Here is a 57,671-nt window from a genome sequence, read left to right as displayed (position 1 = left end):
TCTGAAATTTTACCGCGCGAAGTCAATATCCAATCGAAAATATCTAAAAATATTTCGCTGAATGTTCCTATCGTTTCTGCGGCCATGGATACCGTAACCGAAAGTTCTATGGCCATTGCTATGGCGCAAGAAGGTGGCATTGGTGTTTTGCACAAAAACATGACCATTGAACAACAAGCCGCAAAGGTTAGAAAAGTAAAACGTGCCGAAGCCGGAATGATTATCGATCCGGTAACTTTGCCTTTAAACTCTACTGTTGGCGATGCTAAAATGTTGATGAAAGAGCACGGAATTGGAGGAATTCCTGTGGTTGATGAAAACGGAATTTTAAAAGGAATTGTAACCAATAGAGACTTGCGTTTTGAAAAAATCAACTCGCGTTCTATTTTAGAAGTAATGACCTCAGAAAATTTAGTTACCGCAGCCGAAGGAACAACATTACAAGAAGCTGAAGGTATTTTGCAACAAAATAAAATTGAAAAACTTCCCGTAGTTGATCCCAATAATAAGTTAGTTGGATTAATCACATTTAGAGATATTACCAAATTAGCCCAGAAACCTGTAGCCAATAAAGATAAGTTCGGACGCTTACGTGTTGCCGCTGCTCTAGGTGTTACTGCTGATGCTTTAGAAAGAGCGACTGCTTTGGTCAATGCCGGAGTTGACGCTGTAATTATTGACACAGCTCACGGTCATACCAAAGGCGTAGTCGATGTGTTGAAATTGGTCAAAGCAAAATTCCCAAATTTAGACGTCATTGTTGGCAATATTGCCACTGCTGAAGCGGCTTTGTATTTGGTTGAAAATGGTGCCGATGGCGTAAAAGTCGGTATTGGACCAGGATCAATTTGTACAACAAGAGTTGTGGCCGGCGTTGGATTCCCACAATTTTCTGCGGTTTTAGAAGTCGCAGCCGCGTTGCGTGGAACCGGAATTCCGGTAATTGCTGATGGCGGAATTCGTTATACCGGAGATATTCCAAAAGCGATTGCTGCCGGTGCCGATTGTGTAATGCTCGGTTCATTATTAGCCGGAACCAAAGAATCTCCGGGCGAAACCATCATTTTTGAAGGCAGAAAATTTAAATCCTATCGTGGAATGGGTTCTGTTGAAGCCATGCAAGAAGGTTCAAAAGACCGTTATTTCCAAGATGTTGAAGACGATATTAAAAAATTGGTTCCCGAAGGAATTGTGGGTCGCGTGCCTTACAAAGGGGAATTAAACGAAAGCATGCAACAATTCGTTGGTGGTTTGAGAGCCGGAATGGGTTATTGTGGTGCCAAAGATATTGCAACCTTAAAAGAAACCGGAAGATTTGTTAGAATCACCACAAGCGGAATTGGCGAAAGTCATCCACATAATGTGACGATTACTAAAGAAGCTCCAAACTATTCGAGATAAGTTTAGTCATTAGGCATAAGCAAAAAGGCATAAGTTAGTTTCTTATGCCTTTTGTATTTTATTACGCTTTCATAAACTCAGCTATCTTTTTCTTCTCGCCTGCAATCCATAAGATATCGCTGTCTTCTAGGACTAAATGTGATTCCGGATTTAAAATACGCTTTCCGTTTCGTTCAACTCCAACAATAATTCCGTGTGTTTTTTCGCGAATTTGAGATTCACGAATGGTTTTGCCAATACAAACTCGGTTTTTGAGTTCCAGTTTTTGCAATATGATGTCAGTTTGTTCAACTTTTTCAGGAATATCAATTTCGTTTTTATCCAAATAAATTTTAAACTCTTTAACCTGATCATCGGTTCCAATGATACTTATCTCATCTCCCGGAAATAGTCGTTCGGTTCTAATAGGAATATTGATTAAAACATCGCCTCTGCGAATGGAAGCAATATTGATTCCGAATTGTTCTCGAATTGCCAATTCTTCTAATGTTTTTCCGGCCAAATTAGACTCTTTGGCAATATTAAAATCGGCCATGTGTCCGTCCCATGGTGATAAAGTATTTTGCCTTTTATTTTCTCTTCGGGTTTCTCTGTCGTTAAAATTACTCATGAAATGACTTTCAATTTTATTATAAACCGCATGAAGTTGTTTTGGAAATAAAATGTAAGCTCCAATAGCAATTAAGAAGGCAACCAAAGCCACGCCGGTAGAGAAAAAAGTATTTAAAACAAAACCAATGTAAAATAATGTAAGTACAATTCTAAAAAGCACTAGCATAATTATCGGACCGTGATGCTTTCTTTCTTGCATTAGAATGTAGACCTCATTTATAGCAACTCTTCTCAAAGATAAAGCCCAAAGAAATGGAGAGATAACAATAAGTGTAATTATAGCAGCAATGGCATTACCAAACTTAGAATGTTCAACTAAAGGTAATACAAAACGTGAAGATAGTATGATAATTGCAATTATGATTACCGAATGAATTACTATTTGAATAAAACTCGAACGCAACACAATTTGCCAATTACTTAATGATTTTATCGCCTGCGTATTAGAACTATATGAATTGATGGAACGAACCCATTTTTTAGGTAATTTTTTTTCTAATATTTCCGAAAAAGGAGTAGCAATTTTTATCAAAAAAGGCGTTGTAAAAGTAGTAATAGCGGAAACAGCTACCACAATTGGGTATAGAAAATCACTGGTTACCTTCAAAGACATTCCTAATGTGGCGATGATAAACGAAAACTCTCCTATTTGTGCCAATGACATACCTGTCTGCACTGATTGTCTCAAAGGTTGTCCGGAAATCAATGCACCAATCATAGAACTTATTGATTTTCCAAAAATAGTTAATAATGTTATTATAACAACAGGAAGAGCATACTCGACCAAAGTATCCAAGTTTATCAACATCCCTACGGATACAAAGAAAACTGCTCCAAACAAGTCTTTAACTGGTTTTACTAAATGTTCTATTCTTTCTGCTTGAGTAGTTTCGGCGATAATGGAACCCATAATAAAAGCACCAAGGGCAGGGGAAAAACCTGCTTTAGTTGCCAGAATTACCATCATTAAACAAAGCGCCAATGACATAATCAACATTGTTTCATCCGTAAGCAGGTTTTTGGCTTTTTTCAATAATGTTGGGATGAAAAAAATTCCACCAATAAACCATAATGTAAGGAAGAAAATCAGCTTCAAAACCGATATAAGCAATTCGCCTCCGGAAAATTGCTGACTAACAGCGATTGTAGAAAGCAATACCATCATCACAATGGCTACAATATCTTCAACAATCAAAGCACCAAATACAATTCCAGCAAACTTACGTCCTTTTACGCCTAATTCGTCAAAAGCCCTAAGAATAATAGTAGTGGATGAAATAGACAGAATAACTCCTAAAAAAATGCTGTCCATGTTTTTCCAACCCATAAATCGTCCCACCCAATAACCCAAAAATACCATAGATATAATTTGGATTAACGCGGTTATGGATGCAGTTCCTCCTACTTTCATCAACTTTTTAAAACTGAATTCCAGTCCTAAACTAAAAAGTAAAAAGATAACCCCTATTTCAGCCCAAACTTCAACACTATGAACGTCTTTTACTGAAGGGAAAAAATCAAAATGGTTTCCAGCTAAAAATCCAGCAATAAGGTAACCTAAAACTAGAGGTTGTTTAATTTTTTTAAACAATAAAACAGCAACTCCAGCTGTCATTAAAATTAATCCTAAATCACTGATGAGGGGATATAAATGATGTGAAGCTTCTGTTATAGCTGTCAAAATTAAAAACATAGATATTTTTTGTATTAAAAAACGAACAATCGCAAAATACAAAAAACGCCTTGTTATTCAAACTTTTTATTGAAAAAATTGAGCGATTAACAATCAATTAACATCTTAAACATTTTCAAACAACAAATATCTCTCACTACTCATCTATACTCCCAAATAATTACTAGGCGAAATAGCCAACAATTCAGCCTTAATTTCATCCGAAACATTTAATGTTCCGATGAATGCATGAATGGATTCTTTATTCATTACTTCATTTGTTCTGGTCAATCCTTTCAAGGCTTCGTAGGGATTTGGATAACCTTCTCGACGTAAAATCGTTTGAATGGCTTCGGCTACAACGGCCCAATTTTTTTCTAAATCTTCGGCGAATTTTGGTTCGTTTAGCAACAATTTGTTCAAGCCTTTTAAAGTGGCTTCAAAAGCAATAATCGTATGTCCGAAAGGAACACCAACATTTCTCAAAACAGTACTATCCGTTAAATCGCGTTGTAATCTTGAAATCGGTAATTTGGCTGAAAGATGCTCGAAAATAGCATTAGCAATCCCTAAGTTTCCTTCAGAATTTTCAAAATCGATTGGGTTTACTTTATGTGGCATAGCCGAAGAACCAATTTCGCCTGCTTTGATTTTTTGCTTGAAATAATCCATCGAAACATACGTCCAGATATCTCTGTCTAAATCGATGATGATGGTATTGATTCTCTTCAACGCGTCAAAAAAGGCCGCAAAATGGTCATAATGCTCAATTTGTGTTGTTGGAAAAGAATGTTGCAATCCCAAAGTATCTTCTACGAAAGTCGTTCCGAATTGTTTCCAATCTACATTAGGATAAGCCACGTGATGAGCGTTATAATTTCCTGTCGCACCGCCAAATTTAGCCGCAAACGGAATATTGAACAACAAACGCATTTGTTCTTCTAAACGTTCTACAAATACCAAAATCTCTTTTCCTAAACGGGTTGGCGATGCCGGTTGACCGTGAGTTCTGGCCAACATCGGAATGTCCTTCCATTCCATGCTCAATTCTTTTAACTTGGCAATCAAACCAATTAAGCTTGGCATGTATACTTTTTCAAAAGCTTCTTTAGTCGATAACGGAATCGCAGTGTTATTAATGTCTTGAGAAGTTAATCCGAAATGGATAAACTCTTTAAAGTCGCTTAAACCTAAAATTTCGAATTTATCTTTGATAAAATACTCTACCGCTTTGACATCGTGGTTGGTAGTTTTCTCGGTTTCTTTAATGACTAAAGCGTCTTCAGTAGTAAAGTTAATATAGATATTTCTGAGAGCTTCGAATGAATTTTTGTTAACACTTCTTAATTGAGGTAAATCACTTTCGCACAGTGCAATAAAATATTCTACTTCAACTAAAACTCTGTATTTAATTAAAGCTTCTTCGGAGAAAAAAGGCGCTAAAGATTTGGTTGCTTTACGGTAACGTCCGTCAATGGGTGAAATGGCATTTAAAGTACTTAGTGACATGTGTTGTGTGTTGTTTTGTTGTGGTGCAAAAATAAGAAATTGATTTAAGAATAAAGAGTATAGAGTATAGAAAATAGACTATAAAATCTATGTTCTAATTCTTTCATCTATTTTCTGAACTCTAGTAATTTTTGCTTTAATAAAGGAACACCTTCGGTGGCATTCATTGGAATAACTTCTAAGGGATTTTGCAAATCATAAATGGTTGCGGGTTTAGGATCGATGTAGAATATTGGTACATTTCGATTGGCATAATGCATCAAACCGGCCGCAGGATATACTTGTAGCGAAGTGCCAATTACGGCTAAATAATCAGCAGTTTCAACAATGGAAATAGCTTCATCCAAAGCAGGAACGGCTTCGCCAAACCAAACGATATTTGGACGTAATTGATTTCCGGCTGAATCAACATCGCCAATATTCAAATCGGAAGTCCAATCTAAAACCTCAAATCGATGATGATGGTCACTTCTGACTTTTAACAATTCGCCGTGCAAATGCAAAACCTTACTGCTTCCGGCTTGTTCGTGCAAATTATCTACATTTTGTGTAATGATATGAACGTCGAAATTATTCTCTAATTCGGCTAAAGTGATATGTCCGAAATTCGGTTTTACTTCCTGTAATTGTCTTCTTCTTTGGTTGTAAAAGTCTAAAACGAGTTCTTTGTTTCTTAGCCAACCGTCATAAGAAGCCACTTCCATAACATCATGTCCTTCCCATAATCCATCAGCATCACGAAAGGTTTTGATACCGCTTTCGGCAGAAATTCCGGCTCCTGTTAAAACGACTAATTTTTTCATTATCATTATTTGGATTTAAAGCTACGCATTTTTTCGTTATTTTGGCACCCGAGACCTTCAGGTCGAACTGTACGAAGTAAAAACGAATTTTATGATTGACCTGGATTATCTAAACTATCTGGAAGATTTTTTAACTGAAAACCGCAAAGAGCGATTTCAAACAGTATTGAACAACCGCACCAATCATTTTACCATTGCGGTTGAAGACGTTTACCAATTTCACAATACGAGCGCGGTGATGCGTAGTTGCGAGGTTTTTGGTATTCAGGAAATCAATATTGTAGAGCAACGTTTTGGCAAAAATATCGATAAGGAAATTGCCATGGGCGCGCAAAAATGGGTTGATATTAATAAGTTTGACAACATCACCAATTGCATAAAAACCTTAAAAAACAAAGGGTATCAAATCATAGCCACAACGCCGCACAATGATTCTTGTTTGCTGCACGAATTTGATGTTACTAAAAAAAGCGCCTTATTCTTTGGCACGGAAAAAGAAGGCCTTTCAGAAGAAGTAATGTCACAAGCCGATGGTTATTTGAAAATCCCGATGGTTGGTTTTACGGAAAGTTTGAACATTTCGGTTTCCGCAGCGATTATCATTCAAGACATTACCACTCGCCTACGCCAATCTGATGTGAATTGGAAACTTACGGAAGAGGAATTGTTGGAAAAGCGTTTGCTTTGGGCAAAAAATACCATAAAAGATATTAAGCGTATAGAAGAAAGATACTATTCTAAGCAATAATTACTCTTTAATGTACTTCTCATGCTTTTTAGTCAGCACTTTGTATTGCTCATAACATTCGCTTATGGCATCTAAAATTTGCAAATCATTAGCCGTTTGAATAAACGATTCCGAATAATTACAGCGTTGCAAGATTTCGGCAATTTCTTTTTTATCAACCCCTAAAAGTACGGAAATCATTTCCCTGTCAAACTTGGATTCTAAAAGCGTACGAACTGTATCATCTTTTTTCATCGATTTCAACTTCTTAAGTTCTTTGGGTTTTTTTCCGAAAAAATTGTACAACATATCAGCTGGGTTGAAAATAGAGCCCAAAACTCTTGTAAAAGCGTTTGGAGAGCTTTCTCCGGCTTCATAAGCAGTTGGCAATCCGGAAATACTATAACGATAGTTTTCTTTTTCAGGAATCAATTTAGAATCGACTTCAAGATATCCGGTCAAATCATATTTCTTAACGACAACTTCTTCTAAGGCAATGGCTTTTTCGGTCAACAAGATTTTGGCCGTTCCATTTTTCAACCAGTCATTGGTTACTCTGACACGCAAAGACTGATAACCCAGAATAGAGATATGCAACGTATCACTTACACTAACTTCTAATTCAAAATATCCGCTGGTATTTGTTACTACGCCCTTTACTTTATTTACATTAATAATGTTGGCATTAGGAATTGGTAACAATGTATTATCATTGATGATGGTTCCTGAAACTTTTTGACCAACAGGTTCCTCTTGTGCAAAAGCATTAAAGGAAAGAAAAAAGAAGAGGAAAAGAGTAAAATATCTCATAGCTGTTTTTGATGGTTTAAAAGTATGAAACTCTTTTAAGATATTTTACTGTTTGTTGGCAGAATTAGAACAAAATTAACAAAAGCTCAAATAAAGAATTACGAATTAGTAATTATGAATTACGAATTAGGGTTATGTAGAAAAAAAAACTCCGTTCCTACCTAAGTAAAAACGGAGTTGTATAATCTAGAAATTATTTAAATTCCTAATTCGTAATTCGTAATTTAATCCCGAAGCTTCGGAACTAGCTTTTTCTTGGTCTTCTGGCTTTAGCATCATCAAAAGAACGTCCGGCCGGTCTGTCGTTGCTTTCAGAACGTCTTGGTGCTCTTTCTTCTCTTTGAAAAGAACCCGGTTCTCTTCTTGGTGCTGAGTTTCTATCGCTTCTGAATCCGCCTTCTCTTGGAGCCGAACTTCTGTCGCTTCTGAAACCACCTTCTTTTCTTGGGCCGAAACTTCCGCCACCACTTCTTGGTGCTGAACTTCTTCCACCAAATCCGCCTGAGCTTCTTCTTTCTCCGCCACCACTTCTTCCGTTGTGGTCACGTCTTTCACGGCTTCCACCATCGTTTTTAGAAATCTCTACATTGATTCTTCTGCCGTTCATATCATATCCGTTAAGAATAGACATTACTTTTTCAGTGTGTTCACCATCAGTATTAAAGAATGAAAAACCTTCTTTTACATCAACTTTAAACACATCATCACGACCTAAATCAAGCGTTTCTTTTAAGAAATCTTTCAACTGCATCCAATCGAAATCATCTCTCGAACCAATGTTTACGAAATAGCGAACAGGATCTCCGGCTCTGATTTCTCTTGGCTCTGAACTTCTCTCGCTTCTTTCACCACCTTTTTCACCTGATAAATCACGTTTCTTTTTGTAGTAGTTGATGAATCGATTAAATTCAACCGATACCATTTTCTTAATCAATTCTTCTTTAGACAAACCATCAAGAACATCATTAATTGCCGGAAGATAACTGTCTATCTCGTGGTCAACTTCAGTGTCTTTAATTTTATTGGCTAAGTGCAACAATTGAATTTCGCAGATTTCAATTCCGCTAGGAATGGTTTTCTCCACAAATTTTTGTTGGATGATTCTTTCAATAGACGAAATTTTACGCAACTCACTTTTGGTGATGATTACGATAGAAGTACCCAATTTTCCGGCACGACCAGTACGGCCTGAACGGTGATTGTAGGTTTCAATTTCATCCGGCAATTGATAATTTACAACGTGCGTAATATTATCAACGTCAATTCCACGAGCCGCAACGTCTGTCGCTACCAACATTTGAATTTGACGACCACGGAAAGATTTCATCACACCATCACGTTGCGCTTGAGATAAATCTCCGTGCAAAGCTGCGGCATTATATCCGTCTTCGATTAACTTTTCAGCCACCGCTTGGGTATCTCTTTTGGTTCTACAAAAAACCACCGAGAAGATATCCGGATTTGCATCGGCCAATCTTTTCAAAGCTTCGTAACGATCACGAGCATTCACACAATAAAATTCGTGTGATACTGTAGCCGAACCCGAATTTTTAGTTCCAACGGTTACTTCTGCCGGATCGTGCATGAATTTTTTAGCAATTCTGGCAACCTCTGCAGGCATAGTCGCTGAAAACAACCAAGTGTTCTTTTCGTCTGGTGTGTCAGATAATATCGAAACAATATCGTCATAAAATCCCATGTTTAACATCTCATCTGCTTCGTCAAGAATACAGAAGTTAATGTTTTTAATGTTCACAAGCCCACGATTAATCATGTCTTGCATTCTTCCCGGAGTTGCCACAATAATTTGTGCTCCACGTTTTACATCTCTGGCTTGTTCCGTAATGCTTGCACCACCATAAACTGCCACTGTATGTAAACCTTTTACATATTTTGAGTATTGTTTAATCTCGTTGGTGATTTGTAAGCATAGCTCACGCGTTGGTGACAAAATTAACGCCTGTGTGTTTCTGTCTTCGGCATCAATTTTTTGAATAAGCGGAAAACCAAAAGCGGCTGTTTTCCCTGTTCCTGTTTGCGCTAAGGCAACCAAGTCTGTGTTTTGTTCCAATAGTACTGGAATCGCTTTTTCTTGTACTTCTGACGGATTCTCAAATCCTAGATCTTTGATCGCCAGCAGTAACGATTCATTCAGACCTAATTGTTCAAATTTATTCATATAAAGTTTTAAAATTTGGTGCAAAGGTAAGTTTTAAAAACCATATACGCTAATTTGTTTTGCTTTGATAATCAGAATGTTAACTTTTACATAACAAAGCAATCAAGCAGCTGAGTGTCTGAGGAACACAGTCTCAGTCCTTTCTTGCGTGAATTAATATTAGAATTAGGAGCGAAACTTTTGTCTTTCTTTGACTTATGCTCCCGCCATCCACACTACGCGGTAGTTTGCTCCTGTCGGGGCTAATTAGACCGTTTATCTTTACTTAGCGACTAAGTTACTCAGCCACTCTGCTACTTAAAAAACCAACCAACTGCTTCACAGCCAAACCACGATGACTGATTACCGATTTTTCTTCTAAAGTCAACTCTGCAAAGGTTTTAGTATGACCATCCGCAACAAAAATTGGGTCGTAACCAAAACCGTTGGTTCCTATTTTCTCTTCGATGATTTTGCCGTTGATTATTCCGGTGAAAAGATATTGTTCTCCATTTAAATTCAGACAAATCACTGTTTTGAAATTGGCTTTTCGGTTTGATTTATCTTTTAGGTTATCTAATAATTTATCCATATTATCATTGGCATCTTTCTGTTCTCCGGCATAACGAGCGGAATAAACGCCCGGTTCTCCATTTAAAACTTCAACTTCTAATCCAGTATCATCGGCAAAACAATTGTAGCCAAAATTTTCGGTAACATAATTGGCTTTGAGCATAGCATTGCCTTCTATTGTATTTGCTGTTTCGGGAATATCTTCAAAACATCCAATATCTTCAAGACTCAAAAGGGTAATAGATTCCGGAAGTAAAAGTTCGATTTCTTTGATTTTATTTTTGTTATTGGAGGCGAAAACTAGTTTCATTTTTTTCAAATAATTAATTGAATTTCTGCAAATATGCGAATAATATTCCTAATGATATTCGCAAAGCATAACGCATTTTATTGTAGTAAAGTTCATTAAAAAAAATACTCTACACTATACAAACAAAGTAAAGTACTACTTATAAAGCACAAATTTATTCTTTTTTAAAATTTTAAGAATTGTTCTAACTGCTAGCCGTATATATTCGTAAATAAGATACTACTAAGCCCCGTATGAAAAACGAAAATACTATTCTCAATAGCAAGAGATTTTTATGTCTTCTAGGCATTTTTATATTATCTCTTCAAAACAGCTCTGCACAGTTCCTTTTACAGAAAGAAAATTCTTTTAATCAAATTTCCATCCACAGTCAATCTGAATATGTTGATGTTGGTAAAAACAGCTTGACATTGGAACAAATCATCGCTTCCAAAGATTTAAAGTTTAAACCGATGCTGAATGAAAATACAGATTTCGGATTCACCACGCATCATTTTTGGATACGTTTTCAATTAAAAAACACCACTGAAGAAAAAGCCTATTATTTTTTTGAAACCGCCCGGCCTATCACTGATGTGGCCGAACTTTATGCAATTGATCAAGATAATAAAATTAGAAAATTTATCAGCGGCGACGCTATTCCGTGTTCTCAAAGAAGTTTTGACCACAGAAAAACAATTTTCAAAATAGAGCTTCAACCCGGCGAACAACAACTATATTATCTTCATGTGAAAAGTGATGGAGAAATGCTTTCGATGCCAATGATTATTTACAGTTTACAAGGCTTGATTCAAATGACTTCCTTTGAACAGTTTGTCTTTGGCTTCTTTTATGGTATTTTAGTTATTGCGGCAATTTTGTATCTGTTCTTTTTCTTTGGAATGCGAGACAAGACATTCTTGTATTACAGTATGTATGTGGTTTTTATTGGATTACTCCAATTCGCTATTGATGGTTATTTTTTCCAATTCATCACACCGGAATCAGGTTGGCTTTCATTACATTCTGTGATTCTTTTTGCCTGTTTTGCCAATTTCTTTTTAGGCAAATATGCACAAGTATTTTTAAAAATAAAAGCCTACAATAAAACGATAAATTATGCTTTTTATGTGTTGTATCTATTAAATGCGGCTTTGCTTCTTTCTTTACTATTTGTTCCAGAAGCATTACAATACTCCTATCCTATTGCCAATGGACTTGGCTTAATTGTTTTGTCCTTAATCATCGCTTCACAGATTGCCATTTACAGAAAAACAAAGAAAATAGACCGATTTTTTGCTATTGGTGTGATCTTTTTGGTCTGTGGATTTGTGGTTTTTATTCTAAAAAATTTCAGTGTATTGCCCTTAAACTTTTGGACAGAAAATGGTTCAAAGCTAGGCACAGGAATGGAAGTGATTTTCTTATCCCTTTCGATGGCAAATTTGATTAGAAACTTAAAAAATGAAAGAGAAGAATTGCAAACCTTAGCTTTACAGAAATCGGAAGAAATGAATGAACTGAAGTCTTATTTCTTATCCAATATCAGCCATGAATTGCGAACGCCCTTGAATGCTATTTTAAACACTGCTAAATCTATGGCTAAGGAGAGCAATAACAAGGAAATTCAAGACAGTAGCCAAATCATAAAGTATTCAACTTATAGCTTATTAAGTTCCGTGAATGACATTCTTGACTTTTCGAAGATTGAAAAGAACGAAATCAAATTAGAGCCAACAGAGTTTGATTTAGTCAAAACCGTTGAACACATCGCCAACAATTTCGCACGAGAAGCAAGCGATAAAGGACTTGACTTTACATTTCAAAAAGGAGACTATTTACCCGAAATGGTCAAAGGCGATATCGATCGATTAAGTCAAATTCTGCACAACATATTGAGCAATGCCATCAAATTCACTAATGAAGGTTTCATAAAGTTTAAGTTAGATGCCCAAAAAGACAAAACCAATGATGTAATAGTGACCTTTATCGTAAGCGATACGGGAGTTGGCATTTCGAAAGAAAAAATCAACAGTATTTACGATTCCTTTTCACAAGAAGGCATCAACAACAAACGAAAATTTGGTGGATTAGGACTTGGGCTTTATATCGTAAAACATTTGGTTGATTTACACAAAGGCAAAATTAAAATCGATAGTACATCCGATTTAGGAACGGTTTGTGAAATTCAACTCAACTATGAAAATATTGAAGTTATCAAACAACCTACTATAGATAATGCTGTTGCATTGGAATATGATTTAAAAGGAAAAGCTATTTTAGTAGTTGAAGACAATGCCATGAACCAAATGGTAATTAAAATGATTACCAAAAAATGGTTGAATACTACAGTTGAATTTGCCAATAACGGTGAAGAAGGCGTCAAAAAATTAACCGAAAACCATTACGATATTATATTGATGGATTTGCAAATGCCAATCATGGACGGTTATGAAGCCACTATTGCTATCCGAAACGGCGAAGCAGGCGAAAACAAAAAATCCATTCCGATTATTGCTTTAACGGCTGATGTTATGGAAACTACCAAATCAAGAGTAATCGAAATCGGAATGAACAAATATTTGTCAAAACCGGTTGATAAAGATTTGCTTTTTGAAATCATTAAATTATTAGTGTAAGTATTTGGCAATTACCATTAGGAGTAAACTAAATTTATATTTACTTTTGCCTCGTTTTTAAATACACTTTACAATGGTAAAAGATTTATTCGAAAGAATACAAAACAATAAAGGTCCGTTAGGAAAATGGGCTTCTCAAGCTGAAGGTTATTATGTGTTTCCAAAATTGGAAGGCGAATTAGGACCGAGAATGAAATTCCACGGAAAAGATATTTTAAACTGGAGTTTAAACGATTATTTAGGCTTAGCCAATCATCCTGAAGTACGTCAAGCCGATACTGATGCTGCGGCGCAATATGGCGCGGCTTATCCAATGGGCGCCCGTATGATGAGCGGTCATACTGATGCACACGAACAATTAGAAAACGAATTGGCCGCTTTTGTTCAAAAGGAAGCAGCTTACTTATTAAATTTTGGTTACCAAGGAATCATGTCTTGTATAGATGCTTTGGTGACTAAAAACGATATCATTGTTTACGATGTTGATGCACATGCTTGTATTATTGACGGTGTACGTTTGCATATGGGTAAACGTTTTACTTACAAACACAACGACTTAGAAAGCATGGAGAAAAATCTTCAACGTGCAACTAAAATGGCGACAGAAACCGGCGGTGGAATTTTATTCATTACCGAGGGTGTTTTTGGTATGCGTGGCCAACAAGGTAAGTTGAAAGAGATTGTGGAAATGAAGAAAAAATACAATTTCCGTTTGTTGGTTGATGACGCACATGGATTTGGAACACTTGGAAAAACTGGTGCCGGTGCAGGTGAAGAACAAGGTTGTCAAGACGGAATTGATGTTTACTTCTCGACTTTTGCCAAATCAATGGCAAGTATCGGAGCATTCTTAGCCGCAGATAAAGACATTATTGATTATTTAAAATACAACTTGCGTTCGCAAATGTTTGCTAAGGCTTTACCGATGATCCAAACCGTTGGTGCTTTGAAAAGACTACAATTGTTAAGAGACAATCCGGGCTTGAAAGACAAACTTTGGGAAAACGTAAATGCGTTACAAAACGGATTAAAAGCACACGGATTCAACATTGGCGATACCAATACATGTGTGACACCGGTATATTTAGAAGGTTCCATTCCTGAAGCAATGGTTATGGTGAACGATTTAAGAGAAAACTATGGTATCTTTTTATCGATTGTGGTTTATCCGGTAATTCCAAAAGGCATTATCTTGTTGAGAATGATTCCTACGGCTTCTCATACTTTGGCAGATATCGAAGAAACACTAACAGCTTTTGATGCTATCCGTGAAAAGTTAGTCAATGGAACTTATAAAAAGATTGCTGACGCGACTACCGTTGACGTATCATAATAATTTAGGTTTCCACAAAATAAAAAACCATCCTAAAAAGGATGGTTTTTTTATGATTGTAAATTAAAATTTATTGAACTTTGATAATTTTGGATTCATCAATGTTAAATGCACTAACTACTGCATTATAATCATTCAAATTAACGGTACTGTTTTTCCCAAAAGCTGCAGGAATCACAACCACTCTTAAAATTTGATTTAATCTGTAACTTGAACTTACTCCGGCTAAATCAAAACCTTCCATATAAACTTGGGCATCAAACCTTGTAAAATCAAAATCATACCTTAAGTCTAAAGTTCCATCACCAAAGTAGTAAGTTTCAGGCAAAGGTTTCCAAATATCTTCTCCTTGAAAAGAACCTGACAAACGGTATACTAAAACCATGTCAGAATTAAAAATAGGATGTGGATATTGAAGCACCACAGAATAGTCATTTGGAAAGAAATTCACATTGGTATATTCAAATACTTCGCCTATTGTATCATTGTCAATGTCATCATTATTGCTGCAACTTTGTAGCGTTATCATCCCGATAAAAGCTAAAATAAGGGTAATCTTTTTCATGGTATATAATTTTAATTGATTGATATTTTGAGCAGTTCAATATTGATGCCAAACTTTCTTTTTAACAAAAATTTGTACTTTTGTCCAATGGGAAGAAATAATCCAAGGAATATTAAAGCGCACAACGACAAACTACACAAGGCGCAAGATAAGGAAAAAGCCAAAAAAATGGCTCGTGCTGTACTGTTAAAATCTATTGTAAAAAAGTTTAATGAAGGTAAATCAAACGAATAAAAAAAGGCTGCATAAAATGCAGCCTTTTTTAATATTCAAAATTTATTATTGTTTTGGAAATCCACAAACAACAGCATGTGCTACAACATAAATGTTTCCACTTAAGTTATTGATAGTGTATTCTCCATTCGGACTCAAATTAGTTATAGGATACTGCCCTGGAGCAACTGTAAATCCTCCATTGAAAGATGGTAATACATCATTTCCAACATATAAATGAGCTTCATCTAAAGTGTAAGGTGAATTTGTAATCGGATTAGTTCCTAATACATTGTACTTTACAACTGCTGTTGAACCGTTATAATTAACAGTAACGTTTCCAACTAAAGTACCATTCGATAAATTACATAATCCGGCACCGGCATACAAATCAAAAGTATAGTTTCCTGGCGCTAAAGGTCCGTTTGACCAACCCCAACGGTTTGAGTTTGGTATCAAGTCACTGAAATTACTGAAACAACTTCCGTAAGTACTGCTGTAGGCAAAGGCAGTTTCACAATCTACATCTTCTTCCACAATATCATCGTCACAAGTTATGTAAATTGTTGTGTAATTTGCCCAACTACCTCTGTTTGTAATTCTACTTCCATTACCCCAAGCAGTTTCAGATGAAACGCCTGGCTTGCTAACAACTGCGTGAGCTGCAACATAAAATTTACCAGGACCTGGACAAGCAAATCCTATAGATGTAAACGGAATAGTAACTGAATAAGTAGTCAATCCACCGCTCAAAGCTCCTGATTTGTATGGAAACTGACCAGGAATTGGATTTCCTCCATTGTTTGTTGGTAATTGAGATAAAGAAGAACCTACCCATAAATGTGTATCAGCAATAGTCCAACCATTAACCGTGTTGTAAGTTACCTTCAGCGCATCTACAACACCATCATTATTAGTGTCAATATCGTCAAAACACACTGTTCCAACATTTATGTTCTGACCTGCTAATAACGGAGTACAAGAATTTCCGCTTCCTAGTGAACCAACATCTACTTTTTGAGATATTTCACTACTTGTTTCTTCATTTTCGCAACTAGCGAAAGTTAGGAAAAGAAGTGTAAACATAGTTGACACAATTCCTCCTTTGATAATTTTTTTGTTCATGATTTCTTAGTATTTAGTGATTATTAAAATGTAGGTGTGCAAATGTATGCTGCAAAAAAGAAAGAAAAAAATTAACAAAAATATATCAGATAAAAAGCCACATTTTACGGATGAATAGCAAAAATCGATTTATTGACATCCAAAAAAACAAAGCTAATTCTTATAAAAAGAAAAAAAACCTTACGATATCGTAAGGTTTTTATAATCTATTTTCAATATTAAGAAGATCAAATCAACATGATTAATTTTAAATTCTTATTTACTAAAAAGAAGAAACAAACTTTACATATTTCTTCTATACTGCCCACCCACTTCAAACAACGAGGAAGTAATTTGTCCTAACGAACAATACTTTGTCGCTTCCATCAATCGTTCAAATAAGTTTTTATTAGAAATTGCTGCTTCTTGCAACATATTTAATTGTTCTTCTTCAATGCCTGTGTTGGCTTGGTGTAGCGTTTCTAAAGTTTTGATTTGGAATTGTTTTTCCTCTTCAGTTGCTCGGATAACTTCCATTGGTACCACCGTTGGCGAACCTTTTGAACTCAAAAAGGTATTTACACCAATGATTGGGAATTCTCCTGTATGCTTCAAAGTTTCATAATACAAACTTTCTTCCTGAATTTTACTTCTTTGGTACATGGTTTCCATAGCACCAAGAACTCCGCCACGTTCCGTGATTCTGTCGAATTCTTGTAATACGGCATCTTCTACTAAATCGGTCAATTCTTCAATGATAAACGAACCTTGAATTGGATTTTCATTTTTGGCCAAGCCTAATTCTTTGTTGATAATCAACTGAATCGCCATCGCTCTGCGAACAGATTCTTCGGTTGGCGTCGTAATCGCTTCGTCATAAGCATTCGTATGCAATGAATTACAATTGTCGTAAATCGCATACAAAGCTTGTAAAGTAGTACGGATATCGTTAAAATCAATTTCTTGAGCGTGAAGCGAACGACCTGAAGTTTGAATGTGGTATTTCAACATCTGAGCTCTTTCGTTAGCGCCGTATTTGTTTTTCATGGCTTTCGCCCAAATTTTACGCGCCACTCTTCCGATTACGGCATATTCAGGATCGATTCCGTTAGAAAAGAAAAACGACAAGTTTGGTCCAAAATCATTGATGTTCATGCCACGACTTAAGTAGTATTCCACGTAAGTGAAACCATTCGCCAAAGTAAACGCCAATTGTGTAATCGGGTTTGCTCCTGCTTCGGCTATGTGATAACCCGAAATCGAAACCGAATAGAAGTTACGCACATTCTTTTGGATAAAATATTCTTGAACATCACCCATCAATCTCAAGGCAAATTCGGTCGAGAAAATACAAGTGTTTTGCGCTTGGTCTTCTTTTAAAATATCAGCCTGAACCGTTCCACGAACTTGCGTAAGCGTTTTGATTTTAATATCATCGTAAATTTCTTTCGGTAAAACTTGGTCACCGGTTACGCCCAAAAGCATTAAACCTAAACCATTGTTTCCTTTTGGTAACTCACCGTTGTATTTAGGTCTTGGCAAACCTTTCTTTTTATAGATTTCATTGATTTTCTCTTCAATTTCTACTTGAAGATTATTTTCAATAATATATTTTTCACAATTTTGATCGATGGCCGCGTTCATGAAGAAGCCCAAAAGCATTGGCGCCGGACCATTAATAGTCATCGAAACTGAAGTCATCGGATGGCTCAAATCGAAACCGGAATACAATTTCTTTGCATCATCTAAACAACAAATAGAAACACCGGCATTCCCTATCTTTCCGTAAATATCCGGACGCAAATCAGGATCATTTCCATACAAAGTCACCGAATCAAACGCAGTTGACAAACGTTTCGCCGGCATTCCAAGGGAAACATAATGAAAACGACGGTTGGTTCTCTCCGGTCCGCCTTCTCCTGCAAACATGCGCGTTGGATCTTCGCCTTCACGTTTAAAAGGATACAATCCAGAAGCAAACGGGAATTCTCCAGGTACATTCTCTTGTAAATTCCATTTTAAAATATCGCCCCAAGCTTGGTATTTTGGTAACGCTACTTTTGGTATTTGTGAGTGTGATAAACTTTCGGTATGAGTATCAATTTTGATTTCCTTGTCACGCACTTTAAAGCTGTACACAGGATTTTTATACTTGTTTACCTTGTCGTTCCAAGTCAAAATAATCTCCCAATTGAACGGATCCAGATTCATTTTTACTCGGTCAAACTCTTTAACTAATAAGTTTAAGAAATCTTTGTTATCTTCATTGAAATTCAAACTGTTAACTTCAATACCTGATTTATCAATTTGCGGTTGTTTTTTAGCAACAGATTCGATAGTTTTATAAATACCGTATAACTTCTGAGCCACTTCCACTTGAGTTAAAACTGTCTCATCATATTTGCGATTGTTCTCGGCAATTTCAGACAAATAACGGGTTCTGTGTGGTGGAATAACAAATATCTTCTCGCTCATTTCACGGGTGATTTCGAAAGTCGATTTTAAATCGGCTTCGGTTTTTTCTACAATCTTATCCATTATTTTTTTGTAGAGTGTATTCATCCCCGGATCATTGAACTGTGAGGCAATGGTTCCGATAACCGGCATATCATCAGGATTGGTATCCCAAAGATTGTGGTTGCGTTGGTATTGCTTTTTCACATCACGAATCGCATCTAAAGCACCGCGTTTGTCAAACTTATTGATAGCTACCAAATCAGCAAAATCAAGCATATCGATTTTCTCTAATTGGGTTGCCGCACCAAATTCAGGCGTCATTACATATAAGGAAACATCTGAATGTTCTAAAATTTCCGTATCACTTTGACCAATTCCGGAAGTTTCCAGAATGATAATATCATATTTTGCGGCTTTCAACACCTGAATCGCTTCGTTTACATATTTTGACAAAGCCAAATTGGATTGACGTGTAGCCAACGAACGCATGTAAACTCTAGGATTGTTAATGGCATTCATACGAATTCTATCTCCTAATAAAGCACCGCCGGTTTTTCTTTTTGATGGATCGACTGAAATCAATCCGATGGTTTTTTCAGGGAAATCGATTAAAAATCGGCGAACTAATTCATCGACTAAAGATGATTTTCCCGCACCACCGGTTCCGGTAATACCTAACACAGGAATATGAGTGGTTTCGTTTTTCTTGTGAATCGCCTCTAACGTTTCTTTGGCAACATCAGGAAAATTTTCTGCAGAAGAAATAACACGTGCAATTGCCGTTGGATTTTTTTCTTCCAAATGGTTGATTTCTCCATTTAACACATCTCCAACAGGATAATCTGATTGTTTTACCAAATCGTTAATCATACCTTGTAATCCCATTGAACGGCCATCATCCGGAGAATAAATTCGGGTAATGCCATATTCATGCAATTCCGAAATTTCAGAAGGTAGAATTACGCCACCACCGCCACCGAAAATTTTGATGTGACCGGCGCCTTTTTCCTTCAACAAGTCATGCATGTATTTGAAATACTCGTTGTGTCCGCCTTGATAAGAAGTCATTGCAATGGCGTTAGCATCTTCTTGAATAGCAGTATTTACGACTTCTTCAACACTTCGGTCGTGACCTAAGTGAATTACTTCCACTCCGGTGGCTTGAATGATACGTCGCATGATGTTGATAGCGGCATCGTGACCGTCAAAAAGAGAAGCTGCAGTTACAATTCTGACTTTATTTTTTGGAATATACGGGATTTGTGGTTCCATTTTGAGAATATGATAATTTAAGTGCCGCAATTTACGCAATTAATAAAAATTATACAGTAATTAGGTGGCATAATTTTTGTCAAGTTTAGACAAATATTAACAGTTGCCTATCAATCTATTTTTAACTTTGGCATTCAAATCTTTACCATTCTTTATTATGAAAACGAAGATCCAAAAAATTCCAAAAAACAATCTACTAAACATGACTAAAACTGTCCTCGCATTATTTATCTCGTATAGCTTATTAAGCTGCGCAGAGCTACAACAAGTAGCCAATCAATTTCCTGAATTAAATCCGAATGCCCAACTTGACATTGCCGGTGGACTAAAAGAAGCGCTCAACAATGGAATTTCGAAGCAAGTTACGAAGTTGACTGCCTTAGATGGTTTTTATAAAAATGAAGCGGTGAAAATCTTAATGCCGGAAGAATTGAAAAAAGTAGATAGCGGTTTGCGAAAAATTGGATTAGGTTCATTAGCAGACGAAGGCATATTAATGTTGAATCGTGCTGCAGAAGATGCGGTGAAAGAATCTACACCAATCTTTGTTGATGCTGTAAAGCAAATGAGTTTTACCGATGCTAAAAATATTTTAATGGGCAATGAAAGTTCGGCTACCACTTATTTACAAACCACAACCACTACTCCATTGTATGCTAAATTCAATCCGGTGATTAAAAACTCCTTTGCTAAAGTTGGCGCTGATAAAGTTTGGACAAACATTATTAATAAATATAATGCGATTCCATTGGTTAAAAAAGTCAATCCTGACCTGACTGATTATACCACCAACAAAGCTTTAGAAGGCGTATTTAAAATGATAGCTGTGGAAGAAAAAAACATCAGAACCAATTTGAGTTCGAGAACTTCACCTTTGCTTCAACAAGTTTTTGCATTACAAGACAAGAAGCTATAAGGGTTTCTAAAATTTTAGAAATCAATAACATAAGTATAACATATCGTTAACACAAGAACATAAAAACGCGCCTTATCTTTGCTAAGTAATAAATTGGTTTTTTATTATATTGGTTAGGTTAGTTAAAAAAAGCCGGTGCTTGGGAAAGCATCGGCATTTTTTTTACACTATTTTTTCGTGTAGTTTTTTGAAATAAGCAAAGGCTTTAACCATTCGGCTACCGTACCACGAAAACATTTCGCCATCAACAAAAACAGTTTTGGCATGATGCGTATGGCGACCTAATTCAAAAGCATGTTCGTCAGTAAAAGGAAATGGTTCAGAAGAAAGCAACACCAAATCCGGATCACCTTGAATTCGCATTTTTTGGACAACCACTTCCGGATATCTTCCTTCATACTTTGGATTTTTATCGTAAATATTATCGAACTTATTCAGCTTTAATAATTCATTGATAAAAGTTTCTCCGGCTGCTACCATATAAGGATTCGCCCAAATAAAATAAGCCACTTTATTCACCGGTTTGTCTTTGATGAAGTTTTGAAAATCGGCGAGTGCAAAATTAATTTTATCCATCCATTTTTGCGCTTCAGTCCTTTTATTGAAAAGTATTCCAAAATCTTCTATCATTTTCTGATTGTCCTCCAGAGTAATAATATCGGTTACCCAAACCGGACAAATTTTAGATAATTCTTCTACTATTTCAATGGTATTTTCCTCTTTATTAGCAATGATAATGTCAGGTTGCAACAAACGAATTTTCTCAAAATGAACTTTTTTGGTTCCGCCAATAATTTTCTTGGTGGATTTGAAATGAAAAGGATGTACGCAAAACTTAGTGATGCCAACAATACTGTCTTCTAAACCCAAATCATATAATAATTCTGTTTGAGACGGAACCAACGAAATGATTCGCTTTGGTGTTGTTTCAAAAGTATGTGTTGTTCCGAGTTGGTCTGTAAAAGTTTTCAAGCTGAATTATAGTTTCATTATGGCTTCCATCTCTTGTTGCAATTTCAGTGCTTCCTCCCTAGCCTTTTGAGCAAAATCAGTTCCATTAGAAGCATAAATAATTCCACGTGATGAGTTGATTAGCAAACCGATTTCGTCATTCATTCCGTATTGACAAACTTCCGAAAGACTTCCGCCTTGAGCGCCAACGCCGGGAACTAAGAAAAAACTATTGGGAACAATTTTACGAATTTCGGCAAAATATTCGGCTTTGGTAGCGCCAACTACATACATCAGGTTTTGACTGTTTTTCCAAGTTTTGGAAGTTTTGATAACTGTTTTGTATAATGCTGAACCATCGACATTTTTAGTTTGAAAATCGAAAGCACCTTCGTTGGAAGTCAAAGCCAACAAGATTGTGTGTTTACCTTCAAAAGCAAGAAATGGTTCAACTGAATCTTTTCCCATGTAGGGTGCGACAGTAACGCTGTCAAAATTCAAATCTTCCAAAAAAGCTTTGGCATACATGGTTGACGTATTACCAATATCGCCGCGTTTAGCATCGGCTATAGTAAAAATTTCCGGATGGTTTTGGTTAAGGTAATTGATGGTTTTTTGCAACGATTGCCAACCTTTTAAACCATAAGCTTCATAGAACGCCGTGTTTGGTTTATAGGAAACGCACAAATCGTGTGTCGCATCAATTATAGCTTTGTTGAATTCAAATATTGGATCTTCGAATGCCAATAAATGCTGTGGAATTTTGGTTAAATCGACATCCAAACCTATGCAAAGAAAGGATTTTTTTTGGCGGATTTGTTGAACGAGCTGCTGTGTTGTCATTTTTTGTAGTTGTGTTGCAAAGTTACAAATTGAAAAATGAAATGTGAAAATTTTATAACATAAGCGGAAAATTATATAACTGGTTTTTTAAATGCCTAAAATATCTTTGTAATGTTGATGATAAGTAATGCCTTAATTATTATCACACATAATAAAAGTTGGGGTTAGAGAGAAAAAAAGCCGTATTCATTTACGGCTTTTTTGATGGAAATATTTTGTTACTTTTATGAACAAAAAACAATCCGAATCTTTATATGAAAATCTTTATCAAATTTGACTTCAATACCGTTTGTCGAAAAGTCTTAGAAGACAAACTCATTAAGCATAATATCAAACACCGAGTACTCGGTTTTGGTGAAGTAGAAATCTTAGAAAAAACAGACAATCAAAAATTTAACGAATTCACTGAAGAATTAAAGGAATATGGTATTGACATCATTGAAAATCAAAAAACTATTTTGGTACAAAAGATGAAAGATACCATTATTGAAATGATTCACAGTCCGGAATTAGTAAATGTCAAAAGCTCTGTTTATCTTGCCGAAAAATTGAGTCACAGCTATGGCTATCTCTCTAATTTGTTTTCTGATGTAACCTATACCTCTATTGAGAATTACATCATCATGCAAAAGATAGAATATGCTAAGCAACTCATCGTAAACGGTCAATTGAGCTTAACTGAAATTGCTTTTAAACTCAATTATTCAAGTGTTGCGCATTTGAGTACTCAATTTAAGAATGTCACTGGTATTACACCGTCGGTTTTCCAAAGGATTATTTCAAAAAGAAGAGAAATTACAAACAAAAAATAATTTATGGTCAAAGAATATATACACATTATCTTAGCAGATGACGATGAAGATGATAGGCTTTTTTTTACTGATGCGTTTGATGAATTAAAAATCAGTACCAAAGTCAATACTTTTAATGATGGCGTTGAACTGATGAATTACTTGAATCAGCCCGAAGCTATTTTACCTAATGTACTGTTTCTCGATTTAAACATGCCTAGAAAAAACGGTATTGAGTGTTTGGATGAAATAAAACAGAACGATCGTTTCAATGATATAGCCATCGCTATATTTTCAACTTCTTCATCAGAAGAACACATCGAAGAAACGTTTGTCAGAGGTGCTAATATTTACATCAAAAAGCCAAGTGATTTTGCTACACTGAAAAAAGTGTTGTCTGACGTAGTCACTATCAATTGGCAATACCATACTTCTGGGCTGAACAAGGATAATTTTTTATTGCGACTATAAAAACCAAAACCATGAAACTAAATGCATTTTACAAATCTCCTATTTTTCTCAAAAGCATTTTTGTGGTTTCTATTTTTGCCATATTTTTTATCTCAGCGATTACATATAAACACATCAACTTATTGAATAACTCTGCCAAATGGGTTAATCATTCTTATGATATTAATCTGGAACTTGAACGTTTGTTCTCTTATTTAAAAGACTCCGAGACCGGACAGCGAGGGTTTTTGATTACCAAAGACTCTACTTTTTTAGAACCTTATCTTAATTCAAAAGAAAAAATTGCTCATTCATTTAAAATCGTAAAGAGCTATACTAAAAATGATCCGGCTCAGGAAAATAATTTAAGAAAACTAGAACTTTACATCAACAAAAGACAAAATTACCTTTCCTCTGCTTTGCATCTTTCTTTAAAAAAACCATTAGGAGATAGTGAAATAGAACAAAAATTACTCATAGGAAAACAAACTATGGACAGTGTTCGCAGTCAAATTAACACTATGATTCTTTTAGAAAAAGAAAATCTAAAATCAAGAGAGTTAAGTTATAAAGACACTATCAAAGTCACCCCAGTTTTTATTTATATTACGTTACTGATAACCATAGTTTTAATCTCAATTTCTTATATCAGAATTAACCGAGACCTTCACAAATTACAATTGTCTAACAACCGCCTAACGGTTTTAAATGAGTCGAGTAATTTAGCGGAAATCGTTGGTAATTTTGGCAGTTGGCAACTAAACATTGACAATGATGAATATACTTTTTCTGACAATATCTATCGCCTTTTGGGTTGTGAACCACAATCTTTTAAAAACGGACAGCAAGATTTTTTAAAATACGTACATATTGAAGACAAGACCTATTTCGAAGGCATTACGTCTAGCAAATTAGAAAAAGATAATTTACCGGCTTTTACCTATAGAATCATAACTAAAGATAAGAAGCTACGCTATTTTAGAACTACAGGCAGAATTGTAACCAATAAATCTGGTCAGAATATCTTAATTGGAACAACGAGCGATGTAACTGATGAAGTTTTAGCCTCGTTATCATTAGAACAACAAAACATTGAACTGGAAGCCAGTAATAAAGAATTGGTTGCCTTTAATTATGTTGCCAGTCATGATTTACAAGAACCATTGCGTAAAATTCAAACTTTTATTTCCAGACTTTCAGATAAAGAATATGATTCGCTTTCAGATAGTGGAAAAGAATACATCACAAGAATTCACTCTTCTGTAGAACGCATGAGAATTCTAATTGATGATTTGCTTCAATATTCAAGAGCGAATAAAACCGAAAAAATATTTGAAAAAGTCAGTTTAAATGATTTGTTAGAAAATGCCAAATTTGATTTGGCTCAATCTATAGAAGAAAAAGGTGCTTTGATTCATCATGAAGTCTTGCCTAAAATGACAGTGATTCCGTTTCAAATTCAGCAGTTATTCATTAATTTAATTGGTAATTCTCTGAAATACAGTAAAGAAAATGTGACTCCGGAAATTAAAATTTCCAGCAAAAGAGTAACTGCACTTGAAGAAAACATGATTCCGAAAAACACCAAAGACAAATTCTACAAAATCACTTTTGAAGACAATGGTATCGGTTTCGAACAAGAATATGCCGAAAAAATATTCATCCTTTTCAATCGTCTGCACAACAAAAATGAATATGCCGGAACGGGAATCGGACTTGCTATTTGTAAAAAAATTGTTGAAAATCACAAAGGCTATATTTTCGCAGAGGGCAAACCAAATGAAGGATCAAAGTTTACCATATTCCTTTCAGAAGATTGTTAAACAATCAATATACAATTTTAAATCCTATGTTTCGCATAGGATTTTTTTTTGGCCTATAATGGAAATTCTATAACTATTTAGAAAATTCTTGTAACGCAAAATCATTCGAACGTTAGCAACTTTGTAATGTCACAAATCAAATAAATTTATTGTTTAACCAATAAAATTTTGCCTCATGAAAAATTATATCTTACTATTTACAGCACTATCACTTTTACAAGTAAATGCTCAAGTCAATGATGAAAAAAAATTGACTATTGATCCGCAAACCAACTGTGAACTGCGTTATTTTTATTTCCCTAACATGGAAGCTTATTATGATATGAAAAAGGAAGTATTCTATTATCAGGAAAATAATACTTGGGTTACCAATACACAACTTCCTCCAAATTATGGTGGTTATTCACTTTTCAAAAAAGAAAGAGTGATAATTACCGATTTTGAAGATGACAATCCGGAACAGTTCATAAAAATACACAGAAAAATGTATCCTTACAATCCGAAAGGAAGAATTCAAAGACCTGCGCAACCTATACTTTCTAACGATTCAACAGCATTTTTACAGTAAATTATTCAAAACAAAACATTATCATGCAAAATTTATTATACACTGTAGCCGTAGTACTTGTTATACTGTGGTTTTTTGGATTCCTAGTTTTTAATGTAGGTTCCATAATTCACATATTGTTATTAGTTGCAGTAATAGCCATTTTATTAAGAATCATAAAAGGAGAAGAAATATAGATAGAAAACGACCTACCAATTATTAAAATTCTACACCATGAAACCAAAGATTATTTCATCCGTTCACTGCAAAGGCGGTTCGGGTCACGAATACCAAATCGTGAGCAAAACAATTTTTACAAACTCAGTGAAATTTTTTTTAGCACTCTGCTTTTTAACTTCTGTTACAGCAATGGCTCAAGAAACAGAAAAGAAAAATTATGACCAAGGTTTCCGTTTAGGTTTTGGACTTAACGGTGGCCTTCCGCTCCAAGATCCTTATGATTATAACTTGGGAGCCGATATTAGACTGCAATATGACTTATCTAGAAAGTATTCCTTAACACTGACTACCGGTTTTAGTAACTTTTTTGTCAGCGGCAAGGACAATGATTTAGGATACATTCCTGTTAAAGGTGGATTTAAAGCTTTTGTCTTAAAAGATAAATTATATTTATTAGGAGAAGTTGGTGCTGCTTTTGCCGTAACCAATGATTATGACAAAACTTCATTACTGATAAGCCCCGGAATCGGATATGCTACTGATGTGATTGACATTAGTTTGCGTTACGATCATTTTAGTGATTTTCCGATACTCGAAAACAATACCGTAGATAAAGGTTTGGGACTGGTTGCTTTGAGAATTGCTTATGGGTTTAGACTCTAAATTTGATAAGCACGAAAAAGGGCTAACATACTCTGTTAGCCCTTTTTTATTTTTAGAAAACTTCGCTTTCTTTTAGTTTCTCCATGTTGTTAACCAACTGAAGTTCGTCAACAAACTTTTGAATTTTTCCGTTCATCACACCATCCATATCAAAAACGTCTAAACCAATTCGATGATCAGTTACACGACCTTGCGCATAGTTATAGGTACGGATTTTAGCCGAACGGTCACCTGAACTTACTTGAGAAGTACGTTTGGTTGCATCTTCAGCTTGCTTTTTAGCCAATTCTTGTTCGTATAAACGGGAACGCAATACTTCCAAAGCTTTGTCTTTATTTTTATGCTGTGATTTTTGATCCTGACATTGGGCAACCAAGCCTGAAGGTATGTGCGTTAAACGAACAGCCGATTTGGTTGTATTTACCGATTGACCTCCTGGTCCTGAAGAACAGAAAAAATCTACTCGAACATCATTCATATCAATTTGTACATCAAATTCTTCGGCTTCCGGTAAAACCATTACAGTTGCAGCTGAAGTGTGAACACGACCTTGGGTTTCCGTTTGTGGCACACGTTGTACACGATGCACACCGGCTTCAAATTTCAAAGTTCCGTAAACATCTTCTCCGGTTACTTCAAAAATTACCTCTTTGAAACCACCCGAAGTTCCTTCGTTCATATCTACTACAGAAGTTCTCCAACCACGAGACTCACAGTATTTTGTATACATTCTGTATAAATCTCCTGCAAAAATTGATGCTTCATCTCCACCGGTTCCGGCACGGATTTCCACCATAACGTTTTTCGCATCTTCAGGATCTTTTGGAATCAACATAAACTTGATTTCCTCTTCCAATTCAGGCAAACGATCTTTGGCTTCATCCAATTGCATTTTGGCCATTTCAACCATTTCGGCATCGGAACCATCAGCAAGAATTTCATTAGCCTCTTTGATATTCGCATCAAGCATAACGTATTCATCACGCTTTTCCATTAATGCTTTTAATCCTTTGTATTCCTGATTTAATTGTACATAACGTTTCTGATCGGCAATAACATCAGGCTGAATAATCAAGTCTGATACTTCGTCGAAACGTTGTTTTACATATTGTAATCTATCTAACATGTGTTTGTCTTTCTGTTTTGGAGTGCAAAAATACTAAAAAAAGTGTTCAGTTGACAGTGTTCAGTTGGTAGATTTTTTATAGTATTGTATAGTTTTATAAAACACCTGTAATGAAGCGTACAATCACAATAATATCTATTCTTTTATTGGCTTCCTGCCAAACTAAGTCTGATAACAATTTTGAACAATTAGAAGAAATGAATTGGCTCTTAGGGCTATGGGAAAGCAAAACTCCTGAAGGCCTTTTAACCGAAACCTGGACCAAAGTCAATGATAGTACTTTTTCGGGGCAAACCTATTTCATCAAAAATGAAAAAGACACTTTGCATTCTGAAAGCATTATTTTAACCCAATCAAAAGACCAACTCATTTACAGACCAACGGTAAAAGGACAAAACAATGACGAACCGGTTGATTTCAAACTAACTTCTGAGTTAGAAAACAGTTATTCTTTTGAAAATCCTAATCATGATTACCCTCAAAAAATTGTTTACAAAAAGGTAAATGATACTTCGTTAGTGGCAACTATTTCAGGAAGGCAACAAGGAAAATCAAGCTCAGAAAGTTATCCTATGACAAAGAAATAACACTTTTATTCCTACTAAAAACACATAGCTTCACCTATTTGGTGAAGCTTTTTTCATTTATAAATAATAGAAATTCAGTCAATTATAAATATTATTTTTATTTATTCTAAATAAGTTTTGCGATTAAACCAGACCCGTATATATTTGCATAATTATTTTTAATTAATCTAAATAAGAATGAAAAACATACTTATCCTATCTACAAGTTTACTTCTATCAATAGTGACATTTGGTCAAGAAGCCAAGAAAGACAGCATTAATAAGTTGAAAGAAGTTGAAATCAACACCAACAAATACAAGTACAAAAGAGAAAAAAGCACTACAGTTTCCAGGATGCCTTTGAACAATATTGAAAACCCTCAAGTTTACAATACTGTAACGAGTGAATTATTAAAAGAGCAAGTAGTAACCAATTTCAACGACGCTCTAAAAAATGCAACCGGAATCACCAGACTTTGGGAATCAACCGGTCGTGGTGGTGATGGAGCGGAATATTACAGCATGAGAGGTTTTGCGGTACAACCAACCATGACTAACGGCTTGCCATCACTTAATAATGGAGCCATCGACCCAATTAATGTGGACAATATTGAGGTTATTAAAGGACCATCGGGAACCTTATTTGGCAGTAGTTTAATTTCGTATGGTGGATTAATCAATGTGGTTACTAAAAAACCTCTCTCAACTTTTGGAGGAGAAATCGGTTATAATGCAGGAACTTATGGTACTGACAGGGTTACTGCCGATATAAATATTCCGCTAAATAAAGAGGTTGCCGTTAGAATTAATTCAGCCTACCAAAATGAGGGTTCGTTTCAAGACTCCGGGTTTTTAAAGTCATTTTTCTTTGCACCATCATTGAGTTATAAAGTAGATGATAAACTATCATTTTTTATCAATACCGAATTTTCAAATAGAACATCCGCTAATGCGCCAATGATTTTCCTTAATCGATATTTTCCGTTATCTTTTTCTTCGATTGATGTATTTGAAAGGAATTATAGAAAATCATACAACTCTAATGATTTGGCCATTAGTAACCCAACGTTCAACATTCAGGCGCAAATGAACTACAAGCTTTCTGACGAATGGACTTCGCAAACAGTTTTATCCAGAACCAATACAAAATCGTTTGGTTACTATTCTTATTTATGGGATTCCTCCAACGGAGATGAATTTACAAGATACATTTCAAAAGGAAACAGCAGAACATTTGGAACTGATATTCAACAAAACTTTATAGGTGACTTTAAAATTGGTAAACTAAGAAACAGAGTTGTTATTGGTGCCGACTATTTCAACAATAATGTGGTAAGCGGAAGCTCTGGTTGGGTTGGAAACGGAATTGTATCATTACAAAATCAAACCGATTCAGGCGATTTAACCCAAGCTGGTGTTGATGATTTATTAGTTGGAACCTTTACAGGAAATGCAACTGCGGAAACCGAAGTATTGAGTGCTTACTTTTCTGATGTGTTGAATATTACGAACAAGTTTTCGGTAATGGCCAGTTTGAGAATCGATAATTTTAAGAATAAAACAGAAGGACAAGATTTTGACCAAACAGCTTTATCACCAAAATTCGGCGCGGTATACCAAATCATTGAAAATAAAGTTTCAGTATTTACCAATTTCATGAATGGCTTTGTTAACATCGCACCGGTTCAGCAAGATGATTTGAGTTTTGCCACATTCAAGCCTGAACAAGCCAATCAATATGAATTTGGAGTTAAAACCAATTTATTTAAAGAGATTTTTTCAGGATCTGTAAGCTACTATAATATTCTAGTAAAAGACAAAGTAATGGCTGATCCAAGTAATCCACTTAATTCAATACAAGGCGGAGAAGTTAGAAGCCAAGGTATTGAAGTAAGTTTAACACTTACACCTTTACAAGGCTTAAATATTATTGCCGGTTATAGTTATAATGATAGTGAAGTTACCAAAGACAATCCAGCTAGTGGTTATTTAGGGCTTCGTCCGGAAGAAGCCGGCCCCCAAAACTTAGTTAATTTTTGGGCAAACTACACTCTAAAAGCCGGTAAATTGAAAGGATTCGGCATCGGTTTTGGCGGAAACTACGCCAGTGAATACAAAACACTAAATCGAGCCAACATTGGTACTTTTGAATTACCAAGTTATACTGTTGTAAATTCTGCTTTGTCTTACTCAAGTGATCAATTCGGAATTTCCTTAAAAGTAAATAATCTTTTAAATGAAAAATACTATTCAGGTTGGTCAACCGTTACGCCACAACGTTTAAGAAGTTTGACTGCCGGATTAACCTATAAATTTTAATTCAATATTAGAATTTTGTTACTTGTTTGTTTAATTAAACTCCTCATTTCGGTGAGGAGTTTTTACACTTTATAAATGAAAAAAGACGGCTTCAAAAAAACCATTCGAAACATTCACCTTTGGTTAGGATTATCTTCGGGAATTATTGTTTTTATTATTGCTATTACCGGTTGTTTTTACGCCTTTCAAGAAGAAATTCAAAACATCACTGAGGAATACCGTTTTGTAGAAAAACAGTCTGATTCTTTCCTTTTGCCTACTGAACTGGAAAAAATTGCCCGACATGAACTCCCAAATAAAGTACTTCACGCCATTAAATACAATGGTTCAAGTAAATCTGCAGAAGCTATTTTCTTTAGTCATGATGATACTGTTGCGAGTAATGATTACTACAATATCATTTATTTAAATCCATATTCCGGAGAAGTTTTGGAAGTGGCTGATATGTATTCCGGTTTTTTCAGATGGATTTTAGACGGACACTTTTACCTTTGGTTGCCACATGAAATCGGACAAACAGTTTGTGCTTCTGCAACTTTAATCTTCTTGTTCATGTTGATAACAGGATTGATTCTTTGGTTCCCAAAAAATAAAAAAGCGGCCAAACAACGCTTTTGGTTCCGATGGAAAGAAGGTTTAAAATGGAAACGAAAAAATTACGATTTACACAATATCACCGGTTTTTATGTGATGTCCATCGGTTTAATCTTTGCCATTACCGGCTTGGTTTGGGGCTTTCCATGGTTTGCTTATGGTTATTATACTTTAATTGGTGGCGAAAAATCATTAGTATATGAAGATCCAATTTCTAAAAAAGAAATTGCTATTACTTCGGTTGAAAAACCCCTGGATAAAGTTTGGATGCTAATGCAAACAGAATATCCAACAGCAAAATCTATAGAAGTGCATCCGCCGGAAACCGATTCGAGTTCTATTGCCGCCAATGCTAATTTAGCTGAAGGCACTTATTGGAAAACCGATTACCGCTATTTTGACCAATATACTTTGAAAGAAAAAGAGGTAAATCATATTTATGGAAAGTTGCAAGATGCCAATACTTCGGATAAATTAATGCGAATGAACTATGACATTCACACCGGAGCCATTTTGGGTTTACCCGGAAAGATATTTGCTTTTTTGGTTAGTTTACTGATTGCCAGTTTACCGATTACCGGCTTTTTAATATGGTACGGAAGAAGAAACAAAAAGACTCCTAATTAATTTAGGAGTTTTTTTTTGCTCTTAGATTTCAGTAAATCAAAGCGTTAATTTCGACTTACCAAAAACTATTTATATTTAATCTAAATAAACTTTTTTAATCCGTTTCTCGTATTTATATTTGCATCATTATTTTAACTTATTCTAAATAAATGAAAAAATATATCTCCATTCTTGCCCTAACACTTGCTACTGGTACTATTGGTTTTTCTCAAGAAACCAAAAAAGACACACTTGTGTTAGAAACAGTAGTTATTTCCACTGACGCTTTAGTTGGAAGTAAATTCAAAGCCAAAAACAGAGCAGGCTCAACACATTTCATTTCTCCTGCCGAATTAAAAACCTTCAATTACGATGATGTTTCGAGAATATTCAGAACCGTTCCCGGAGTTACCATTCAAGAAGAAGAAGGTTTCGGATTGCGACCTAATATCGGAATGCGAGGTACAAGTCCGAATCGTACTGAAAAAATTACCGTAATGGAAGACGGTGTTTTGATTGCTCCGGCTCCCTATTCAGCTCCTGCAGCGTATTATTTTCCAACAGTAAATCGTATGCAATCTTTCGAGATTTTAAAAGGCGGAAGTCAGATTCAATACGGACCATACACTACCGGTGGTGCTATAAACATGGTTTCTTCGCAAATTCCAAGCAATTTTTCAGGAAACTTTGTGGGCAGTGTTGGACGTTTCAATACCAAAAAATCTTATGTGAACTTAGGCGATAGTTTTAAAAACTTTGGTTATTTAGTAGAATACAACAACCGCAATTCAGACGGATTTAAAACCATCGACAATAGTGCCAAAAAAACCGGTTTTAACGGAAATGATTATGTGGCAAAATTTAGAGTAAATTCAAATCCGGATGCTAAAATATACCAATCATTAACCATGAAATTACAGTTTTCTGAAGAAATATCTAACGAAACTTACTTAGGGTTAACCCAAGCTGATTTTGATGCCAATCCATACAGAAGATACATAGGTTCCAATGAAGATTACATTGATACGGAACACAAGCAAATCATGTTGACACACTTCATTAAACCTAACGCTAACTTAACATTCACTACTAAAGCTTACCGAAATGATTTTGCCAGAAATTGGTATAAATTAGATTATGTTCGTTTGGGCACGAGTCGAGTTTCCATCAACAATATTTTAGAAGATCCAACAACCTATCAAGCGGAATATTTGGCCATAACTGGTCAAAACAACACGGTTAACAATGCTTTAGGAGTAAAAGCCAACAATAGAGAATACGAAGCCAAAGGCATACAAACCGTTGGGAATTATAAATTCAATTTAGGAAAAACAACTAACGAACTAGATTTTGGCGTTCGCTACCACGAAGATTTTGAAGATCGTTTTCAATGGGTTGACGGATTTGCCATTCAAAACGGTAATATGATTCAAACTAGTTTCGGAACGCCGGGAACGGATGCCAACCGAATTGTTTCAGCCAAAGCTACTGCTGCTCATGCTTTGTGGAATTTGGTGTACAACAAATTTACTTTTAGTCCGGGAGTTCGATATGAAAACATCAAGCTAACTTCTGAAAACTATGGTTCAAATGATGTCGATAGAGTTGGCACCAACTTAGTGGTAACAGAAAACAAAACCGATGTTTGGATTCCGGGATTCGGAGTATTGTATTCGCATAACGATTCCTATAACTTTTTTGCCAGTGTTCACAAAGGTTTTTCACCTCCGGGAACAACAGTTGGCGAAGATGCAGAAAGCAGTTTTAATACCGAAATTGGTATTCGTATAAACAAAAATCGATTTTCAGGAGAATTAGTAGGTTACTACAACGGATTTTCAAACTTACAAGGTGCTGATAATATGTCTGGCGGCGGATCCGGAACCGGTGATTTATTCAATGCCGGAAAAGCTACTGTAAAAGGAATTGAATTATTGGCATCGTACCAATTATTAAACAGTAAAAGCATTGAATTGCCTTTAACGCTCTCTTACACTTTAACAGATACGGAACTGCAATCCAATTTCAATAGTCCAATTTGGGGAACAGTTACTGATGGTGATGAGATTCCGTATATCGCCAAAAATCAATTTGCGGTAACACTCGGATTCAAATACAAAAAATGGGATGCTGCAGTAAGCGGAAAATATGTTGATGCCTTTAGAACATTGGCCGGACAAGGCGAAATTGCGCCAAATGCAAAAGTTGACAGTAACTTTATTGTTGATGCTTCAGCCAAATTTTTCTTAACCAAAAAAGTAGCATTAATGACTAATATGATCAACTTATTTGATAGTAAATATGCGGTTTCAAGAGTTCCGGCAGGATTGCGTCCCGGACATCCATTTGGAATCAATGCCGGAATAATGGCAAGGTTCTAATTTAGATTTACTTGAAGAAGTCAACGATGAAACAACAAAAAATAAGAAACCTACACCGCGACTTAGGCTATTTTTACATCGGATTAATCATATCATTTGCCTTTTCAGGTATCATGATGAACCACAGGGAAAATTGGCATCCCGAAAAATATACAGTGGAAACCAAAGCCATCGAAGTAAAAATGCCAACTGAAGACAAAATCAGTGAACCGTTTGCAGATTCTTTAGGAAAGGCTTTGGGTATTGAGGATAAAATTCGCCGTCACAGTGTAAAGAAAGGAACTTTCAAGATTTCGTTCGAAAAACACGATGTTGAAATCGATATGGCAACCGGAAAAGGCGAGATTGTCTCTTTTCACAAAACGCCTATCATCAGTCAAATGATGAAACTGCACAAAAACACTTCCAATTGGTGGATTTATTACTCAGACATCTTTGGACTATCACTAATTACTATAGCGATTACGGGAGCAATTATGATTCCTGTCGGTAAGTTTACCTTTAAACGTAGAGGTTGGAAACTGGCACTCGCCGGATTACTTTTTCCTTTATTATTTTTGTTCTTATTGGGTTAATAAGAATAAATGAAAAGCCCCGATGAGTCGGGGCTTTTTTATTTTACACCGAATAATTTTTAAACATATAAATCCAAATCATCCTCGAAAGCCTAATGTTGAAACAACTCAGCAAAACGATGACAACGCCAATAATCGGGATGATTCTCAAATCGAAAGTTTCTTCAAAAAACTGACTTGCGATTAAATAAGTAATGATGCCTTGTCCTACAGTTAATCCGTAATTAACAAACATAGCGCCGAAGAAATAACCCGGTTCTTTTTCAAACTTAAAATGGCAATGACTACAATGCTCGTTCATCTTAGGAAACCCAAAACTTAAGAAGAAACTCTTATCCGCAAATACTTTGCCTTGGTGACAATTGGGACATTCGTTGCGGAAAATATGGTATATACTACTTAGCATGATTTATTTTTAGGCAAAGGTAAACCGTTTAAGATGATCAATTGTTTAGTATCTTCGCCAATAATAGCACAATAAAGACATTTTGAAAAGAGAACCTATTTACAATATTCAAAATTTTAAAGCAGATTTGGTTAAAAAAGAGTTGTACATCAACACTTTTAAAAACCATTTAAAAGCACACCCTTTTATTGAAAAACCTCATAGACACAACTTTTATCTATTAGTTTTATTCACCAACGGAAGTGGCGCTCACGAAATTGATTTTACCAGATACGACATCAAACCCGGGAGTTTATTTGTGCTCCAACCGGGACAAATCCATAATTGGCAATTGTCCGAAGATATCGAAGGTTATATTTTCTTTTATTCGCAAGAAGTTTACAATCTCTATTTTGGCAACAAAAAAATAGAAGACTATCCTTTTTACCAATCGGTGATGAACCAACCGGAAATCGTTTTTGAAACGGAAGAATTGGCTCATATTCTACCCTATTTTGATTTAATGATAACTGAAAGCCAAGCCAACCATCAAAGAAAAGAAGACAAACTGTTAAACTTACTGGATTGCATTCATCTAGAAATCTCCCGAAAATATCTTTCGACTACGAATCATGTTACGCATTCGTATAACTACAAGATACATCAGTTAGAACAACTTTTGGAACAACATTATAAAACCGAAAAATCACCATCGTTTTATGCCGGTAAAATGAACATCACATTAAAACATTTAAACCGAATTTGCAAAGATATTTTAAACCAAACAGTAACCGAATTAATCACCAACCGTGTGATTTTAGAAGCCAAAAGACTTTTAACCGATGCTTCAAAAACGGTTAACCAAGTCGCTGACAATTTGGGATTTGAAAATTATTCTTATTTCACAAGGCTGTTTAAAAAGCAAACTGGCTTGACACCGAGTGAATTCCGAAAAAACCTAAACTAAAAAACCTCGTCTATTGCTAAACGAGGCTTCTATTTTCTATATTCTATACTCTATTTTCTCTCCGGAATACTCGCCAAAATCTCCACAAAAAACTTCCAAAATTTCTGCGAAGACTTAATCGAAGCTCTTTCGTCCGGACTATGTGCCCCGTGAATCGTTGGTCCAAAAGAAATCATATCCATTCCCGGATAATTGGTGCCTAAAATACCGCATTCCAATCCGGCATGACAAGCCACAACATTCGGTTTTGAACCGTTTTGTTTTTCGTAAATATGGACCAAAACGTCTAAGATTTCAGAATTCACATTCGGTGTCCAACCCGGATAGCTTCCGCCAAATTCGACTTCGCAACCGAATAATTCATAAGCCGAACGCAATCCATTGGCCAAGTCCATTTTAGAAGTTTCCACCGAAGAACGCGTTAAATTTTGAATCGAAATCTGACCGTCTTTTACGATTACACGAGCGATATTATTAGAGGTTTCCACCAAGTCTTCCATATCGGCTGACATGCGATAAACACCGTTATGCGCGGCATAAATCGAACGCAACAAACCTTCTTGAACGCCTAAATCCATTACTTTCGAAGGCAAATCGCTTTTTACAATTTCGATGGTCAAATTCGGCTCCATCGTTTTGTATTCTGTTTTGATATCGTTGATGATTTCTTGCATATCGAATACAAAAGCTTCGTCATACATTCCGGCCACAATCACTTTAGCTACACTTTCACGCGGAATAGCATTGCGCAAACTTCCACCACTGATTTCGGCGATTTGCAACCCAAAATTCTCAAATCCATCAAATAACAAACGGTTCATGATCTTATTGGCATTCCCCAAACCTTTGTGAATATCCATTCCGGAGTGTCCACCATTCAACCCTTTTACGGTAATGGTGTAACCAACAGAACCTTCAGGAGTTTCTTCTTCATGGTAACTTCTAGTCGCTGTCACATCAATACCACCGGCACAACCGATGTCAATTTCGTCATCTTCTTCGGTATCTAAATTCAATAAAATTTCTCCTTTTAAAATACCACCTTTTAAGTTCAAAGCGCCGGTCATTCCGGTTTCTTCATCAATGGTAAAAAGGGCATCAATCGCAGGATGCGGAATGTCTTTGCTTTCCAATACCGCCATAATAGCGGCAACACCCAAACCGTTATCAGCTCCAAGCGTTGTTCCTTTGGCACGAACCCAGTCACCATCGACATACATATCGATACCTTGCGTCAAAAAGTCAAAATCGGTGTCGTTGTTTTTTTGGTGCACCATATCCAAATGTCCTTGTAAGACAATGGTTTTACGGTTTTCCATTCCCGGAGTGGCAGGCTTGCGAATGATTACGTTTCGAATGTCGTCTTCAAAAGTTTCTAATCCCAAACTGTTTCCGAAGTTTTTCATGAATTCAATCACGCGTTCCTCTTTTTTAGACGGACGAGGCACCGCATTTAAATCGGCAAACTTGTTCCAAAGTGCTTTGGGTTCAAGGTTTCTAATTTCTTGGCTCATTATAGTTGTATTTTTTAAATGTCGAGGTACAAAGTTACAAAGTTTAACTACTTTAGAAATTGAATTGTGATTATATTTACATTTTAAAAATTGACCTTGAAACGCAAATACATACTTCCCTTATTTTTACTAATTCAGATTATCTTTCTGAAAATCCTCGCCTTTTTTCCGGAAACGGTTGAGCGTTTTTACAGCAATGGGTTATACATTTGGATTTCGCATTTCTCCAGAACAGTATTGGGCAAAATTCCTTTTTCGGTAGGCGATATTATCTACGGAATTACTATAATCTATTGCATTCACTGGTTTTTCAAAAATCGAAAATTGAATTGGAAAGACAAAATCTGGGCGACTTTAAGCTTTGTTTCTGTCCTGTATTTTATCTTTCATTTTCTATGGGCATTTAATTACTACCGTGTACCGCTTTTCGAAAAAATGAGCATCAAAAGAGAATACACCGAAAAAGAATTAATAGCCTTCACCGAAAAACTGATTGTCAAAACCAACGAAGTACAATTGGTCATAACCAAAGACAGCACCAAGAAAGTAGTCAATCCTTATTCGCAAGACAGTATTTTTAAACTGACGCAGAATGGTTATGATAATTTGGCCAAACAATATCCAATCTTCAACTACGAAATCCCAAGCAGAAAGAAATCATTAATGAGTTTACCGCTGACTTACATGGGATTTGGTGGTTATTTGAATCCGTTTACCAATGAAGCGCAGGTTAATGATAAATTACCCATGTTTGGTTTCCCCAATGTCGTTTGTCACGAAATGGCACACCAAATAGGCTTTGGCAGCGAAAGCGAATGCAACTTTATCGGATTCATGGCTTGCATTAAAAATGAGGACTTGTATTTTCAATATTCCGCTTTGACAAGTGCTTTGCGCTATTGCATGAAAAACATCGGATTGAAAAACGAAAAAGAATTCGACCGATTAAAAATCAAAATCAACCCGGGAATTCTGGAAAACTTCAAAGAAAGCAAAAGGTTTTGGGAACAATACGATACTATTATTGACAAAGCTTTCCATGCATTTTATGACCAATACTTAAAGTCTAACCAACAAGAAGACGGCATTGATAGTTATAGCAAGTTTGTGGATTTGCTGATTAATTACTATAAAAACAAGGAAATCAAATAAAACATAAAACCGTTTTTAAACAAAAAAACCACTGATTTCTCAGTGGTTTTAGAGTGACCCATTCAGTCCCGATACCTCGGGAGAACCTGAGACCTTCCCGGTTGGAAATCGGGATGCTCTATCCAACTGAACTAATTAATTTTTCAACTCTAATCTTGCTTTTCCATTTCTTTACTTCCAATTCCCTTTTGTAAGCCGACGATTTATCTTTAAACATTTCAGAATAAACAATTTCCCAATCTTTAGCCTTTGCGGTAAATCCTGAATGATTTGATAAATGCTTACGAAGTCTTTCTTCCAAAGATTCAGAAGTATGACCAAAATAATACTTATCTAATGACTTTGAATATAAAATATAGAAGTAAAACATATACTAACAAAAAAAGCCGTTGAGAACAACGACTTTATAATGTGACCCAGTCAGGATTCGAACCTGAGACCTACTGCTTAGAAGGCAGTTGCTCTATCCAGCTGAGCTACTGGGCCATTTCCTTTTTCTAACTGAACCTTAGACCTTCCCGATTAGAAATCGGGATGCTCTATTCAGCTGAGCTATGGAACCATGCTTAAAAAATGTCTTTACAATTGTCGGGGTGGCAGGATTCGAACCTGCGGCCTCCTGCTCCCAAAGCAGGCGCGATAACCGGGCTACGCTACACCCCGAAAAGCGGAGAGACAGGGACTCGAACCCTGGCGACGGTTACCCGTCGACAGATTAGCAATCTGCTCCGTTACCACTCCGGCACCTCTCCTAATTCGTAAATTTGTAAAAGAACATTTTCTTTAAGCGGTTGCAAATGTAATTTATCATTCTATAATTTACAACTATTTCATTTCTTTTTTTAGATTTTAATTTAAATAGCTTCTCTTTCAATCAACTAGGGATTCACATTTTTTCATTTATCCCCAAATCGACATTTATTATGACACAAATTCATTAATTTTCCAAGAAAAGATTAGTTTTGCAATACAAACAACAACAGAATATCATGAGTAAAAAAGTAGTTATCGTATCAGCAGTAAGAACACCTATCGGAAGTTTCATGGGAAGTTTATCTACTGTTACAGCAACACAATTAGGTGCAGTGGCTATCAAAGGCGCTTTAAATAAAATCAATTTAGATCCCAATTTAGTGGACGAAGTTTTAATGGGGAATGTAGTTCAGGCCGGCGTTGGTCAGGCTCCTGCAACTCAAGCGGCTATTTTTGCCGGATTACCTAATACCGTTCCAACCACAACCGTAAATAAAGTATGTGCTTCCGGAATGAAAGCCGTAATGCAAGGTGCACAAGCCATCATGAGTGGTGATGCTGAAATCGTGGTTGCCGGTGGTATGGAAAACATGAGTTTGATTCCACATTATGTTCACATGAGAAACGGAGTGAAATTTGGCCCAACAACCATGGTTGACGGCATGCAAAAAGACGGTTTAACTGATGCTTACGACGGAAACGCGATGGGTGTTTGTGCCGATTTGTGTGCGTCAGAATATAAAATCACCAGAGAAGAACAAGATGCCTTCGCGATTCAGTCTTACGAGCGTTCAGCTAAAGCTTGGTCTGAAGGCAAATTTGACAACGAAGTAATTCCGGTTGAAATTCCACAACGTCGTGGCGAACCGGTTATCTTTTCTAAAGATGAAGAATTCACTAACGTGAAGTTGGATAAAATTCCGGCTTTAAATGCAGTATTCACCAAAGACGGAACCGTAACCGCAGCCAATGCTTCTACGATCAATGATGGTGCAGCCGCTTTGGTTTTAATGAGTGAAGAAAAAGCACAAGCTCTAGGCTTAAAACCTTTGGCTTATATCAAATCCTACGCTGATGCTGCACAAGAGCCAAAATGGTTCACCACTACTCCGGCGAAAGCCTTACCAATAGCTTTAGACAAAGCTGGCTTATCAGTTGCTGATGTAGATTATTTCGAATTCAACGAAGCGTTTGCCGTAGTTGGTTTGGCGAATGCCAAAATCTTAGGATTAGATAATGACAAAGTAAACGTTAATGGTGGTGCGGTTTCTTTAGGTCATCCTCTGGGATGTTCCGGAGCGAGAATCATCGTGACTTTAATTAATGTTTTAGAACAAAATAATGCTAAAATTGGCGCAGCAGCTATCTGTAACGGTGGCGGTGGTGCATCAGCCATAGTAATAGAAAGAATTTAAAACAATTACGAATTACGAATTATGAATTACGGTTTAATCAATTCATAATTCGTAATTTATAATTCATAATTGACTTAGATGTTTGCCATTTGTAACCTTGCCATAATTCCTTTACGAGCTGAACCAAGTGATCGAAGCGAAATCGTTTCGCAAGTCTTGTTTGGTGAGCATTTTGAAGTTCTGGAAAATCAAAAACAATGGGCAAAAATCAAATTGCAATACGACGATTATGAAGGTTGGGTTGATTCAAAACAGTATCAGCTTATCACAGAAAAGAATTTCAAAGATTTATCCAAAGATGCTATCATCCTTAATGCTGATTTGGTGGAATATGTAACCAATGCCAAAAATATGCTCTTGCCTATTCCGCTTGGTGCTTCGCTATCGTTTTTGAATCACAGCGAAATCAATATCGAAGGATTTGAATTTGAAGGTTTAAGGACTAGCGGTGTAAAGCCAAAGTCCGATTTAATTACGACTGCTTATATGTATTTGAACGCACCTTATCTTTGGGGTGGCAAAACACCTTTTGGAATTGATTGTTCCGGTTTTACCCAAATGGTTTATAAGTTGAACGGTTATCATTTGCTGCGCGATGCTTCCCAACAATCCGGTCAAGGCGATGCGTTGAGTTTTATTGAGGAAAGTGAACCCGGAGATTTGGCTTTCTTTGACAACGAAGAAGGTAATATCATCCATGTTGGCATTATCATGGAAAATAACTACATCATCCATGCGAGCGGTAAAGTCAGAATCGATAGACTCGACCATTTAGGAATTTACAACGCCGAACAAAACCGACATACACATCGATTAAGAGTCATTAAGAAAATTATATAAAAAAAGCCCCTTAATTTAGGGGCTCTTTTTTATGCTTTTAATTTTACTTCAATAAAAAGTTCAAACCAACATTGATGCTCGAACGGCTGTTAGTTACTGCAGAATAATCATTTTCTTTAAAAATATCAACCAATCCACCTTGTCCTTCGTATTCAAAAAATAATTTTAATTTATTATTCAACGGTATTTTAACGCCAATTCCAAGTGCCAAACCAAAATCAGTTGCATTAAAACTGTCAGTGACATCTGTTCCAAATCTGGTTTCTTCAGCATTAAGCAAAAATCCTATGTAAGGGCCAAATTCCAAATACCAATTTCTTGTGTTCCCAAAATGCCAACTGGCCATAACCGGTACGGTCAAATAATCTAAATTAAAATCGGTTATAGAAGAGCCAAAATCATCTTCAATAAAACCATTATCCCAACCTTTTCGATCATAGATTAATTTAGTTTTAATACTCCAAGCATTTGAAAAATAATAATCCATTGATCCTCCAATATTGAATCCGCTACCGGAATCAGACGATTCATAAGAATTCGAAACTGATGAACTATTATAACCAATGTTCACTCCAAACTCAACATCGCCCTTTTTCTGAGCAGATACAAGCGATGATAACCCTAATGCCATGATGGCTGTTAATACAATTTTTTTCATGTTTTTTGTTTTTGATGAATCAAAAATAATCTTTTCAAAGGAAAACATATTGTAATTTATATTTCTTTTAAAACTTTAACTAAATAATCAATTTCTGATTTTGTGTTGTAATGACTAAACGAAATGCGTAGACTTGGTTTTATCAAATCTTCGTCTGAAAGCATCTCGGCCAACACATGTGAAGGCTTAATACTACCACTTTGACAAGCACTACCTCTTGACACCGCTATGCCTTTCATATCAAGATTAAATAAAATCATCACTGTTTTCTCGGATGAAAAAGGCAATAAAACATTTAATATATTATAAAAAGTATTGGTTCCATTTTGTTTCGTCGAGGGAAAAGCATCTGATATTTGCTCAAAACAATAGTTTTTCAAATTGGCTATGTACTCTCTTTCAGCATTCAAGTTATCGTAAGACAATTGTAGTGCTTTGGCCATTCCGGCGATTTGATGGACAGATTCTGTTCCGGCTCGCCATCCCTTTTCTTGTTCACCACCAAAAAACATCGGCTGTAAAACCAAATTTTTTCGAACAAAAGCAAATCCAATTCCTTTCGGACCATGAAATTTGTGCGCACTAGCCACCAAAAAATCAATTGGCAATTGTTGTAAATCCAATTCGGTTTTACCAATAGATTGCACTGTATCACAATGAAACAAGGCTTTATTTTGGTGACACATCACTCCTATTCTTTCAATATCGTGAACAACACCGGTTTCGTTGTTAACATGCAGTAAAGAAACAATAGTCTTGCTTTCTGACGATAGCAAATCACCCAGTTCATTGTAATTCAAATTGCCATCAGAAAGTGTCTTTATAAAAGCTACTTCTATTCCGAATTCTTCTTGTAAAGCTTGAATCGTGTACAAAGTAGCATGATGCTCAACTTTTGAAGTGACAATTCTTTTAATGCCAAAATCTTTTAAAGCACTTCGTAAAATCCAATTGGTGGCCTCCGTAGCACTCGATGTAAAAATGATTTCCTGGGCGTTACAGTGTAAATATTTAGCAATGGTTTTTCGGGATGTTTCTATAACAGCTTTAGCACTTCTACCAACACTGTGAGTAGATGACGGATTACCGAAATCAGATTGCATTACGTTAACCATTTCATCAATAACTTCTTGACGAATAGGAGTTGTAGCGGCATTATCGAGATATACTTTTTGCATGGTGCAAATATAAAAAAGTACTATCCTAATTAAATGATAAAAGATAAATTTAATAGTATAAAAAACTTATTTTTGCTAAAAATTTCTTGTCCAATGAAACGAATTTTAGGGTTATTAGCCATAGTTTTATTTATGAATGCCTGTGACGATGGAGAATTGACCGTTGACACTATTAATTTCGATGATGTACAGGTCCAAAAATGCAGTCAAAAAGAGATCCTTTATAAAATAAGTGATTCAAAAATGTTGATTTTGGCTATTCCATTTGACAATTTTGAAAATGATGAAACTCCGGAAAACAATCCTACCGAAGTCAATATCACCGGTAACATTCAAGTGATTTACAGACAATACAGTGCAGCGCCAACTTCGGCAAACATTTGTGATCTTGTAACAGCAGCTACTCCCAATGTAATTGAAGAATGGAATGCCACTTCGGGTACAATTCAAATTACTTCGACGGCTATAAAATCAGTAAATTCAACTACGGGTATTACTCAAATTACCGGTTACAGACATTATATTGTTTTCAAAAACATCACTTTTTTAAAACCTGACGGATCAACGCAAGCTTATTTAGGAGAGGATACTTTTGTTTTTGGTAATTATAATGCTACGGTAAGCCCGCTTGCTTTTGGATTTGATGAGGAAGCCAACAAAAGCACTTGTAACAATGACAACCGTATTTTTAATTTCAACAGTAGCGAAGCTTTTATTTTGGATTTAGCAGATTTTGCTACTTTATTTGCTGACGAAGTGACTACTACGCCAAGAACAGCATTAATTAGTGCTACTAATAAAGTAAATTACCGATTGTACTCGGGCACAATTAACAACGCTTATTTTTGCACAACACCAGTTCCTGCAACGCCAATATTGACGCAAAACTGGATTGCTAATAACGGTGTAGCAGCCGAGGGAAGCGGAATTATTGAAGTCACTACGACAAGCTCTTCGCCCGGATTTTTTCAACACACCATCCGTTTGAAAAAAGTAACAATGACCAAAGGAAACAGCGATTTTTATTTGGGTGACGATTATTTATATGGAACAATAATCACTCCTTAATTGAAAGTTAAAACCACTTTCATTGCTTTATATTTTCTTATTTTTATAAAAAAATAATATGCCAAACGACTGTATCAGCTATCACAAATCGGGTTATTTCACTAAATTAATGATTGATTATTTAGCCGAAAAGCCAGAATTGAGAACTTTGTACAATCGGTTTCCGAAGTTGGAGAACTTCAAACAGCAAATTGAAGAAAAGGCAAAAAACTTCAATGGCAATGACAATTTCAATAGACAAACATTAGTTGCTGCTTTAGAAAATCAGTATCGTGGATTTGAAATTTCTGAAATCACTAAGGCTAACATTGCACTGCTTTCCGACTCAAAAACATTTACAATCACAACAGGTCATCAGCTGAATTTATTCACCGGTCCGTTGTATTTTTTGTATAAAATTGTTTCCATAATTAACCTTTGTAAGGAGCTAAAACAAGCCTATCCTGAACATCATTTCGTGCCAATTTATTGGATGGCGACTGAAGACCACGATTTTGACGAAATTAATTATTTTCATTTTAAAAACGTAAAAATCAAATGGGACAGAGAAAGTTTTGGCCCGGTTGGCCGATTGTCAACAGCAGGTTTAGAAGAAGTTTATGAAGTTTTTGCTAAAGATTTAGGGCTAGGTGAAAATGCCGCTTATCTAAAGTCTTTATTTGACAATAGTTATTTAAAACATTCCAATTTGGCTGATGCCACAAGGTATTTGGCGAACGAATTGTTTGGCAATAAAGGATTAGTAATTCTTGATGGCGATGATATTTCGTTGAAGCAATTATTCATACCTTTTGTTAAACAAGAACTGGTAAACCAAACTTCTTTCAGCAATGTAACCGAAACGAATATAGTACTTAAAGAGTATACCATTCAAGTCAACCCAAGAGAAATTAATCTTTTTTACATAGAAGATAACATTCGCGAACGCATTGTTTTTGAAGGCAACCAATACAAAGTTAACAATAGCAATCTCGTTTTCTCTGAAGAACAAATTCTAGCACTTTTAGAAACCAATCCCGAACAATTTAGTCCGAATGTGATTCTCCGTCCGCTTTACCAAGAGGTAATTTTACCCAATCTCAGTTACATTGGCGGAGGCGGCGAAATTGCTTATTGGTTACAATTAAAATCGAATTTTGAAGCGAATAACATTACTTTTCCAATGCTTTTAGTGCGCAATTCCGTTTTATTGGCGACTGAAAAACAAGTGCAAAAAGCGGATAAACTCAACCTTACTTGGGCAGATTTATTTTCAAACCAACAAGATCTATTCAATAAAAAAACACAGGAACTTTCCCAGTTTAATCTTGATTTTACAGAACAAAAAGAGCATTTGAAAAAGCAATTTGAAGCTTTAAATCAAATAGCCTCTCAAACGCACAAATCATTCAAAGGCGCGGTTAAAGCACAAGAAATAAAACAAATAAAAGGCTTAGAAAATTTAGAAAAACGATTGCTAAAAGCAGAGAAAAAAATTCATTCAGAAAAATTAGAACGCATTATTCAATTGCAAAACGAATTATTCCCTAACCAATCGCTTCAGGAAAGAAGAAACAACTTTAGTGAATTCTATCTGGAAACCGGAGAAGAATTACTTCAAAAGATATTGGATGAACTTCATCCATTGGAACAAAATTTCTCTGTAATAACTTTATAAATTGACTTGGAAATCCTTAAAAAAGGACTACTTTTGCACCCAAATTAAAAAAACAAACAAATGGCAACGAATAGAACATTTACTATGATTAAGCCTGATGCTGTTGAAAACGGACACATCGGTGGAATATTAAATATGATTACTGAAGGTGGTTTCAGAATTGTAGCTTTAAAATTAACACAATTAACAGTAGCTGATGCTCAAAAATTCTACGCTGTTCACTCGGCTAGACCTTTCTTCGGAGAATTGGTTGAATTCATGACACGCGGACCAATTGTAGCAGCAATTTTAGAGAAAGACAATGCTGTTGAAGATTTCAGAACCTTAATTGGGGCTACTAATCCTGCTGAAGCTGCGGAAGGAACTATCCGTAAAAAATATGCAACTTCTATCGGAGAAAACGCCGTTCACGGTTCAGATTCTGATGAGAATGCCGCTATTGAAGGTGCTTTCCACTTTTCAGGAAGAGAGCAATTTTAGTAATGAGTTAGGCCTTTTCTGTTGGGCATAATCAACTGTATAAAATATAAAATCCCGTTTCTTTTTGATACGGGATTTTTTTTGGTTAACATTTTAATTTAAAAGATTTTATATATATTTACCATCCCTAAATTTCTTGATGTGGATAGCCAAGATTGCCTGAACATAGACTACAAAACAGAACTTTTTTTTGAAATTTCTGCCGATTTATTTTTTATCGCCGGCTATGACGGTTACTTTAGAAAAGTAAATCCGGCTGTTCTTAACCTGCTTGGCTATAGTGAGGAGGAAATGTTATCAAAACCCATTAATGATTTTGTTTACCCTGAAGATCTGGAGAAAACCATTTTGAGTCGGGAAAAAGTCACAAGTGGCAATCCGTTACTTAATTTCGAAAACCGATATATTACCAAAAACGGTGAGATAGTTTGGTTGTCATGGACATCAATGCCGCATATTGATAATGAATTGGTTTATGCTATCGCCAAAAACGTAACCGAAAGAAAAAAATCGGAAGAAGAACGCAATACTTTGCTCACCAACCTTAAGAAAATCAATAAGGATTTAAAAAAGCTAACTTATACGGCTTCTCACGATTTGCGTTCACCGGTTAACAATTTGCTGTCGGTATTTGAGTTATTGGATATTTCTAAAATTGAAGATGATGAAACCAAAGAATTTATCGAAATGCTCAAAATAACTTCGGTAGGACTGCAAAAAACGCTTAACGATTATGTAGACAACATTAGTCATCATGACCAAGTAAACATCAGGGTTGAATTATTATCACTAGAATTGGTTTTCAATACGGTGGTGAAATCAATTCAATCTGAGATTAAAAATTCTAAAGTAAAATTTATCACCGATTTTTCTGCCTTTGACACTATTAGTTTTAACAAAGTTTATTTGGAAAGTATTTTTATCAATTTGATAACGAATGCCATTAAATATGCTCAAGTCAATTTATCGCCGATAATTACGGTAAAAACCCAAAAAACAAATGGCATTTCACAATTGATTTTTGCTGACAATGGTCGTGGTTTTGACATTGACAAAGTAAAAGACAAGATTTTCGGACTTAACCAAAAGTTCCACAACAATATTGACAGTCATGGTATCGGACTCTATTTGGTTTACAATCATGTGGTAGATATGGGCGGTCAAATTGAAGTGACCAGTGAAATTAATAAAGGCACAACTTTTACCATTAGTTTCAGGAAATAACATTTTAGCGGTAAATTTCAGTTCTATTCTAATGGGATTTTTAAAAAATCTATTAACTTCGAGTTTGTATTTTAAACAATATGAAATCAACAGAAATTATTGCCAACAGATTCAGAGAAGTCATCTTAAACGGAACTTGGATTGCCAACACCAATTTCAAGCATCAATTATCCGATACTAATTGGGAATTAGCAACCACAAAAGTCCATGATTTAAATACCATTGCTGTTTTAGCACAGCATATTTATTACTACATTAATGGTATCAATAACGTTTTTAAAGGCGGAACACTTGACATAAAAGATCAGTATAGTTTTGACTTTCCTCCTATCGATTCTCAAAAAAAATGGGAAGACTTCTTAATCCGTTTTTGGAACGATGCAAAAGAATTCGCCACTTTGGTGGAGCAAATGCCCGAAGAAAAACTATTGGAAGGATTTGTAGATGAAAAATATGGCACTTACCAAAGAAACATTGACGCCATGATTGAACATGCTTATTATCATTTGGGCCAAATTGTATTAATTAAAAAAATGATTTTAAGGATAGAAACATAACCGAAATTTTATCAAATAACGTTCTTTTTGATTGTAACAATTTTATTTTATACTACTAAACATCATATCAATCAATAAATCTATTAAACATGAAAAAACAAGTATTTGCCGCATTAGCCCTTTTATTCCTTTCGGGAACAGCCATGGCTCAAGAAACCACAGAAAAGAAAGACAGTAAATTTGAATTTGCTGTCAATGGTAAATTGGGTTTTGCCCAACTTAAACAATCGGGTATTCCTGCTTTGAATGGTAATTTAACCGGAAGCGATATCTTATTGGGGTATAAAATCAGTTCTAAATGGAATTTGGCTACCGGAATTGGATTTTATGAATTCAACGCCAATACCATTGTAGCCGGTAATTCTGCCAGTTTAAAAAATTCTTATTTGCGTATTCCTTTGCAATTTAACGGCGATTATAGCATTGTGAAAAGTGAAAAGACCAACAGTGATAAAATGTTTTTCACCATTGGGCTAGGGTTGTACGCCAATACGCTGTTAAAACAAGAATTGGAAGCCGTTACCGGAAATGCGGAAGCCAAAAACTTAGGATGGAATTTTGGTTTAAGTACTCAAGTGGGTGCAAAATTTATCGTGAATGAGGACATCAATATTGCAATCGGTTTAGAAAGTCAAAGCGATTTAACAAAAATGAAAAAGGACGGCGCCGAACAAAAACTGGAGCAATTTAACGGTATGTATTTTAGAATTGGATTTAAGTTTTAATCACAAAGTAGCTTATAAAATTCAAATCCCGTCTTGACCTTTCAAGGCGGGATTTTTGCTTATATAACGTTTTACTTCTTTCCTCTACTTTATTGATTCTTTCCGCTACCTTATTATGTTTTCCTCAGCCTTCTTACTTCTTTCCGTCACTTTATTATGTCTTTCCGTTGCCTTGTTACTCCTTTCCGTCGACGGAAAGCCTCATTAATACAACAGAAGACTATAGAACACATGAAAGTTGATAATCATTATTTAAAAAAGACTGTAAACGAATTGAAAAGGATTATATATATTTGGTAAAGGTTGTTGGGCTTAGTACTTACCTTGTTTTTAGTCCTCAGTTTTAAGACACAACTTTAAATGCAATCAAAGAAGATATTTTGGAAAAAGAAGAGTTAGATAAATTTATAGCAAAAATGGAAAGCGAAGTTCCAAAAGAAAAAGCTTTTTTTGGAGTAAACATGATAGACCATGAAGAAAACGCCTATATAAGTGCCAACAAATATGGATTAGAATTATTCGCAATTGAACTTTTAAAAGCAGCAAAAAAAGCTACTGAGATTAAAGAAGATTCAGAAAAGAATATCATAATATTTGACCCAAAAGAAAAATGGATTACTGGAAATATTCGGATTGGTTATATTGAACCAAAATTAAATGATAGAATTGATCTTAAAATAGAAACATATAAAGAAACTTGGAAAGATAGTGTTGCAAAATACGGTTGCTTTACTATAATTGCAATTTTAATAATAATTTTTATTGCAGGAATATTTAAAGTTATAAGTTGGTTTTAATTATAAATGTCACAAAACCGAACGGCTAACGGCTGTTTATTCATACTAAAAAAGCCAATAGAAACAAAAAATCCCGATAACCCGGGATTTTTTTATTATTTCAAACTCGCTAAACTCTGCTCTATCGTAGCAATCTTTGCCAAAGCATCGGCTTCTTTTTTGCGTTCATTGTCTATAACTTGAGCCGGTGCGCCGGAAACGAATTTCTCGTTCGCCAACTTGCTTTGTACGCTGCGCAAGAAACCTTGGGTGTACTTCAACTCTTCGGTTAATTTGGCAATCTCAGCAGCAATATCAATGTTCCCCGAAACCGGAATAAAATATTCGTTTGATTTTATGCGATAAGTCAACGCACCATCAATTTTATCGGTGATGTACTCTAAGGAAGTGATGTTTCCTAATTTAGTAATTACAGCATCAAAATAAGTAGATGCTTTTTCGTTGTTTACCACTTTCAAATCAACTGCGTCTTTCATCGCAATGTTTTTTTCTTTACGGATAGTTCTAACTCCTGCAATTACTTCGGCAGCAAAATCAAAATCAGCAATTAACTTTTCATTAAACGAAGTTACTTTCGGATATTCCGCAATGATTAACGCTTGTTCAGGCGTTCTTTCAGCGATGTATTGCCAAATTTCTTCGGTTAAGAAAGGCATAAACGGATGCAATAACTTTAAATTCGCTTCCAACATTTCAATGGCTTTATCAAAAGTCGCACGGTCAATTGGTTGTTGGTAAGCTGGTTTTATCATTTCTAAGAACCACGAACAGAAATCGTCCCAAACCAATTTGTAAATACTCATCAAAGCATCAGACAAACGGTATTTCTCAAAATGGTCTTCAATTTCTACTAAGGTTTGTTGCAACTTGGCTTCATACCATTCGATAGCCACTTTAGAGCTTTCCGGTTGCGCAATATCCGCAACTTCCCAACCTTTGATTAGACGAAAGGCATTCCAAATTTTGTTACCAAAAGCTTTACCGTTGTTGCACAATTCTTCGTCGAACATAATGTCATTTCCGGCAGAAGCGCTTAATAATAACCCAACTCTAACGCCATCGGCACCAAATTTTTCAATCAGTTCCAAAGGTTCAGGCGAATTTCCTAACGACTTCGACATTTTACGACGTTGTTTATCGCGAACTAATCCCGTCAGATAAACATTGGTAAATGGTTTTTTTCCGGTATATTCATAACCCGCAATAATCATACGCGCTACCCAAAAGAACAAAATATCCGGTCCGGTAACTAAATCGTTGGTAGGATAATAGTATTTAAAATCTTCATTTTCCGGATTCATAATACCCCCGAAAACAGCCATAGGCCATAACCATGAGGAGAACCAAGTGTCCAAGGCATCGGCATCTTGTGTTAAATCAGCTGCTGATAAATTGGAATTATTCGTTCTGGCTTTTGCCAATTCAACTGCGTCATTGATATTTTCAGCCACTACGAAATCTTCTTTCCCATCACCGTAATAATAGGCCGGAATTTGTTGTCCCCACCAAAGTTGGCGAGAAATATTCCAATCGCGGATGTTTTCTAACCAATGACGGTAAGTATTATTAAAACGTGCCGGATAAAGCTTTACTTCTTCCGTTTCTAAAACCGCTTTGATAGCCGGTTTTACCAAATCTTCCATGCGCAGGAACCATTGGTCAGACAAACGCGGCTCAATTACAGCTTTAGTTCTTTCAGAAGTTCCTACTTTATTAATATGGCTTTCAGTTTTGGCTAACGAGCCTATTTTTTCCAATTCAACGGCAATTTCTTCACGAACTACAAAACGATCTTTACCTTGATAATGCAAACCATAAGAATTCAAAGTCGCATCTTCATTAAAGATATCGATGATTTCTAGGTTGTGTTTTTCCCCTAAAGCTTTATCGTTGATATCATGCGCAGGCGTTACTTTTAAACAACCGGTACCAAATTCCATATCCACATACTCATCAAAAATAATTGGAATTACTCGGTTACAGATTGGAACAATGGCATGCTGTCCTTTCAAATGCACATAACGTTCATCATCAGGGTGAATACAAATAGCAGTATCACCTAAAATAGTCTCAGGACGAGTAGTCGCAATAGTTACAAACTCATTCGACCCTTCGATAGCGTATCTTAAATGGTATAATTTACCTTGTCTTTCTTCGTAGATTACTTCTTCGTCTGACAATGTAGTCTTGGCTTCAGGATCCCAGTTTACCATGCGGTAACCGCGATAGATTTGGCCTTTGTTGTATAAATCTACAAACGAACGAATTACGGATGCCGACATGTCAGGATCCATAGTGAATTTGGTTCTGTCCCAATCACAAGAACAACCTAATTGTTTTAATTGCTCTAGAATGGTTCCTCCGTATTTATCAGTCCAATCCCAAGCGTGTTTAAGAAATTCTTCTCGGGTTAAATCGTTTTTGTTGATGCCTTCGCTTTTTAACTTAGCCACAACTTTAGCCTCAGTCGCAATCGATGCATGGTCAGTTCCCGGAACCCAACAAGCATTGAAACCTTTTAATCGCGCACGACGAATTAACACATCTTGAATCGTGTTGTTCAACATATGACCCATGTGCAACACTCCGGTCACGTTTGGTGGCGGAATGGTTATGGTGTAAGGTGTTCTATGGTCGGGTTTTGAATGAAAATAATTGTTTTTCATCCAGTAGTCATACCATTTTTTTTCTACTGCGGTGGCGTTAAATTGAGCTGGAATCATATTTAGATTGTTAGACTGCTTAGATTATTAGATTTTAAGATTACAAAATTGCTATGCGATTACTCTTTTAGCCCTGATGGTCGTGAAAATCCTTTTTGATTTACCGAGGGTTTTAACCCTTGGTAATTTAAAAAGATTGTAACAGACAGCAGGAATATGGATGGCTGGTAATCACTGACCACTCGCTCCTAAACTAAATGGCATGCCTTTTGTAAACTGAATTGCAAAAGTAATTAATAAAGACTTTAGAAAAAATTAAGAATTAAATTTTTGTCTATTAATTTAAACAGAGTATTTTTACTAACCAAATAATAAATTTTGACCTATGAAGAAAATAATACTTATCGTGGCGATTCTTATAAACACTGTAGTTTTTGCCCAAAATGGTCCAAAAATTGAGTTTAAGGATAAAGACAATACTATAGATTACGGAAGAGTAACCAAAGAAGAAGATAGCGGTTTGAGGGTTTTTGAATTCACCAACACCGGGAATGCCCCGCTTATTATCAATAATGTTCAATCGAGTTGCGGTTGTACGGTTCCATCAAAACCAACCGAACCGATTGCACCGGGAAAAACCGGAAAGATTGAGGTAAAATACAATATGAATCCGGGACCAATCAGAAAAACCATCACCGTTGAAACCAATGCTGTTAATGCCGAAGAAGGTCGAGTGGTACTGAAAATCAAGGGAGAAGTAATTGTAAAACCCGTTGAAAATTTGTTAGAGAAAAAGACTAAAAGTCCGATGATGCAATAAAGAAAATCCTCTCATTCGAAAAAATGAGAGGATTTTTTTATTATATAATACTTTTGAGTTGGAACTTGAACTTGAATTGTTTGCCATTTCTTTCTATCACTAATTCGATGGTTCTACCCTCTTCAGATTTGAGCAATTCGTTGATTTTTTCAATGGTCAAATCGTGAGCACTTTTCCCTTCAATTTTTATTAGCCTATCATCTTTTCTAAGTCCGGCCAATTCAGCAGGAGAGTCTTTTCGAACACTGTTAATGGTAAAAACCGGTTTTAGAGCAAACTTAATTCTGAGATTGTCCTGAACACGTGATTCATTTATCCTAACGGCATAACTACTAGAACTTTTACTGTTTTCAGCTGTAGTTTCTTTGACCCATTCTAAACCGTCGTGTTGCACCTCTATGCCACTCATGTTAAAATTAAAGGGAAGATTGACATTAGCATTGGGTTTGGTGTATAGTATTTGTTTTGGATAATCAAAAAAGATGGAGAATCTGGAAAATACTTCGCCACCAAGTGAACCTAATCTATTTGAAACAAAATTTACACTTTTAATGGAAGTCGAATCTGGAAAAGTCGTGATTGGATTTTTAAAAATCGTACTACCAAAGTTGAAGTTTTCGATTCGTCCTCTTAAACCATAAACATTGCCACTAAATCCTCTGCCAAGGTAATCTGAAATATGTTTTTGAGGCAATTTAATTTCTTTAGACTTATTTAAAAACAACCAAATGGCATCACTGTTTCCCGTGTCAACAAGCAATTTTGAAGGATGTGTATTACCTTCTGTAGTGACATTAGAGACATAATAAGGTTTGTTTTCTTCTATAGAAATTGCTTCTTTCTTGTACCCTTTTTCAAGCTTTTTAAATACTTTTTTATTGGTTTCATTGTAAACAACAACCTTTCGCCTTTGGTAATCAATTTCGATTAAATGATTTTTAAAAAAATGATATCCAATAATACCATTAACAGGTATGCCTACCTGAGAGGAAAAATTAAATTCCTGATCTAAAACCAAATAAATTTCGTGATCATAATCTACAAAATCTTTTGCTTCTAATTTGTTTTTTGTAGACATATAAGCATCAATAGCTTCATTGCTTCCCAGCCCTTTGAGCTTGATGCTTTCTAAATTAAAAAACTGTACTTGTTCTTTATCGTCTAAACTGAAAAGTATGGTTTTTTCAACACCAGTGTCTAAAAGAAAGGTAAGCTTTTCACCATTAACATCAATCGGAATAAAAATCAAATTATTGATTAATTTAAAAGGAATTGAAATACAGCTTTTATTTTTTTTAAATTGAAAATTAGACTGGCTGAAAGAAGAAAAAAAAGTAAAAAGAAATACACAAAACGTAAAAACGAATCTCATTGGCGGCAATTTTTGTTAAATTTAATAAAAAAGAAGCGGCAAAAAATAATTTTTAACAATTTTTAAACCCAAAAAGGAATTGTTTTCAAGCTAAAAAAATCGCAAATTTGCACCACTAAATCAAACAACATGCCGAAGATATCATTAAAAGGCCAGCAAATGCCTGAATCGCCAATCAGAAAATTGGTTCCGTATTCCGAAATTGCTAAAAAGAAAGGTCATAAAGTATACCATTTAAACATTGGTCAACCCGACATTAAAACACCGGATGTAGCTTTAAATGCCGTTAAAAATGCCGATATCAAAGTGTTGGAATACAGTCACTCTGCCGGATTTGAAAGTTACAGAACCAAATTGTCTGCTTACTACAAATCACATGGTTTACCGATCGATGTAGCTGATATTATTATCACTACCGGTGGTTCTGAAGCGTTACTATTTGCCATGGGAAGCACGATGGATTCGGGTGATGAAATCATTATCCCTGAACCATTTTACGCCAACTATAACGGATTTTCAACTGCTTCCGGAGTAACAGTTGTTCCGGTAATTTCAACTTTAGAAGAAGGATTTGCTTTACCACCAATTACTGCTTTCGAAAAATTAATTACCCCAAAAACCAAAGCCATTCTAATTTGTAACCCCGGAAATCCAACCGGTTATTTATATTCCAAAGAAGAAATTATGCAATTGGCCGAAATCGTAAAAAAACACGATTTGTTCTTAATTGCCGACGAAGTATACCGCGAATTCATTTATGATGAAAACGACCAACACTTCTCGGTAATGACCGTTCCGGGATTGGAAGAACACGCTATTATGATTGATTCGGTTTCTAAAAGATACAGCATGTGTGGCGCCAGAATTGGTTGTATTGTTTCCAAAAACAAAGAAGTAATGGCCACCGCCATGAAATTTGCTCAAGCCCGATTGAGTCCGCCAACTTATGCCCAAATTGCCAGCGAAGCCGCTCTAGAAACCCCGCAAAGTTATTTTGACGACGTAATTTCGGAATACAAGGACAGAAGAGATACGCTAATCACAGAACTCCAAAAAATTGAAGGTGTAAAAGTAGCCACCCCAAAAGGTGCCTTTTATTGTATTGCCAAATTGCCGGTAAAAAACGCTGATGATTTCGCTCAATGGCTTTTAGAATCCTATGACAACAACGGAGAAACCGTGATGGTCGCTCCAGCAGCCGGATTTTACTCATCACCAAATGTTGGTTTAGACGAAGTTCGAATTGCTTACGTACTTAAAAAAGATGATTTGATTCGCTCGGTAGCTATTCTAAAAGATGCCTTGAAAGTCTACAATCAAAACTAAGATTTTTTAATAATAGCAAAAACTCCGCTAGTGATAGTGGAGTTTTTTTATTTTTAGGAGCAAACCATCCTGCTTTCTCTCACTACTGCTCCCGCTTTTCGCTACAATCTTTTTATTGCTTTGTCACCCTGAGTGCAGTCGAAGGGCTTTTCTTCAAAGCAATAAAAAGGATTTCCTCTGCAATCGGGGCTAATCATCACATAATTGCTTCTTAGTATTTTTTGTATTTCCCTAAGCTTGTTTAAGAGCGTCACAACAAAAAAGCCACTCAATTGAGTGGCTTTCTTTATTTGTGTAATTCTTTATCGTTTCAACGAGAAGTGTGCTTTAAATTGCTTCATACCGCCTTGCTCCGGATAATCCACCGTAAACCAGTAGTCCGTTGAAGGCAATGGCTGTCCGTTGTAGGTACCATCCCATCCATCGCCTGCCGAACTGATTTGTTTCAACAATTTTCCGTAGCGGTCAAAGATGTAAATCTTAGTCATCCCGGAGAAGCTCTCCAATCCTCTCACATTCCATGTATCATGGATACCATCACCATTCGGAGTAAAGTAATGTGGGTAATCTATTACTTGTACATTATTAATGATAAACTCCTCACAGCTAAAGGCCAATCCGCCCTCAGTATCCCAAACATGAATAACATGAT

At 35.7% G+C, this 57,671-nt stretch carries 50 protein-coding genes and 3 tRNA genes (1 of these 53 running past the window's edge); 30 read left to right on the top strand and 23 right to left on the bottom strand.

Translation table 11 applies throughout. The annotated features are described in order from the left end of the window. A protein-coding gene (gene guaB, locus ACK4R1_RS12920) for an IMP dehydrogenase (RefSeq protein WP_409687756.1) crosses the window boundary here: on the top strand, positions 1–1,401 show its 3' portion. It extends 72 nt beyond the left edge of the window; only the last 1,401 of its 1,473 coding nucleotides appear in the window; the start codon falls outside the window, past its left edge; its stop codon occupies positions 1,399–1,401. Between the two features lie 61 nt (positions 1,402–1,462). On the opposite strand, the gene ACK4R1_RS12915 is transcribed toward guaB, so the two are convergent. The 3 genes from ACK4R1_RS12915 to ACK4R1_RS12905 all read right to left on the bottom strand — a co-directional run bounded on the left by ACK4R1_RS12915 (position 1,463) and on the right by ACK4R1_RS12905 (position 6,000). Then, a complete protein-coding gene (locus tag ACK4R1_RS12915) occupies positions 1,463–3,706 on the bottom strand; it encodes a cation:proton antiporter (RefSeq protein ID WP_409687753.1) in 2,244 nt (747 codons plus the stop codon). Between the two features lie 144 nt (positions 3,707–3,850). Further along, positions 3,851–5,194, bottom strand: coding sequence for an adenylosuccinate lyase (gene purB / locus ACK4R1_RS12910; RefSeq protein WP_409687750.1), 1,344 nt, complete (start codon positions 5,192–5,194; stop codon positions 3,851–3,853). A gap of 107 nt (positions 5,195–5,301) precedes the next feature. After that, entirely contained in the window at positions 5,302–6,000 is a 699-nt protein-coding gene (locus ACK4R1_RS12905) for an SIR2 family NAD-dependent protein deacylase (RefSeq protein ID WP_409687897.1), read from the bottom strand. 88 nt (positions 6,001–6,088) lie between these two features. On the opposite strand from ACK4R1_RS12905, the gene ACK4R1_RS12900 reads away from it, so the two are divergent. Next, entirely contained in the window at positions 6,089–6,745 is a 657-nt protein-coding gene (locus ACK4R1_RS12900) for a TrmH family RNA methyltransferase (RefSeq protein WP_409687747.1), read from the top strand. Here ACK4R1_RS12900 and ACK4R1_RS12895 read toward each other — a convergent pair whose 3' ends face one another. The 3 genes from ACK4R1_RS12895 to ACK4R1_RS12885 all read right to left on the bottom strand — a co-directional run bounded on the left by ACK4R1_RS12895 (position 6,746) and on the right by ACK4R1_RS12885 (position 10,575). Continuing rightward, positions 6,746–7,534, bottom strand: coding sequence for a carboxypeptidase-like regulatory domain-containing protein (locus ACK4R1_RS12895; RefSeq protein WP_409687744.1), 789 nt, complete (start codon positions 7,532–7,534; stop codon positions 6,746–6,748). Between the two features lie 244 nt (positions 7,535–7,778). Further along, complete coding sequence (locus tag ACK4R1_RS12890) at positions 7,779–9,713, bottom strand: DEAD/DEAH box helicase (RefSeq protein ID WP_409687741.1); 1,935 nt, start codon at positions 9,711–9,713, stop codon at positions 7,779–7,781. Positions 9,714–9,990: 277 nt separating this feature from the next. Further along, positions 9,991–10,575 carry a non-canonical purine NTP diphosphatase gene (locus tag ACK4R1_RS12885; RefSeq protein WP_409687738.1) on the bottom strand — a complete coding sequence of 195 codons (585 nt, stop codon included), beginning with the start codon at positions 10,573–10,575 and terminating at the stop codon, positions 9,991–9,993. A gap of 233 nt (positions 10,576–10,808) precedes the next feature. Here ACK4R1_RS12885 and ACK4R1_RS12880 point away from each other — a divergent pair, with 233 nt between their 5' ends. Then, positions 10,809–13,193, top strand: a complete 2,385-nt coding sequence (locus tag ACK4R1_RS12880) for a 7TM diverse intracellular signaling domain-containing protein (RefSeq protein WP_409687735.1) — start codon at positions 10,809–10,811, stop codon at positions 13,191–13,193. 73 nt (positions 13,194–13,266) lie between these two features. Continuing rightward, entirely contained in the window at positions 13,267–14,526 is a 1,260-nt protein-coding gene (locus ACK4R1_RS12875; RefSeq protein WP_409687733.1) for an aminotransferase class I/II-fold pyridoxal phosphate-dependent enzyme, read from the top strand. A 70-nt stretch (positions 14,527–14,596) separates the two neighbouring features. Here the strand turns inward: ACK4R1_RS12875 and ACK4R1_RS12870 are convergent, their stop codons facing one another. Next, a complete protein-coding gene (locus tag ACK4R1_RS12870) occupies positions 14,597–15,091 on the bottom strand; it encodes a hypothetical protein (protein ID WP_409687730.1) in 495 nt (164 codons plus the stop codon). 87 nt (positions 15,092–15,178) lie between these two features. Between ACK4R1_RS12870 and ACK4R1_RS12865 the strand changes: the two genes are divergently transcribed. Beyond that, positions 15,179–15,325, top strand: coding sequence for a hypothetical protein (locus tag ACK4R1_RS12865; protein ID WP_409687727.1), 147 nt, complete (start codon positions 15,179–15,181; stop codon positions 15,323–15,325). Positions 15,326–15,370: 45 nt separating this feature from the next. On the opposite strand, the gene ACK4R1_RS12860 is transcribed toward ACK4R1_RS12865, so the two are convergent. Next, a complete protein-coding gene (locus tag ACK4R1_RS12860; RefSeq protein WP_409687724.1) occupies positions 15,371–16,429 on the bottom strand; it encodes a hypothetical protein in 1,059 nt (352 codons plus the stop codon). A gap of 282 nt (positions 16,430–16,711) precedes the next feature. Continuing rightward, a complete protein-coding gene (locus tag ACK4R1_RS12855; RefSeq protein WP_409687721.1) occupies positions 16,712–20,137 on the bottom strand; it encodes a methylmalonyl-CoA mutase family protein in 3,426 nt (1,141 codons plus the stop codon). Positions 20,138–20,339: 202 nt separating this feature from the next. Between ACK4R1_RS12855 and ACK4R1_RS12850 the strand changes: the two genes are divergently transcribed. After that, on the top strand, positions 20,340–21,053 hold the full coding sequence (locus ACK4R1_RS12850) for a DUF4197 domain-containing protein (protein ID WP_409687894.1): 714 nt from the start codon (positions 20,340–20,342) through the stop codon (positions 21,051–21,053). Positions 21,054–21,215: 162 nt separating this feature from the next. Here ACK4R1_RS12850 and ACK4R1_RS12845 read toward each other — a convergent pair whose 3' ends face one another. Next, positions 21,216–22,025 (bottom strand): ABC transporter substrate-binding protein, encoded by an 810-nt coding sequence (locus ACK4R1_RS12845; RefSeq protein ID WP_409687718.1) that lies wholly within the window; start codon positions 22,023–22,025, stop codon positions 21,216–21,218. Between the two features lie 6 nt (positions 22,026–22,031). Further along, entirely contained in the window at positions 22,032–22,847 is an 816-nt protein-coding gene (gene pyrF, locus ACK4R1_RS12840) for an orotidine-5'-phosphate decarboxylase (RefSeq protein ID WP_409687715.1), read from the bottom strand. 254 nt (positions 22,848–23,101) lie between these two features. Between pyrF and ACK4R1_RS12835 the strand changes: the two genes are divergently transcribed. From ACK4R1_RS12835 to ACK4R1_RS12810, 6 genes are all read left to right on the top strand, one after another. Further along, positions 23,102–23,659, top strand: a complete 558-nt coding sequence (locus tag ACK4R1_RS12835; RefSeq protein WP_409687712.1) for a helix-turn-helix domain-containing protein — start codon at positions 23,102–23,104, stop codon at positions 23,657–23,659. A gap of 3 nt (positions 23,660–23,662) precedes the next feature. Continuing rightward, entirely contained in the window at positions 23,663–24,109 is a 447-nt protein-coding gene (locus tag ACK4R1_RS12830; RefSeq protein WP_409687709.1) for a response regulator, read from the top strand. 11 nt (positions 24,110–24,120) lie between these two features. Continuing rightward, complete coding sequence (locus tag ACK4R1_RS12825) at positions 24,121–25,911, top strand: CHASE3 domain-containing protein (RefSeq protein ID WP_409687706.1); 1,791 nt, start codon at positions 24,121–24,123, stop codon at positions 25,909–25,911. Between the two features lie 175 nt (positions 25,912–26,086). After that, the gene (locus tag ACK4R1_RS12820) at positions 26,087–26,479 is read left to right on the top strand and encodes a hypothetical protein (RefSeq protein ID WP_409687703.1); all 393 of its coding nucleotides are present in this window, start codon (positions 26,087–26,089) and stop codon (positions 26,477–26,479) included. 23 nt (positions 26,480–26,502) lie between these two features. After that, positions 26,503–26,655, top strand: coding sequence for a lmo0937 family membrane protein (locus ACK4R1_RS12815; RefSeq protein WP_409687700.1), 153 nt, complete (start codon positions 26,503–26,505; stop codon positions 26,653–26,655). A gap of 37 nt (positions 26,656–26,692) precedes the next feature. After that, positions 26,693–27,301, top strand: a complete 609-nt coding sequence (locus tag ACK4R1_RS12810; protein WP_409687697.1) for a hypothetical protein — start codon at positions 26,693–26,695, stop codon at positions 27,299–27,301. Positions 27,302–27,353: 52 nt separating this feature from the next. On the opposite strand, the gene prfA is transcribed toward ACK4R1_RS12810, so the two are convergent. Continuing rightward, a complete protein-coding gene (gene prfA, locus ACK4R1_RS12805; protein ID WP_409687694.1) occupies positions 27,354–28,427 on the bottom strand; it encodes a peptide chain release factor 1 in 1,074 nt (357 codons plus the stop codon). Positions 28,428–28,537: 110 nt separating this feature from the next. On the opposite strand from prfA, the gene ACK4R1_RS12800 reads away from it, so the two are divergent. From ACK4R1_RS12800 to ACK4R1_RS12780, 5 genes are all read left to right on the top strand, one after another. Then, positions 28,538–29,014: a DUF6265 family protein gene (locus ACK4R1_RS12800; protein WP_409687691.1), complete on the top strand. Its 477-nt coding sequence runs from the start codon at positions 28,538–28,540 to the stop codon at positions 29,012–29,014. 177 nt (positions 29,015–29,191) lie between these two features. After that, a complete protein-coding gene (locus tag ACK4R1_RS12795) occupies positions 29,192–31,312 on the top strand; it encodes a TonB-dependent siderophore receptor (RefSeq protein ID WP_409687689.1) in 2,121 nt (706 codons plus the stop codon). A 75-nt stretch (positions 31,313–31,387) separates the two neighbouring features. Next, positions 31,388–32,533 (top strand): PepSY-associated TM helix domain-containing protein, encoded by a 1,146-nt coding sequence (locus tag ACK4R1_RS12790; protein WP_409687686.1) that lies wholly within the window; start codon positions 31,388–31,390, stop codon positions 32,531–32,533. Positions 32,534–32,682: 149 nt separating this feature from the next. Then, complete coding sequence (locus ACK4R1_RS12785; protein WP_409687683.1) at positions 32,683–34,893, top strand: TonB-dependent receptor family protein; 2,211 nt, start codon at positions 32,683–32,685, stop codon at positions 34,891–34,893. Between the two features lie 26 nt (positions 34,894–34,919). After that, complete coding sequence (locus ACK4R1_RS12780) at positions 34,920–35,468, top strand: PepSY-associated TM helix domain-containing protein (protein WP_409687680.1); 549 nt, start codon at positions 34,920–34,922, stop codon at positions 35,466–35,468. A 43-nt stretch (positions 35,469–35,511) separates the two neighbouring features. On the opposite strand, the gene ACK4R1_RS12775 is transcribed toward ACK4R1_RS12780, so the two are convergent. Then, a complete protein-coding gene (locus tag ACK4R1_RS12775; RefSeq protein WP_409687677.1) occupies positions 35,512–35,874 on the bottom strand; it encodes a DUF983 domain-containing protein in 363 nt (120 codons plus the stop codon). Between the two features lie 82 nt (positions 35,875–35,956). On the opposite strand from ACK4R1_RS12775, the gene ACK4R1_RS12770 reads away from it, so the two are divergent. Next, entirely contained in the window at positions 35,957–36,820 is an 864-nt protein-coding gene (locus ACK4R1_RS12770; protein ID WP_409687674.1) for a helix-turn-helix domain-containing protein, read from the top strand. A 50-nt stretch (positions 36,821–36,870) separates the two neighbouring features. On the opposite strand, the gene ACK4R1_RS12765 is transcribed toward ACK4R1_RS12770, so the two are convergent. After that, positions 36,871–38,334, bottom strand: a complete 1,464-nt coding sequence (locus ACK4R1_RS12765) for an aminoacyl-histidine dipeptidase (RefSeq protein WP_409687671.1) — start codon at positions 38,332–38,334, stop codon at positions 36,871–36,873. Positions 38,335–38,430: 96 nt separating this feature from the next. Between ACK4R1_RS12765 and ACK4R1_RS12760 the strand changes: the two genes are divergently transcribed. Beyond that, positions 38,431–39,486: a DUF3810 domain-containing protein gene (locus tag ACK4R1_RS12760; protein ID WP_409687668.1), complete on the top strand. Its 1,056-nt coding sequence runs from the start codon at positions 38,431–38,433 to the stop codon at positions 39,484–39,486. A 118-nt stretch (positions 39,487–39,604) separates the two neighbouring features. Here the strand turns inward: ACK4R1_RS12760 and ACK4R1_RS12755 are convergent, their stop codons facing one another. From ACK4R1_RS12755 to ACK4R1_RS12740, 4 genes are all read right to left on the bottom strand, one after another. After that, positions 39,605–39,856, bottom strand: coding sequence for a GIY-YIG nuclease family protein (locus ACK4R1_RS12755; RefSeq protein WP_409687665.1), 252 nt, complete (start codon positions 39,854–39,856; stop codon positions 39,605–39,607). Positions 39,857–39,898: 42 nt separating this feature from the next. Next, a tRNA-Arg gene (locus ACK4R1_RS12750) sits at positions 39,899–39,972 on the bottom strand. Between the two features lie 102 nt (positions 39,973–40,074). Then, positions 40,075–40,149 (bottom strand) — tRNA-Pro (locus ACK4R1_RS12745). Positions 40,150–40,154: 5 nt separating this feature from the next. Continuing rightward, a tRNA-Ser gene (locus tag ACK4R1_RS12740) sits at positions 40,155–40,238 on the bottom strand. Positions 40,239–40,475: 237 nt separating this feature from the next. Between ACK4R1_RS12740 and ACK4R1_RS12735 the strand changes: the two genes are divergently transcribed. Beyond that, the gene (locus tag ACK4R1_RS12735) at positions 40,476–41,654 is read left to right on the top strand and encodes an acetyl-CoA C-acyltransferase (protein ID WP_409687662.1); all 1,179 of its coding nucleotides are present in this window, start codon (positions 40,476–40,478) and stop codon (positions 41,652–41,654) included. A gap of 78 nt (positions 41,655–41,732) precedes the next feature. Next, positions 41,733–42,494 carry an NlpC/P60 family protein gene (locus ACK4R1_RS12730; protein ID WP_409687660.1) on the top strand — a complete coding sequence of 254 codons (762 nt, stop codon included), beginning with the start codon at positions 41,733–41,735 and terminating at the stop codon, positions 42,492–42,494. A 43-nt stretch (positions 42,495–42,537) separates the two neighbouring features. On the opposite strand, the gene ACK4R1_RS12725 is transcribed toward ACK4R1_RS12730, so the two are convergent. After that, entirely contained in the window at positions 42,538–43,152 is a 615-nt protein-coding gene (locus ACK4R1_RS12725) for a porin family protein (RefSeq protein ID WP_409687657.1), read from the bottom strand. A gap of 56 nt (positions 43,153–43,208) precedes the next feature. Further along, complete coding sequence (locus ACK4R1_RS12720) at positions 43,209–44,330, bottom strand: cysteine desulfurase family protein (RefSeq protein ID WP_409687654.1); 1,122 nt, start codon at positions 44,328–44,330, stop codon at positions 43,209–43,211. A gap of 93 nt (positions 44,331–44,423) precedes the next feature. Here ACK4R1_RS12720 and ACK4R1_RS12715 point away from each other — a divergent pair, with 93 nt between their 5' ends. From ACK4R1_RS12715 to ACK4R1_RS12685, 7 genes are all read left to right on the top strand, one after another. Beyond that, a complete protein-coding gene (locus tag ACK4R1_RS12715; protein ID WP_409687651.1) occupies positions 44,424–45,398 on the top strand; it encodes a hypothetical protein in 975 nt (324 codons plus the stop codon). Between the two features lie 58 nt (positions 45,399–45,456). Next, on the top strand, positions 45,457–47,055 hold the full coding sequence (bshC, locus tag ACK4R1_RS12710; RefSeq protein WP_409687649.1) for a bacillithiol biosynthesis cysteine-adding enzyme BshC: 1,599 nt from the start codon (positions 45,457–45,459) through the stop codon (positions 47,053–47,055). 60 nt (positions 47,056–47,115) lie between these two features. Next, entirely contained in the window at positions 47,116–47,535 is a 420-nt protein-coding gene (locus tag ACK4R1_RS12705) for a nucleoside-diphosphate kinase (protein WP_409687646.1), read from the top strand. A gap of 141 nt (positions 47,536–47,676) precedes the next feature. Then, positions 47,677–48,759: a PAS domain S-box protein gene (locus ACK4R1_RS12700; protein WP_409687643.1), complete on the top strand. Its 1,083-nt coding sequence runs from the start codon at positions 47,677–47,679 to the stop codon at positions 48,757–48,759. Positions 48,760–48,839: 80 nt separating this feature from the next. Beyond that, a complete protein-coding gene (locus ACK4R1_RS12695) occupies positions 48,840–49,316 on the top strand; it encodes a DUF1572 domain-containing protein (RefSeq protein ID WP_409687640.1) in 477 nt (158 codons plus the stop codon). Between the two features lie 89 nt (positions 49,317–49,405). Beyond that, positions 49,406–50,041 carry an outer membrane beta-barrel protein gene (locus tag ACK4R1_RS12690; RefSeq protein ID WP_409687637.1) on the top strand — a complete coding sequence of 212 codons (636 nt, stop codon included), beginning with the start codon at positions 49,406–49,408 and terminating at the stop codon, positions 50,039–50,041. 380 nt (positions 50,042–50,421) lie between these two features. Beyond that, the gene (locus ACK4R1_RS12685; protein WP_409687634.1) at positions 50,422–50,838 is read left to right on the top strand and encodes a hypothetical protein; all 417 of its coding nucleotides are present in this window, start codon (positions 50,422–50,424) and stop codon (positions 50,836–50,838) included. Between the two features lie 95 nt (positions 50,839–50,933). Here ACK4R1_RS12685 and ACK4R1_RS12680 read toward each other — a convergent pair whose 3' ends face one another. Next, positions 50,934–53,561 carry a valine--tRNA ligase gene (locus ACK4R1_RS12680; protein WP_409687631.1) on the bottom strand — a complete coding sequence of 876 codons (2,628 nt, stop codon included), beginning with the start codon at positions 53,559–53,561 and terminating at the stop codon, positions 50,934–50,936. Positions 53,562–53,886: 325 nt separating this feature from the next. On the opposite strand from ACK4R1_RS12680, the gene ACK4R1_RS12675 reads away from it, so the two are divergent. After that, complete coding sequence (locus tag ACK4R1_RS12675; protein WP_409687628.1) at positions 53,887–54,321, top strand: DUF1573 domain-containing protein; 435 nt, start codon at positions 53,887–53,889, stop codon at positions 54,319–54,321. 40 nt (positions 54,322–54,361) lie between these two features. Here ACK4R1_RS12675 and ACK4R1_RS12670 read toward each other — a convergent pair whose 3' ends face one another. Next, the gene (locus ACK4R1_RS12670; RefSeq protein ID WP_409687625.1) at positions 54,362–55,693 is read right to left on the bottom strand and encodes a PDZ domain-containing protein; all 1,332 of its coding nucleotides are present in this window, start codon (positions 55,691–55,693) and stop codon (positions 54,362–54,364) included. A 129-nt stretch (positions 55,694–55,822) separates the two neighbouring features. Here ACK4R1_RS12670 and ACK4R1_RS12665 point away from each other — a divergent pair, with 129 nt between their 5' ends. Next, positions 55,823–57,019: a pyridoxal phosphate-dependent aminotransferase gene (locus ACK4R1_RS12665; protein WP_409687622.1), complete on the top strand. Its 1,197-nt coding sequence runs from the start codon at positions 55,823–55,825 to the stop codon at positions 57,017–57,019. 302 nt (positions 57,020–57,321) lie between these two features. Here the strand turns inward: ACK4R1_RS12665 and ACK4R1_RS12660 are convergent. Next, positions 57,322–57,671, bottom strand: a 350-nt coding sequence (locus ACK4R1_RS12660) for a T9SS type B sorting domain-containing protein (RefSeq protein ID WP_409687619.1), incomplete at its 5' end; no start/stop codon positions are given.

Source organism: Flavobacterium sp., from assembly GCF_046293665.1.
Lineage (GTDB): Bacteria > Bacteroidota > Bacteroidia > Flavobacteriales > Flavobacteriaceae > Flavobacterium.
The sequence above is the reverse complement of the archived record's forward strand: the minus strand, read 5'-3'. Positions and strand labels throughout refer to the sequence as shown.

Excerpts from the sequence above, each read along its gene's own strand:
- ACK4R1_RS12865 (WP_409687727.1), top strand. The coding sequence starts at position 15,179 with ATGGGAAGAAATAATCCAAGGAATATTAAAGCGCACAACGACAAACTA.
- ACK4R1_RS12765 (WP_409687671.1), bottom strand. The coding sequence starts at position 38,334 with ATGAGCCAAGAAATTAGAAACCTTGAACCCAAAGCACTTTGGAACAAG.
- ACK4R1_RS12880 (WP_409687735.1), top strand. The coding sequence starts at position 10,809 with ATGAAAAACGAAAATACTATTCTCAATAGCAAGAGATTTTTATGTCTT.
- ACK4R1_RS12800 (WP_409687691.1), top strand. The coding sequence starts at position 28,538 with ATGAAGCGTACAATCACAATAATATCTATTCTTTTATTGGCTTCCTGC.
- ACK4R1_RS12785 (WP_409687683.1), top strand. The coding sequence starts at position 32,683 with ATGAAAAAATATATCTCCATTCTTGCCCTAACACTTGCTACTGGTACT.
- ACK4R1_RS12860 (WP_409687724.1), bottom strand. The coding sequence starts at position 16,429 with ATGAACAAAAAAATTATCAAAGGAGGAATTGTGTCAACTATGTTTACA.
- ACK4R1_RS12850 (WP_409687894.1), top strand. The coding sequence starts at position 20,340 with ATGACTAAAACTGTCCTCGCATTATTTATCTCGTATAGCTTATTAAGC.
- ACK4R1_RS12795 (WP_409687689.1), top strand. The coding sequence starts at position 29,192 with ATGAAAAACATACTTATCCTATCTACAAGTTTACTTCTATCAATAGTG.
- ACK4R1_RS12810 (WP_409687697.1), top strand. The coding sequence starts at position 26,693 with ATGAAACCAAAGATTATTTCATCCGTTCACTGCAAAGGCGGTTCGGGT.
- ACK4R1_RS12705 (WP_409687646.1), top strand. The coding sequence starts at position 47,116 with ATGGCAACGAATAGAACATTTACTATGATTAAGCCTGATGCTGTTGAA.
- ACK4R1_RS12875 (WP_409687733.1), top strand. The coding sequence starts at position 13,267 with ATGGTAAAAGATTTATTCGAAAGAATACAAAACAATAAAGGTCCGTTA.
- ACK4R1_RS12670 (WP_409687625.1), bottom strand. The coding sequence starts at position 55,693 with ATGAGATTCGTTTTTACGTTTTGTGTATTTCTTTTTACTTTTTTTTCT.
- ACK4R1_RS12885 (WP_409687738.1), bottom strand. The coding sequence starts at position 10,575 with ATGAAACTAGTTTTCGCCTCCAATAACAAAAATAAAATCAAAGAAATC.
- ACK4R1_RS12720 (WP_409687654.1), bottom strand. The coding sequence starts at position 44,330 with ATGCAAAAAGTATATCTCGATAATGCCGCTACAACTCCTATTCGTCAA.
- ACK4R1_RS12715 (WP_409687651.1), top strand. The coding sequence starts at position 44,424 with ATGAAACGAATTTTAGGGTTATTAGCCATAGTTTTATTTATGAATGCC.
- ACK4R1_RS12680 (WP_409687631.1), bottom strand. The coding sequence starts at position 53,561 with ATGATTCCAGCTCAATTTAACGCCACCGCAGTAGAAAAAAAATGGTAT.
- bshC (WP_409687649.1), top strand. The coding sequence starts at position 45,457 with ATGCCAAACGACTGTATCAGCTATCACAAATCGGGTTATTTCACTAAA.
- pyrF (WP_409687715.1), bottom strand. The coding sequence starts at position 22,847 with ATGACAACACAGCAGCTCGTTCAACAAATCCGCCAAAAAAAATCCTTT.
- ACK4R1_RS12695 (WP_409687640.1), top strand. The coding sequence starts at position 48,840 with ATGAAATCAACAGAAATTATTGCCAACAGATTCAGAGAAGTCATCTTA.
- ACK4R1_RS12780 (WP_409687680.1), top strand. The coding sequence starts at position 34,920 with ATGAAACAACAAAAAATAAGAAACCTACACCGCGACTTAGGCTATTTT.
- ACK4R1_RS12755 (WP_409687665.1), bottom strand. The coding sequence starts at position 39,856 with ATGTTTTACTTCTATATTTTATATTCAAAGTCATTAGATAAGTATTAT.
- ACK4R1_RS12665 (WP_409687622.1), top strand. The coding sequence starts at position 55,823 with ATGCCGAAGATATCATTAAAAGGCCAGCAAATGCCTGAATCGCCAATC.
- prfA (WP_409687694.1), bottom strand. The coding sequence starts at position 28,427 with ATGTTAGATAGATTACAATATGTAAAACAACGTTTCGACGAAGTATCA.
- ACK4R1_RS12735 (WP_409687662.1), top strand. The coding sequence starts at position 40,476 with ATGAGTAAAAAAGTAGTTATCGTATCAGCAGTAAGAACACCTATCGGA.
- ACK4R1_RS12835 (WP_409687712.1), top strand. The coding sequence starts at position 23,102 with ATGAAAATCTTTATCAAATTTGACTTCAATACCGTTTGTCGAAAAGTC.
- ACK4R1_RS12870 (WP_409687730.1), bottom strand. The coding sequence starts at position 15,091 with ATGAAAAAGATTACCCTTATTTTAGCTTTTATCGGGATGATAACGCTA.
- ACK4R1_RS12830 (WP_409687709.1), top strand. The coding sequence starts at position 23,663 with ATGGTCAAAGAATATATACACATTATCTTAGCAGATGACGATGAAGAT.
- ACK4R1_RS12855 (WP_409687721.1), bottom strand. The coding sequence starts at position 20,137 with ATGGAACCACAAATCCCGTATATTCCAAAAAATAAAGTCAGAATTGTA.
- ACK4R1_RS12820 (WP_409687703.1), top strand. The coding sequence starts at position 26,087 with ATGAAAAATTATATCTTACTATTTACAGCACTATCACTTTTACAAGTA.
- ACK4R1_RS12825 (WP_409687706.1), top strand. The coding sequence starts at position 24,121 with ATGAAACTAAATGCATTTTACAAATCTCCTATTTTTCTCAAAAGCATT.
- ACK4R1_RS12775 (WP_409687677.1), bottom strand. The coding sequence starts at position 35,874 with ATGCTAAGTAGTATATACCATATTTTCCGCAACGAATGTCCCAATTGT.
- ACK4R1_RS12675 (WP_409687628.1), top strand. The coding sequence starts at position 53,887 with ATGAAGAAAATAATACTTATCGTGGCGATTCTTATAAACACTGTAGTT.
- ACK4R1_RS12730 (WP_409687660.1), top strand. The coding sequence starts at position 41,733 with ATGTTTGCCATTTGTAACCTTGCCATAATTCCTTTACGAGCTGAACCA.
- ACK4R1_RS12895 (WP_409687744.1), bottom strand. The coding sequence starts at position 7,534 with ATGAGATATTTTACTCTTTTCCTCTTCTTTTTTCTTTCCTTTAATGCT.
- ACK4R1_RS12900 (WP_409687747.1), top strand. The coding sequence starts at position 6,089 with ATGATTGACCTGGATTATCTAAACTATCTGGAAGATTTTTTAACTGAA.
- ACK4R1_RS12815 (WP_409687700.1), top strand. The coding sequence starts at position 26,503 with ATGCAAAATTTATTATACACTGTAGCCGTAGTACTTGTTATACTGTGG.
- purB (WP_409687750.1), bottom strand. The coding sequence starts at position 5,194 with ATGTCACTAAGTACTTTAAATGCCATTTCACCCATTGACGGACGTTAC.
- ACK4R1_RS12890 (WP_409687741.1), bottom strand. The coding sequence starts at position 9,713 with ATGAATAAATTTGAACAATTAGGTCTGAATGAATCGTTACTGCTGGCG.
- ACK4R1_RS12915 (WP_409687753.1), bottom strand. The coding sequence starts at position 3,706 with ATGTTTTTAATTTTGACAGCTATAACAGAAGCTTCACATCATTTATAT.
- ACK4R1_RS12725 (WP_409687657.1), bottom strand. The coding sequence starts at position 43,152 with ATGAAAAAAATTGTATTAACAGCCATCATGGCATTAGGGTTATCATCG.
- ACK4R1_RS12690 (WP_409687637.1), top strand. The coding sequence starts at position 49,406 with ATGAAAAAACAAGTATTTGCCGCATTAGCCCTTTTATTCCTTTCGGGA.
- ACK4R1_RS12790 (WP_409687686.1), top strand. The coding sequence starts at position 31,388 with ATGAAAAAAGACGGCTTCAAAAAAACCATTCGAAACATTCACCTTTGG.